Below are 49,712 nucleotides of genomic sequence, written 5' to 3' on the forward strand. Positions count from 1 at the left end.
GACGGCGGAATCGGCGGCCTCACCGCCGCCGCGCTGCTGGGACGGGCCGGTCACCGGGTCACCCTGCTCGAGGCCTCGGAGTACGTGGGCGGCAAGAGCCGTCGCCTCGATCTTGCGGGGCAGCGCGGGGACACCGGGCCGTAGCTGTTCACCTTCCCGGGGGCGGGGCAGGGGCTGACGATGCGCCGGCCCGCGAGGTCACCGGGCCGTCCTCGGACGTCGCGGGGCCGGCGGCGGAGCAGGCGGTCAGCGACAGGGCGAGGACGGCGCCCAGCAGGAGCCGCGGCCGGCGTGCCATCAGGTCTTCCGCAGGAGCATGCGGCGCACGGAGTGGTCGGAGTCCTTCGTCAGGACCAGCTGCGCACGGCCCCGGGTGGGCAGCACGTTCGTGAGCAGATTCGGCTCGTTGATGCGCTCCCAGATCCCGGACGCCGTCCTGCGTGCCTCCTCGTCCGTGAGGCTCGCGTACCGGTGGAAGTAGGACGCCGGATCGGCGAAGGCGCTGGTGCGCAGCGAGCGGAAGCGGTTGACGTACCACTGCTCGATGAAGGAGGTCTTCGCGTCCACGTAGATGGAGAAGTCGAAGAAGTCGCTCAGTGCCAGGCCGGTGATGCCGTCAGCACGGGGACGGGCCGGCGCGAGGACGTTCAGTCCCTCCACGATCAGCACGTCGGGCCGCCGGACGGTGATCTCGCCGCCGGGCACGATGTCGTAGGTCAGGTGCGAGTACCGCGGGGCGGTGACCTCGGCGGCACCGCTCTTCACCTCGCTGACGAAGCGCAGTAGGCTCCGGCGGTCGTAGGACTCCGGGAAGCCCTTGCGCTGCATGAGGCCCCGGCGCTCCAGCTCGGCGTTGGGGTACAGGAAGCCGTCGGTGGTGACCAGTTCCACGTGGGGGGTCTCGGGCCAGCGCCGCAGCAGCTCGCGCAGCACCCGGGCGGTGGTGGACTTGCCCACGGCCACCGAACCGGCAACGCCGATCACGAAGGGCGTGCGCCGGGTGGTCTCACCGAGGAAGGTGTTGGTGGCCGCGTGGAGTTCCCCGGCCGCCGCCACGTAGAGGTTGAGCAGGCGCGAGAGCGGAAGATAGACCTCCCGCACCTCGTCGAGGTTCAGGGCGTCCCCGAGCCCGCGCAGGCGCTGGACGTCCTCGACGTTGAGGGGGCTCTCGATCTCGTGGGAGAGGCGGGGCCACATCTGTCGGGCGAGGTCCACGAAGGGGGTGAACGATTCGGCTGCAGTGGCCTGCGGTGTGCCGGAGCTCCTGTCATTCACCCGACGATTCTGCCCGCTGCCGTGCGCATTAACAAACAGTGCCGCCGGTAAGCTTGGGCGCATGTGTGGAATTGTGGGATATGTAGGCCGGGACCACGGCCAGGGAACATCGGCGCTCGATTCCGTGGCGCCGGCCGTCGACCAGGCGGGGGCGGAGGCACGGCACGGCGCCCTCGACGTCGTAATGGAGGGCCTCCGGCGCCTCGAGTACCGCGGGTACGACTCCGCGGGCGTGGCGGGCATCACGCCGGCGGGCACCGGGTCCCGCCAGAAGGCCGGCAAGCTGACCAACCTGGTGGAGGAGCTGGCGGCGGACCCGCTGCCGCGCTCGCTCACGGGCATCGGTCACACGCGCTGGGCAACCCACGGCGGGCCGACGGACCAGAACGCGCACCCGCACCTCGCCGACGACGGCCGGCTGGCGCTCATCCACAACGGCATCATCGAGAACTACGCGGAGCTCAAGGCCGAGCTGACCGAGCAGGGCGTCACCTTCCTCTCGGACACGGACACCGAGGTCGCGGCGGGTCTCGTGGGTACCATCTACCGGGGCCTCGTCGAGGCCGGCACGGAGGGTGATCTCCTCACCCTCGCCCTGCAGCAGGCCTGCCGGCGTCTCGAGGGCGCATTCACCATCCTCGCCATCCACCAGGACCAGCCCGGCGTCGTCGTCGCGGGCCGTCGCAACTCGCCCCTCGTCGTGGGACTGGGCGACGGCGAGAACTTCCTCGGCTCCGACGTCTCCGGGTTCATCGACTTCACCCGCCGCGCCGTGGAGCTCGGCCAGGACCAGATCGTCACCATCACGCCCGACGACGTCGTCATCACCGATTTCTCCGGCGCACCCGCCGAGGGCACCGAGTTCCACGTCAGCTGGGACGCGGCCGCCGCCGAGAAGGGCGGCTTCGACTCCTTCATGGAGAAGGAGATCCACGACCAGCCCGACGCCGTGGGGCAGACCCTCCTCGGCCGCTCCGACGTGGACGGCAACCTGGTGCTCGACGAACTGCGCATCGACGAGTCGATCCTGCGCTCGGTGGACAAGATCGTGGTGCTGGCCTGCGGTACCTCCGCCTACGCCGGCCAGGTGGCGAAGTACGCGATCGAGCACTGGTGCCGCATCCCCACCGAGATCGAGCTCTCCCACGAGTTCCGCTACCGCGACCCGATCGTGAACGAGAAGACCCTCGTGGTGGCGATCTCGCAGTCCGGGGAGACCATGGACACCCTCATGGCCGTCCGCTACGCCCGAGAGCAGGGTGCCAAGGTGGTGGCCATCTGCAACACCAACGGCTCCACCATCCCGCGGGAGTCCGACGCCGTGCTCTACACGCACGCCGGTCCCGAGATCGCCGTGGCCTCGACCAAGGCGTTCCTCGCCCAGATCACCGCCGCGTACCTGCTGGGCCTCTACCTCGCCCAGCTGCGCGGCAACAAGTACCGCGACGAGATCGCCGACGTCCTCGAGGACCTCTCCGCGATCCCGGCGAAGATCCAGGCGATCCTCGACGACGCCGACAAGATCAAGCAGCTCGGTGCCGACATGGCGGACGCGAAGTCGGTGCTGTTCCTCGGGCGCCACGTGGGGTTCCCCGTGGCCATGGAGGGGGCGCTGAAGCTCAAGGAGCTCGCCTACATCCATGCCGAGGGCTTCGCCGCCGGCGAGCTGAAGCACGGGCCGATCGCCCTGATCGAGCAGGGCCAGCCCGTGGTGGTGGTCATGCCGTCCTCCACCGCGCCGAACTCGCTGCACGCGAAGGTGGTCTCCAACGTGCAGGAGATCCGGGCGCGCGGTGCCGTGACCATCGTGATCGCGGAGGAGGGCGACACCTCGGTGGAGGCCTACTCGGAGCACGTGTTCTACGTGCCGGCCTCACCCACGCTCCTGGCCCCGCTGCTCACCACGGTGCCGCTGCAGATCTTCGCGCTCGCCCTCGCCGGCGCCAAGGGCTACGACGTGGACCAGCCCCGCAACCTGGCGAAGTCGGTCACGGTTGAGTAGTCCCGTTCCGGCACCGCCGCGGGTCGCCGTGGCGGTGCCCGGGAACGGCGGATGATCGTCGGCATCGGGGTGGACGTGGTGGACATCGAGCGGTTCCGCGCGCAGCTCGAGCGGACGCCGGCCCTTCTGGAGCGCTTGTTCGTCCCGGCGGAGCGCGGGCTGCCCACGCGCTCGCTCGCCGCGCGGTTCGCCGCGAAGGAGGCCGTGGCCAAGGCCCTCGGGGCTCCCGCCGGGATGAACTGGCAGCACTGCAGCATCGCGGTGGACGAGTCCGGGGCGCCGTCCGTGGTGGTGGAGGCCACGGTCGCCGACGCCGCCCGGGCACGCGGCATACAGGCGTGGCACCTGTCCATCAGCCACGACGGCGGCCTGGCCACCGCGATGGTGGTGGCCGAGGGGAGCAGCGGCACCACCGGATAGCCGTCACCGGATCAGTCAACGGATTGGTCACCTGATTAGTAACCGTGCTGATGATTCGCCTGCTTACCGCTAAGCTCGGAAGCATGCTGTCTGCCTTCTCCGGTGCTGACGTCCGCGCTGCGGAGGCCACCCTCATCGACGCCGGTCAGGGCGACGCCCTGATGCAGCGCGCCGCCCACGGTCTCTTCGGCGTCGTGCTCGGCCTGCTGCGCGACGCCGGACGGGGTACGTACGGTGCCACCGCCGTCGTCCTCGCCGGCAGCGGCAACAACGGCGCCGACGCCCTCTACGCCGGGGAGCGGCTGCTGCGCCGGGGCATCGGTGCCACGGCGGTCCTCACCTCGGACCGCGTGCACGCCCCCTCCCTCGAGGCCTTCGTCGCAGCCGGCGGCACCACCGTGCGGCTGGATGACGACAACACCCGGGACCTCGCCGCCCACGCCGCGGCGGCCGACGTCCTGATCGACGGCATCCTCGGCACGGGTGCCGCCGGGGGGCTGCGCGGCGCGTCCGCCGCGTTCGTGGCGGCCTTCGACGACGCGGCCGGACCGCGGGGAACCCGTTCCACCCTCGTGGTGGCCTGCGACCTGCCGAGCGGGATCGGGGTGGACGACGGCCGGGTGGACGGTCCGGTCCTGAACGCCGACGCCACGGTCACCTTCGGGGCTGCGAAACCCGGACTGCTGATCGGCGCCGGGGCCGTGGCCGCGGGGGAGCTGGACGTGCTGGACATCGGCCTGGACCTCTCCGCCTTCACACCCGCCGCCTCGACCCTGCTCGACGACGACGCCGCGGCCGTGCTCCGCGTACCCCGCCCGGACGACCACAAGTACACCCGGGGGGTCCTCGGCGTCGCCGCGGGCTCCGCGCGGTACCCGGGAGCCGCCGCCCTGGCCGTGGGAGCTGCGCTGGCCACCGGCGTCGGCATGGTGCGCTATCTCGGCCCCGCAGCCGTGGCCGGCCTGATCCACCAGCGGAACCCCGAGGTGGTGGCGTCGGACGGCTCCGTGGACCAGGCACGGTCCCAGGCCTGGCTCGTGGGGCCCGGGGCGGTGGACGACGACGACCAGCGCCGCCGCACCGTCGACGCGCTGCGCTCGGGGCTGCCCGTGGTGGCGGACGCCGGGGCGCTGACCGAGCTGCCCGGGCGGATGGGTCCGCACGTGATCCTCACGCCCCACGCGGGGGAGCTCCGGCAGTTGCTCGCCGCACGCGGGGTGGAGGTCGAGCGGTCCGGGATCGAGGCCGAGCCGGCCCGGTTCGCCCTGCGGGCCGCCGAACTGACCGGGGCCACGGTCCTGCTGAAGGGGTTCACCACCGTGGTGGCGGCGCCGTCGGGCACGCTGTACGTGCAGATGGACGCGACCCCCTGGCTCGCCACCGCCGGTTCCGGGGACACGCTGTCCGGGATCGTGGGCGCGCTCGTGGCCACCCTCGCGGAGGACCCCGACGCACCCTCGCGCGCCGGCGTCGCACCCGAGGACCTGTGGGCCGCCGCGGCCGCCGCGGGGGCCCTGATCCACGGGAGGGCCGGGCGGCGGGCAGCACTCCGCGGCCCCGTGGTGGTCCCGGACCTGCCACGGGACATCGGTGCGGTGATCCGGGAGCTCCTGGAGAGGTGCCACCCGGCGATGTAGACCCCGAGTTCCACGACCGACACCAGCATGCGCTATGTATTGAGCAGGCGGACGGGGCACCAGGACCCCGGAGCCCGTGATCACCACGGCACCACCCACGAGGGCGGTGCCGGTGAAAGACACCAAGGAGAACCAATGGAACTATGGCCCGGCGACGCTTATCCCCTGGGAGCCACCTACGACGGCACGGGAACGAACTTCGCGCTCTACAGCGAGGTGGCGGACCTGGTGGTCCTGTGCCTGTTCGACGACGACGGCACCGAGACCTGCGTGGAGCTCAAGGAGGTGGACGGCTACGTGTGGCACGGGTACCTGCCGCACGTGACCCCCGGTCAGAAGTACGGCTACCGGGTCCACGGCCCGCACAACCCCGCCGAGGGGCACCGCTGCAACCCGAACAAGCTGCTCCTGGACCCCTACGCCAAGGCGATCTCGGGTGACCTGGACTGGGACCAGGCCCTGTTCGGCTACAACTTCGGCGACCCGGACTCGGTGAACGACGAGGACTCCGCCGCGCACATGATGCTCGGCGTGGTGGTGAACCCGTTCTTCAACTGGGACGGCGACCGCATGCCGCGGACCCCGTACCACCAGTCCGTCATCTACGAGGCGCACGTCAAGGGCCTCACGCAGCTGCACCCGGAGATCCCCGAGGAGCAGCGTGGCACCTACGCGGGCATCGCGCACCCCGCGGTGATCGCCCATCTGCAGAAGCTCGGCGTCACGGCGATCGAGCTCATGCCCGTGCACCAGTTCGTCAACGACAGCACCCTGCAGGAGAAGGGCCTGTCCAACTACTGGGGCTACAACACCATCGGCTTCTTCGCCCCGCACAACAAGTACAACTCCACGGGGGACCAGGGCGAGCAGGTCCAGGAGTTCAAGGCCATGGTGCGCGAGCTGCACCTCGCCGGCATCGAGGTCATCCTCGACGTGGTGTACAACCACACGGCCGAGGGCAACCACATGGGCCCCACCATCTCGATGCGCGGCATCGACAACGCGTCCTACTACCGCCTGGTGGAGGACGACAAGCAGTACTACATGGACACCACGGGCACGGGCAACTCCCTGAACGTCGGGAACCCGCACTCCCTGCAGCTGCTCATGGACTCGCTGCGCTACTGGGTCACCGAGATGCACGTGGACGGGTTCCGCTTCGACCTCGCCTCCGCCCTGGCCCGTGAGTTCTACGAGGTGGACCGCCTCTCGGCGTTCTTCGAACTCGTGCAGCAGGACCCGATCGTCTCCCAGGTCAAGCTCATCGCCGAGCCGTGGGACGTGGGACCCGGCGGCTACCAGGTGGGCAACTTCCCGCCGCAGTGGACGGAGTGGAACGGCAAGTACCGCGACACGGTCCGTGACTTCTGGCGCGGTGAGCCCTCCAGCATCGGCGAGTTCGCCTCGCGTCTCACCGGCTCCGCGGACCTCTACGAGCACTCGATGCGCCGCCCGGTGGCGTCCATCAACTTCGTCACCGCCCACGACGGCTTCAGCCTGCGCGACCTCGTGTCCTACAACGAGAAGCACAACGAGGCCAACGGCGAGGACAACAACGACGGCGAGTCGCACAACCGCTCCTGGAACGGTGGCGTCGAGGGGCCCACGGACGATCCCGAGGTGCTGGCCATCCGCGTGCGCCAGCAGCGCAACTTCATCGCCACCCTGCTGCTCTCGCAGGGTGTCCCGATGCTCCTGCACGGTGACGAGGTGGGCCGCACGCAGAACGGCAACAACAACACCTACTGCCAGGACTCCGAGATCAGCTGGGTCCACTGGGACAAGATGGACCAGCCGCTGCTCGAGTTCACGGCGGCCGTCAACCGGCTCCGCTCGGAGCACCCCACCTTCCGGCGTCGCCGGTTCTTCGACGGGCGGCCGGTCCGTCGCGGGGAGGGCGAGGCGCTGCCGGACATCGTGTGGCTGGACACCGCCGGTGAGCTCATGGCACCGGAGGACTGGGACAGCGGGTTCGGCCGGTCCATCGGGGTGTTCCTCAACGGGCAGGGCATCCAGGGGCGCGACGCCCGCGGTCAGCGCATCGTGGACGCCAACTTCCTCATGTACTTCAACGCGCACGACGAGGCGGTGGACTTCACCATCCCGTCCGACGAGTACGGCGCGTCCTGGGACGAGGTGATCGACACCGCCGGCGGGTACGCGGCCGGCGGGGCGACCCCCGCCGGTGCGGCGATCGCCGTCGAGGGGAAGTCCATGGTGGTGCTCCGGGCCCACACCGAGGTCGAGGACGTGGACCACTCGGTTGCCGCGTCCCTGGCGATCCTGGCCAACGAGGTCAGCGCGAAGACCGGTACCCCGTAGCGCCACCGGTACCACCCGGGTGCACCCGAGCCGTCCGGCCGGGTGCACCCTCCCACCATCCCAGCCCCACCGCCCGTCCAGGAGGACCACCGTGCTCACACCGACTTCGACCTACCGGCTGCAGATCCGGAGCGAGTTCGACCTGCATCGGGCCGCGGCCCTGGTGCCGTACCTGTCGAACCTCGGGGTGGACTGGGTGTACCTCTCACCGATCCTCACGGCCGAGCAGGGGTCCGGCCACGGCTACGACGTGACCGACCCCACCAGCGTGGACCCGGACCGCGGTGGCCCGGACGGCCTCGCCGCCCTCAGCGCGGCCGCCCGGGCGGCAGGGCTCGGCGTGCTCGTGGACATCGTGCCGAACCACATGGGCATCGAGACCCCCGCGGACAACGCCTGGTGGTGGCAGCTCCTGAAGGAGGGCCGCACCTCCCGCATGGCCGAGGCGTTCGACGTCGACTGGGAGGCGAACGGCGGCAGGCTGCGGATCCCCGTCCTCGGTGACGGCGACGACGAGCTCGACCAGCTGACTCTCGTGGACGGCGAGCTGCACTACTACGACAACCGGTACCCGATCGCGGAGGGCACCGCCCACCCCGGCGACTCCGGCGCCGAGGTCCACGCACGCCAGCACTACGAGCTGGTGAACTGGCGCCGTGCCGACGCCGAACTGAACTACCGCAGGTTCTTCGGCGTCAACACCCTCGCAGGCCTGCGCGTGGAGGTGCCGTGGGTGTTCGAGGAGAGCCACAGCGAGGTGAAGCGCTGGTTCGACGAGAAGCTCGTGGACGGTCTGCGGATCGACCACCCGGACGGACTCGCGGACCCGAAGGGCTACCTCGAGGACCTCCGTGCCCTCACCGGCGGGGCCTACGTGCTCGTGGAGAAGATCCTCGAACCCGGGGAGAAGCTCCCGGAGGACTGGGCCACCGAGGGCACCACCGGGTACGACGCCCTGGCGGACATCGACCGCCTGTTCGTCGACCCCACCGGCGAGCACGCCCTGACCGCAGCCGTCCCCGTGGACGGGTTCCACGAGATGATCCACGGCGCCAAGCGCGGCATCGCGGACGGCATCCTCCGCTCCGAGGTACTCCGGCTGGCACGCCTGGTCCCGGCTGCAGCCGGCCTGGAGCACGAAGCCGCGGCGGATGCCATCGCCGAGCTGCTGACCTGCTTCCCCGTGTACCGGAGCTACCTGCCCGGCGGCGCCGAGTACCTCGCCGAGGCCGTCCGCGACGCCTCCGTGCGACGCCCCGACCTCGTGGACACCATCACGGCGCTGCACCCGCTGCTGAACCCGTTCCTCGACGACGGTACGGGCGAATTCACGGAGCTGGCCCGCCGGTTCCAGCAGACCTCCGGCATGGTCATGGCCAAGGGCGTGGAGGACACCGCGTTCTACCGGTACTCCCGGCTCGTCTCCCTCAACGAGGTGGGCGCCGACCCGTCCATCTTCGCGATCGAGCCCCTGGAGCTGCACCGCCGCCTGCTGGAGCGCCAGGCCGACGCCCCGCTGGCCATGACCACCCTCAGCACCCACGACACCAAGCGCAGCGAGGACACCCGCACGCGCATCTCCGTGCTCTCGGAGGTCCCCCAGGAGTGGACCGAGGTGCTCGCGACACTCGAGCGCCTCGCCCCCGTCAAGGATCCCTCCTTCGCACCCCTGCTCTGGCAGTCGCTCATCGGCGCCTGGCCGCTGAGCCGCGAGCGCGCCCACGCGTACGCCGAGAAGGCCTCGCGCGAGGCCGATCTCAGCACCCACTGGACGGCGCCGGACGAGGAGTTCGAGACCCGGATGCACGCCGCCGTGGACGCCGCGTTCGACGACGACGCCGTGGTGTCCCTGCTCGAGGGCTTCGTGGAGCGCATCCGGGACGCCGGCTGGTCCAACTCGATCGGCCTGAAGCTGCTGCAGCTGACCATGCCGGGTGTACCGGACGTGTACCAGGGCACGGAGTTCTGGGACACCTCGCTGGTGGACCCGGACAACCGCCGCGAGGTGGACTACGACGCCCGGCAGAAGGCCCTGGCGGATCTGGCCTTCGGAGCGCTGCCGCAGGTCGACGCCGACGCCCACGCCAAGCTCCTGGTCACCACGCGGGCGCTGAAGCTCCGCCGTGACCGCCCCGAGCTCTTCACCGGGTACACCGCCGTCGCCTCCTCCGGGAGCGCCGGGAACCACGTCTTCGGCTTCGACCGCGGCGGGGCGATCACGCTCATCACGCGCCTGCCGCACGGCCTGGCGCAGCACGGCTGGGGCGACGCCACCGTGGAGCTCCCGGCCGGCACCTACACCTGCGCGCTCACCGGGGCGAGCATCACCGGCGGCACCGTGCTGATCTCCGACATCTTCTCCACCTACCCCGCAGCCCTACTGGTCCAGGAGGACGCAGCATGAGCACCACCTTCGACGTCTGGGCGCCCCGCGCCGAGTCCCTCACCCTCGTGGCCGACGGCACGCAGTACCCCATGACCCGGGGCGAGGGCGACTGGTGGAGTGCACCCGACGCGCCCGCCCCCACCGAGGACGTCGACTACGGCTACCTCGTGGACGGCTCCGACACCCCCGTACCCGATCCCCGCTCACGCCGGCAGCCCGAGGGGGTGCACGGACTCTCGCGCACCTTCGACCCCGGCGCCCACGAGTGGCAGGACGTGTCCTGGCGGTCCCCGGGCATGGACGGAGGGGTCATCTACGAGATGCACCTGGGTACCTTCACCCCCGAGGGCACGCTCGACGCCGCGATCGGCAGGCTCGACCACCTCGTGGACCTCGGCGTGCAGTACGTGGAGCTCCTGCCGGTCAACGCGTTCAACGGCACCCACAACTGGGGGTACGACGGCGTGCTCTGGTACGCGATCCAGGAGACCTACGGGGGTCCGGCCGCCTACCAGCGCTTCGTGGACGCCGCCCACCAGCACGGCCTCGGCGTCATCCAGGACGTGGTGTACAACCACCTGGGGCCCAGCGGCAACTACCTCGGCCAGTTCGGCCCCTACCTCATCGAGGGCAAGGCGAACACCTGGGGCGACTCCCTCAACCTGGACGGCCCGCAGTCGGACGAGGTGCGCAACTACGTGGTGGAGAACCTGCTCATGTGGTTCACCGATTACCACGTGGACGGTCTCCGCCTCGACGCCGTCCACGCCCTCCACGACGAGCGCGCGGTGCACATCCTCGAGGAGTTCGGCGCACGGACGGACGCCTGCGCCGCGGAGCTCGGCAAGCCCCTGTTCCTCATCGCGGAGTCCGACCTCAACGACCCGCGGCTGATCTCGGACCGGGCCGCGGGCGGGTACGGCCTCGCCGGTCAGTGGAGCGACGACTTCCACCACGCCGTCCACGTGAACCTCACGGGGGAGACCGAGGGCTACTACGCGGACTTCGACTCCGTGGGCGCCCTCGCGAAGGTCCTCGAGAAGGGCTTCTTCCACAACGGCACCTACTCCTCCTTCCGGGAGCGGCACCACGGCCGGGAGCTCGACGAGTCGCGGATCTCGCCCCTCCAGCTGGTGGTCTGCACCCAGAACCACGACCAGATCGGCAACCGCGCCGCCGGCGACCGCCTGAGCGACACCCTGGACCAGGCGCAGCTCGCGCAGGCCGCGGTGCTCAACATCCTCGGTCCGTTCACCCCCATGCTCTTCATGGGCGAGGAGTACGGTGCGTCCACCCCCTGGCCGTTCTTCACCTCCCACCCCGAGCCGGAGCTGGGCCGCGCGACCGCCGAGGGCCGGCTGAAGGAGTTCGAGCGCATGGGCTGGAAGCCCGAGGACGTCCCCAACCCGCAGGACCCGGGGACCTTCGCCTCGGCGAAGCTGGACTGGGCGGAGGCGGAGCAGGGCTCCCACGCGAAGCTGCTCGCCACCTACCGGGACCTGATCGCGCTGCGCAACACCCGCCCGGAGTTCCGTAGCGTCTCGTTCGACGGCGTCTCGGTGGACTTCGACGAGCAGGACCGGTGGCTGGTCCTGCACCGCGGGGGCACCGCCGTCGTCCTGAACCTCGGCGACGCCGTCGCCCGCGTACCGCTCCGGGGGGCGGATGCCACGGTGCTCCTCGCCACGGTGGAGGGTACCGACGTGCTCGAGGACGCCGTCCGGGTGCCTGCCCGCGGAGCCCTCGTGGTGGAGCTCGCCACCACGTAGGGCGCAGCGTAGTGCATGGGTTGTGCAAGAGTTTCGGCAACCACGGGGTCCGCGGGGCGGGAGCCGTCCATGATGGTGGTCGGCGGTACCGGTGAGGATCGGACCCTCCCCCCGGACATGACCGGGCCCGGCGGCACGGAACGGCAGGAAGAACCATGGAGCTCGACATCGGGACCCTCAGGGTGGTCTTCGGCGCCGTCTCCATCACCCTCTTCATCCTGTTCTACTCGGTGTCCTTCCGGCAGACCGGATCCGTGTTCAGCGCCTGGTGGTGCGCCGCCGTGGCCTTCTTCCTCATGGGATCCTCCGGATACCTGCTGGACGGGACGGTCCACCAGATATGGGCCAACCCGACGGCCAACACCCTCCTGGTGGCGGGGACCTCCTGCGTCTGGGCCGGGGCGCGGAGCCTGCGTCACGTCAGCCCCGCGTGGTCGCAGCTCGCCGTGGCGCCGGTCCTGACGCTGCTGGCCTCGGTGGTGGACGATCCGGCCACCAACACGTGGTCCGGCGGCCCGGTGTTCCTGGGCATGATGTGCCTGACCGTGGCGCTGGCGTCCTGGGAGCTGTGGCGGCTCCCGCGCAACTACAGCCGGGTGCAGACGCCGCTGGCGGTCGCGACGGGCTGCCTGGCGCTGCTCTACCTCGGGAGGTGCCTCGCCTTCGTCGGCGGGGGCAAGGACGGCCACGTCTTCACCACCTATTTCGGCTCCGAGATCACCGCGCTGCTCACCCTGCTGCTGCTCGTCGTCGTCGCCTTCAGCGCCGCCGCGCTCAGCGCCGAGCAGATCGCCTCGGACCTGCGCACCAGGGCGTCCCGTGACGTGCTGACCGGGCTGCTCAACCGGGGCGGGTTCCAGGACCTCGCAGAGGTGCGGATGGCGCAGCTCGGACGGACCAGCTGCCCCGGGACCCTGGTCCTGGCGGATCTGGACCACTTCAAGGCGGTCAACGACACCTACGGCCATGCCGCGGGCGACGCCGTCCTGAAGGCGTTCGCGACCGCCGCCCACGAGACGGTGCGGTCCACGGACCTCGTGGCTCGCTACGGCGGCGAGGAGTTCGTGATCCTCCTGCCCGGTGCCTCCCTCGCACGGACCGAGGAGATCACCCGCGCCATCAGTTCCGCGCTGCGGGGTCAGGCCTCCCTCGGCGAGCCGGCCATGCCCACGGTGAGCTACGGCATCGCGGCGGTCGACACGGGGGACTACGACCTCGACGCGGTCATCGCGGCGGCCGACCAGGCGCTGTACGCGGCGAAGTCCGGTGGACGCGACAGGACCGTGCGGGCCATCCGCCCTGCCGGGGCGGAGCCGGGATCGGCCGCCGAAGCCCCGCGGAGCATCCAGAACGTCGAGTGACCCGGACGGGGTTCCCCCGGTCCCCGGAACCGGCTCGCCTAGGATGAGGACATGACCTATCAGCCTGCTGACGATCGCTATGACACGATGCCGTACCGCCGGGTGGGGAGGAGCGGGCTGCAGCTGCCCGCGGTGTCCCTCGGCCTCTGGCACAACTTCGGGGACGACAAGCCCTTCGAGACCCAGCGTGCGATCCTGCGCCGCGCCTTCGACCTCGGCGTCACCCACTTCGATCTCGCCAACAACTACGGACCGCCCTACGGCAGCGCGGAGACCAACTTCGGCCGGCACCTGAAGGACGACTTCCTCCCGTTCCGCGACGAGCTGGTGATCTCCAGCAAGGCCGGCTACGACATGTGGCCCGGGCCCTACGGCGACCTCGGTTCGCGCAAGTACCTGCTGGCCAGCCTGGACCAGTCCCTGGAGCGCATGGGGCTGGACTACGTGGACATCTTCTACAGCCACCGCCCAGATCCGGACACTCCGCTGGAGGAGACCATGGGAGCCCTCGACACCGCCGTGCGCTCGGGCCGTGCACTGTATGCCGGGATCTCCTCCTACTCCCCGGAGAAGACCCTCGAGGCCGCCGCGATCCTCGAGGACCTCGGGACCCCGCTGCTCATCCACCAGCCCTCCTACTCCATGCTGAACCGCTGGACCGAGGACGGCTCACCGAACCTCTACGAGGCACTGGAGCAGGTGGGGGCCGGGTCGATCGCGTTCTCCCCGCTCGCGCAGGGCCTGCTCACGGACCGCTACCTGGACGGCGTCCCCGCCGACTCCCGCGCCGCCGCCTCCAAGTCGCTCTCCGAGGACCACCTGTCCGAGGACAATCTCCGCCGGGTCCGCGGGCTCAACCGGATCGCCGAGGGTCGCGGCCAGAGCCTCGCGCAGCTGGCCGTGGCATGGATCCTCCGCCCGCAGCCCAAGGGCACCCCGGTCCCCTCCGCGCTCATCGGCGCATCGAGCGTGCGCCAGCTGGAGGACAGCCTCGCGGCCGTGCGGAACCTCGAGTTCACCCCGGAGGAGCTGCGTGCCATCGACGAGTTCGCCGTCGAGTCCGACATCAACCTGTGGGCGAGCGCCCTCGAGGCCTGATGCTCGCCGTCCGGCCGGCGGTGCCCGGCGACTGGCCCGAACTGTGGGCGATCATGGAACCCGTGGTCCGGGCCGGGGAGACGTACTGCGGGGACCGGGAGAGGGACGAGGGGGCCGGGCGGCCCGGGTGGCTGCCCGGTCCCGCCGGCCCGGACCCCACGCTGCGGGTCCTCGTGGCCGTGGACGACGGCGGGGCGGGGGTGGGCCCGGCGCCGCTGCCCGCGAACCGCGGCGGTCCGGGCAGTCACGTGGCCAACGCCTCCTTCCTCGTCTCCGCCGACGCCGGTGGCGGGGGCGTGGGACGGGCCCTCGCCGAGTACGTGCTGCAGGAGGCGAGGCGCGCGGGCTATGAGGCCATGCAGTTCAACGCCGTGGTGGAGACCAACGTCCGCGCCGTGGGTCTCTGGCGCTCCCTCGGGTTCGACGTCGTGGGCACCGTGCCGGGTGCGTTCCTCCACCCCGACCTCGGGTACACCGGCCTCCACATCATGCACCGGCGGCTCTGACCCGGGCGCAGGGCGGCGATCCCCCCGGTCAGCGCCAGGACGCCCGCAGCCGGGGGAACGCCTCCTCGTAGCCGCGGAGCACCCGCCCCGCCGCGTGGAACGAATCGACCAGCGGGTGCCCGGCCAGGGCGAGGAGGGCGGCGTCGCGGTCGCGGTGCACCGCCGCCCGGACGGTGTGCTGCTCCACGGCCTTCACCGCTGCCATGAGCCCCAGCTGGTGCTGCGTCAGCCGCCCGGCGGGCAACGGCCGCGCCCCCGCGGCGTCCACCACGGACGGCACCTCCACCACGGCCTCCGGCGGCAGCTCGGGGAAGGTGCCGCCGTTGCGGACGTTCAGGACGAGCTCCGCGGGCGTGTCCGTGAGCAGGGCCCGCAGAACCCTCAGGGCCACGACCTCGTACCCGCCCCCCGCCAGGGACTCCTCGTCGCGTTCCTCGTCCGCCGCGCGTGCCTCGGCGAGGTACCCCGCCTCACGTTCGAGCCGCGCGCGCTCCCACACGCGGAAGGGGTCCGCCGCGGTGAGCAGGCGGGGATAGAGGGCCCGCTGCTGGTCGCGCAGCGTCTCGCCGCGGGTCCTGGCCGCGGGGGCGACGGCCCGCGCGGCCTCCCGGTGGAAGTAGTAGTAGAACAGGTACTCGTTCGGGAGGGCGCCGAGCATGCGGGGCAGCTCCGGGCCGAGCAGGCGGCCCTCCTCGAAGCCGCCGAGGCGCAGCGGATCGGCGAGCAGCGCCGGCAGGCGGTCCGTCCCGTCCTCGGTGAGCCCGCGCAGCCACCCCAGGTGGTTCAGGCCCACGTAGTCCACCCCGGCGAGCGAGTCCGTGGCACGGAGGCCCGCGGCACGCGAGGCGCGGGTCACGAGGCCGGACGCCGAGTCGCAGATGCCCACCACCCTGTTCCCCAGGACCGGGCCGAGGGCCTCCGTGACCATGCCCGCCGGATTGGTGAAGTTGATCAGGTACGCGCCCGGCGCATGCTCGCGCATCATCCTGGCCACGCGCAGCATGTCCGGGATGGAGCGCAGCGCGTAGGAGATCCCGCCGGCGCCCACGGTCTCCTGCCCCAGGAGACCGTGGGCGAGCGCCACACGCTCGTCGAGGACGCGCCCCTCCGCCCCGCCGCTGCGCACCGCGGCGAAGACGAGGTCCGCGCCCGGCAGGGCTTCCTCGAGCGTGGTGGCCACCCGCACGGCGGGTCCGGTCCCGGTGTCCGCGCCCCCATTCAGGGGCAGGGCGGCGAGGGCGCGCGCGACCGCCCGGGCGCGCTCCGGGACGGCGTCGAGGAGGCCGAGTTCGGACACCAGCCCCGAGAAAGTGCCCGATGCGAGCGCCCGGTACACCAGGGGCACCCGGAAACCACCGCCGCCCACGACCACCAGCCGTGCTCCGGTTCCGCTCGGCATGCCCGTCCCCTCGATCGTCCCCGTGTCCTGCGGAACACCGCCTGGGGGATATTGTGCCGTACATGCCCATCCCGCACCGCTTCGATCCGCTGGCAGCATCCCGGACCGCCGAGGACCCCGAGTTCGATCTCCTCCTCGCCGGTCAGGTCTTCTTCGACATCACCTTCACCGGTCTGGAGCAGCTGCCGTCCCCGGGCACCGAGGTGTGGTCGGACGGCATGGGGTCGGGGCCGGGCGGCATCGCGAACCAGGCCATCGCGGCGAGCAGGCTCGGCCTGCGCACCACGTTGTCCGCGGCCTTCGGCGACGACGCCTACGGGCAGTCGAACTGGGACGTGCTGCAGGACCAGGAGCAGGTGGACCTGTCCAGGTCCCGCGTCTTCGGGCAGTGGCACTCGCCGGTCACCGTGTCCCTCTCCGTGCACCGGGACCGCTCCATGGTCACCCACGGGCACCCCTCGCCGTTGCGCGCCTCGGAACTCATCGGCACGCCTCCCTCCTGCCGCGCCGCCGTCGTCAGCGTGGAGGAGGAACTGGAACCGTGGGCGCGGGCCGCCGCGGCCGGCGGGACCAGGCTCTTCGGCGACGTGGGCTGGGACCCGGCGGGGGAATGGGCGCCGGAGACCCTGGCCTCGCTGGAGCACTTCCACGCCTTCATGCCCAACGGGGTGGAGGCCATGGCGTACACGCGCACCGACGACCCGTGGGCCGCTCTCTACGCGCTCGCGGACCGCGTGCCGGTGGCCGTGGTGACGGTGGGTCAGCAGGGGGCCATGGCGATCGACTCGCTCACGGGGGAGGAGGAGTGGGTACCGGCGCTGCCGGTGTCCGCCTACGACCCCACCGGGGCCGGTGACTGCTTCGGGGCGGCGTTCGTGATGGCCGATCTCGCGGGGTTCCCGCTCGCCGACCGGCTGAGCTTCGCGAATCTCTGTGCCTCCCTATCCGTGCAGCACGTGGGAGGTTCGCTCGCGGCGCCGGGATGGGGTGACATCGCGGACTGGTGGCACCGGGTCGGCGCGGGGCGCGACGGCGTGCGGAAGCAGTGGCTGCGGCGCTACGCCTTCCTCGCGGACCTCGTCTCGGACGTCCCCACCGAGGCGGTGCGCAGGGCCACCGCGACCATCGCGCGGCAGTCCGACGCCGCGCCGTCGTCGACCCGACCCGAAGGGTTCGGTGCGCCGGCGTCAGGGCGCTGACCCCGCACGACGTCGGCTGGGTCCCTCAACCCCTCAGCATCGCCGCCTCACCGAGCCACCGGGCGTGGCGCGCCCACGGGTCCTCCACGCCGGCGGCGAGTGAGGCGACGTGCCGCAGGAGCTCCGGGGCGGCGTCGAACCACTCCGAGCGCCCGTGCCGCAGGTGCGCGAACTCGGAGTGCCGCCGGTGCTCCACGAGCCGGTCGCCGCGCTCGAAGGCGAGGACGTCGTCGTGCCAGATCCGGCGCAGGCGCTGCCGGGGGTTCATCGTGGTGCCGATCTTGATCCGGTCCCGGAACCGTACGTAGTAGACCACGTCCACCCGTGGCGGCGGCAGCCCGTCGTCGAGCACCTCGCCCACACGCCACTCGCACGCCGCGCACACCCACCCCGAGGCGTAGTGCACCCCGAGGCGTGAACCGCACGCCCGGCAGGCGCCGGGCAGCAGATCCGTGCGCCCCAGCTCACCCTCGGCCCACTCCACCACGGCTGCGGCGTGGGCGTCGCACAGCGGGAAGGGCGAGGCGCCGGTCTCCCGGCCGCACGCGTGCCCGGCGGGATCGGGCAGGATGCAGCGGGGTGGGGGGTGGGGCACGAGGTCGATTGTGTCCTCACGCCGGGGACGCCCGCAAGCGGGCTGCGGGTCGACCGGCGGGGCGGGGCTGGCAGAATGATGGGTGTGACCCATCCCGAGCGCGTGGCAGAGATCGATCTCGAGGCCCTGCGGCACAACGTCCGCCACCTCCGCCGGGTCGCGCACCCAGCCCGGGTCATGGCGGTGGTCAAGGCCGATGCCCACGGCCACGGGGCCGTCCCCGTGGCCCGTGCGGCGCTGGAGGCGGGCGCGGCGTGGTTGGGCGTGGCGCACATCGCCGAGGGAGTGGCACTGCGCAGGGCGGGGATCGAGGCGCCCGTCCTCGCCTGGCTCCACACCCCGGCCTCCGACTTCACCGCGGGGGTGGAGCACGGGCTCGATCTCGGGATCTCCGACTGGGAGCTCGAGCACGTGGTGGCCGCCGCACGCGAACTGGAGCGCCCCGCCATCGTGCACCTGAAGATCGACACCGGCCTCGGCCGCAACGGGTGCCCGCCGGAGCAGTGGCAGGCGCTGCTCGACCGGGCCGTGGCCCACCAGGAGGAGGGCCTGATCCGGGTGGTGGGGGTCTTCTCCCATCTCGCCGCGGCGGACGAGCCCTCACGGCCCGAGACGGATCTGCAGATCCGGGCGTTCCGCGACGCCGTGGCCGCGGCGGAGAACGCGGGGATCGACGTCGAGGTCCGTCACCTCGCCAACACCCCGGCCACATTCTCCCGCCCCGACTGCCACTTCGACCTCGTCCGTGTGGGGCTCGGCCTGTACGGGCTCTCGCCGTTCTCCGACCAGGACTCCGCCGATCTGGGGCTCCGGCCCGTGATGACCTTCAGCACCGTGGTGTCCAACTGCAAGGAGGTCCCGGCCGGTCAGGGGGTGTCCTACGGCCATGCGTACCGCACGCAGCAGCCCACCACGCTGGGGCTCATCCCCGTGGGCTACGGCGACGGCGTACCGCGCATCGCCACCGGGGCGCCGGTGCTCGTGGGTGGGCGGACCTACCCGGTGGTGGGACGCATCGCGATGGACCAGTTCGTCGTCGACTTCGGGGCCACGGGTCTGGTGGGCACGCCGCGGAGCCCGCTCGGGGCACGCGCCGTGCTGTTCGGTGGTGCCGACGCCCCCGCCGTGGAGGACTGGGCGGCAGCGGCCCAGACCATCAACTACGAGGTGATCACCCGGATCGGAGACCGGGTGGAGCGCGTCCACCTCAATGTGGACCCAGAGAACGATGACCTCGCCTGAGCGGACGGCGCCCGAGTGGACCGAGGCGTTCGACGTCGGTTCGGCGGAGCAGCTGCAGAGCCTCGCCGAGCGCCTCGCACGGTACCTGGTGCCCGGCGACCTGCTGGTGCTCACCGGTGAGCTGGGGGCAGGGAAGACCACGTTCACACAGGGTCTGGGGCGCGGACTAGGGGTCCGGGAGCGCATCATCTCGCCCACCTTCGTGCTGGTCCGCCAGCACCCCTCCCTGGCGGACGGGCCGGGACTGATTCACGTGGACGCCTACCGCCTGGAGAGTGCGGCCGCCGTGGACGACCTCGACCTCGAAGCCACCCTGGACGCCAACGTCACGGTGATCGAGTGGGGTGCGGGGAGGGTGGAGCACCTGAGCGGAAGTCACCTGCGGGTGACCATCGAGCGGCCCCTCGGCACCCGGACGGCGGCGGGCGCCCCCGCCCTCCCGGTCGCCGCGTCCGCCCCGGTCACCGAGTTCGACGACGACGGCGCGGACGAGCTGCGCACCGTCACGCTCACGGCCTCCGGGCCCCGGTGGCACGGACGGCATCCCGCCCTGTCCCTCGACTAGGCTTGGCGGGTGCTCCTCCTCGCCCTCGACACCTCCGCCGCGGCCACCGTGGCCCTCCTCCGGGACGGCGCCGCCGTCGGCCGGTTCGGCAGCTCCGACACCCGCTCGCACGCCGCGGGGCTGGCCCCCGCCGTGCAGCGCGTCCTCGCCGACGCCGGTGCGACCGGGAAGGACCTCGACGGGATCGTGGCCGGTGTGGGGCCGGGCCCCTTCACGGGACTCCGTGCGGGCCTGGTAACCGCCCGCACCCTGGCCTTCGTCTGGGACGTCCCCCTCCACGGGGTCATGAGCCTCGACGCCCTCGCATACGACGCCGCTTACGGAGGCACCGTCCCGGCCGGAACGGACTTCCTCGTGGGTACGGACGCCCGGCGCGGCGAGGTCTACTGGGCCCTGTACCGTGCTCCCGCGGACCCGGGCGTGCTGCCCCGGCTCCTGGACGGCCCCCGGGTGGACCGGGCGCCGTCCCTGCCCAGGGGCGTGCCGCTGGTAGGACGAGCTGCGGGCCTGTACCCGGAGGACCTCCACGGTCCGGCGGATCTCGCCTCCGCGGACCCCGATGCGGCGTCCCTGGGGCGGGTGGCGCACCTGCGCCTCCTCGCGGGCGAGCCCCTGCTCGGCACGGAGCCGCTGTACCTGCGGGAGTCGGACGCGCAGGTCCCCGGGCCGAGGAAGCGGGCCACCGCATGAGCTTCACCCTGAGGGACCTGGCCTACGAGGACATCGGGACCGTCGGGGAGCTGGAGCAGGAGCTCTTCCCCACCGACGCCTGGCCGCTCGAGATGTTCTACACCGAGTTCTTCCAGCCCGACACCCGGCGCTACCTGCTCGCCGAGGTGGACCACCGCGTGGTGGGGTACGCGGGGGTGATGGTCCTGGGCGCCACCGCCGACATCCAGACCATCGGCGTGCTGCCCTCCTTCGAGGGCCGGGGGATCGGGCGCGCGATGCTCACCGAACTGCTCCACGAGGCCCGTGCCCGCGGAGCGGACAACGTGATGCTCGAGGTCCGGGCGGACAACCCGCGGGCCCAGCAGCTCTACACGCGCTTCGGCTTCGAGCAGATCCACACCCGCCGCAGGTACTACCGTGACGGCGTGGACGCCTGGGTGATGCGGCTCCTGCTCCCCGCCGAGGAAGGACCCCGGGCATGAACACCACGGAACCGCTGGTCCTCGGGATCGAGTCCTCCTGCGACGAGACCGGGGTGGGCGTGGTGCGGGGCACCGAACTCCTCACCAACACGGTGTCCTCCTCCATGGCCGAGCACGTGCGCTTCGGCGGGGTGATCCCGGAGATCGCCTCGCGCGCCCACCTCGAGGCCTTCGTGCCTACCCTCCGCGGTGCGCTCGAGGACGCCGGGGTGACCCTCGAGGAGATCGACGCCATCGCCGTCACCGCCGGCCCCGGTCTCTCCGGGGCCCTCATGGTCGGGGTGTCGGCGGCCAAGGCGCTCGCCGTCGCGACCGGAAAACCGCTGTACGCGATCAACCACCTCGTGGCGCACGTGGGCGTGGGTGTGGTGGGGGGGACGTTCCCCGACGGACTCCCGGAGAACCTCGGCGCACTGCTGGTCTCCGGCGGCCACACGGAGATCCTGCGGGTGGGGAGCCTCGCCGACGACGTCGAGCTGCTGGGCTCCACGATCGACGACGCCGCGGGGGAGGCGTACGACAAGACGGCGCGCATCCTCGGGCTCGGGTACCCCGGCGGCCCGGCGATCGACCGCGTGGCCCGGGAGGGGGATCCGCGGGCCATCCGCTTCCCGCGCGGGCTCTCCCAGCCCAAGTACCTGGGGTCCGCCGAGCAGCCCGGCCCGCACCGGTACGACTGGTCCTTCAGCGGCGTCAAGACCGCGGTGGCGCGCAGCGTGGAACAGTACGAGGCCGCGGGGCTCCAGGTTCCCGTGGCCGACATCGCCGCGTCCTTCCAGGAGGCGGTGGTGGACGTCATCTCGGCCAAGGCCGTCCTGGCGTGCACCGAGTACGGCATCACCCACCTCCTGCTCGGCGGGGGAGTGGCGGCCAACCGGCGGCTGCGCGAACTCACGGGGGAGCGGTGCGCCGCGGCCGGGATCACCCTCACCGTGCCGGCGGCGTCGCTGTGCACGGACAACGGCGCCATGGTGGCCGCCCTCGGTGCGCAGCTGGTGATGGACGGCGCCGCCCCGAGCGGGTTGGGCTTCGGCACCGATCCGGGGCTCCCGGTCACCACCGTCGTCCTCCCCGAAGTCTGAACCGCACACCGTACTCGCGGGGTGCGGGTGTGATACGGATGGCCCATGACACCACCGCACGAGAAGTACCTGTCCCAGCCGGACGAGCTGCCACTCGTGGACCTGCTGCGGCGCAGCTCCATCTACCTGGCCGGGGTGGAGAAGGAGCTGGCGGAGGAAGCGGGCCTGAACACCACCGCGGCCCGGGCGCTCGTCCTGATCGTGGAGGCGCACAAGGGAGTGGAGGCCTACAGTCCTACGGCCCTCGCCGACGTCCTCGACCTCACCACGGCCAGTATGACGGCGGTGACCGACAAGCTGGAGTCCGCAGGTCTCGTGGAGCGGAGGCCCAATGTCGCCGACCGGCGGAAGATCTGCCTCCACCCCACACCGCACGGTACGGCCGAGCACCAGCGCATCCGGGATCGGCTGGCGGCCGTGGTGGACGCGGCGGCATCCACCCTGAGCCGTGCGGACCGGGCAGGGTTCCGGAAGGGACTGCTCGCTCTCGCCGCCCTGTAGGGCGGGCCGAACCTGACAGTTTCCTGATTACTAGAAAAACTAGCTTTACAGCATCTGAGTCAACAGTTAGGTTGGTGTCAGGTCGAGAAAACGGCCCAGCCCCCTGACCTGAAGGTCACCCTCATGACGCTCACACAGATGTCCCCCTCGGCCCTCGACACCCACACCGTCCCGGTAGGAGTTGAGTTCGGCGAGGATGCCGCGCTGGACTCCTGGCCCGGACTGGCCACCACCACCGATCTCGTCCCGCCCGTCAGCGCGCCCGAACTGCCGCCCGTGCCGCGTGTGCTCGACGACGCCACGACCCGACAGCTGCGGCGCTGGAGCAACCAGCTGTACAAGCTGCTGGACACCGATTTCCCGCCCTTCGGGGTCCGCGAGGACTGCGACCGTGTGGCGGCGGAACTGGAGCTGCGCGAGGAGCAGGCCCGCAACGGCTCGGTGAGCGCCACCCGTCGGGACGCCTTCCGTGACAACCCGCTCAACCACCGCTTCGAGCTGTTCCAGAACGGGATGCTCGCGGGATACGTCTCCTACTCCATGCGGGCGGGGGTACTGCGTCTGCACCGCACCGTGGTCGCCGCCACCTTCGAAGGGGCGGGGATGGAGGGCATCCTCATCCGGAAGGTGCTCCTCGCTGCACACAAGCGCAGGCTCTCGGCGCTTCCCTACTGCTCGGAGGTGCAGATGTTCCTCGAGCAGAACCCGGAGTACAGGAGCCTGATCGTCGGCTGATCGGCCGACCCCTTCCCCGAGGGGGAGATCCTCGTCGTGCCGCCGGCCTCGGGCGCAATCGCCCGAGGCCGGCGTCGTCGCGCCGTGGTACTACCGGCGCCGAACCCTACTTGATGTGCGGCCCTCCGGTGAGCGGGTCGATCGGCCTGGTGCCGGTGCGAACGTCCTCGTGGAGGATCCCGCTGTCGGCCGGGACACCCGTGCCGGGTACGCCGTCCACGGCCGGGACGTCGTCCACCGGGGCCCTCTCCGCGTCCAGCGGCTCCACCGGTGCTGCGCCGACCGCGGGGTCGGCCACCGGTACGGCGGGCCGCACGTCGTCGGGACGCGCTGCAGCCGGGGTCTCCACCACGGGGACCACCGGGGTCGCCGCGTCGGGGTGCTGTGGTGCGGGCTGCTCGGCGTCCCGGTCCCTGCTCGCGGCAGCCACGGCCACTCCGGCGACGGCCGCGGCTGCCGCCACACCCACCCCGGCCGCCAGCTTGCCCGACACCCCGGCCTTGCTGCTGTCGCCGCGGGACTGCTCGGCGTCGTCGGTACCGGGGGTCCCGCCCTGCCCGGCCACGGTGCCGCGCCAGGCGCCCGTGGCGTAGCTCTCGGACTCGATGAACTCCTTGAACCGCTGGAGATCCGCCCTGGCCTGGTTCTCCACGACGTTCAGCTTGTCACCCACCTTCTCCACGATGCCCTCAGGCTCGTACTCGAGGAGCAGGTTCGCCCGGGTGGTACCGCCGAGGTCCTCGAAGGAGACGGTCCCGGCGTTGGTCGCACCCTCGGTCGCGGCCCAGGAGACCCTGCGGTCGGGGACCTGCTCGAGGATCCCCGCCCCCCCCTGGCGGCGTATCCCGCCGATCTCGGCGACCCACTCCAGGCGGTCGTCCCCGAGCTGCGTGATCCGGTGGATGCCGCCCATGAAGTGGGGGAACTCCTCGAACTGCGTCCACTGGTTGTAGACGGTGGTCACCGGAAGGTTCACCACCACTGTCTCTTCGACCTTCGTGCTCATCATGTCTCCCTCTGTCGGCTGCGGTGCCGATGACGATCACATCATCAGTAGGCTTAGTTTAGGGCCGGGCGCCGCGGGGTGCCAGGAACACGACGGACGGTGCGTCGGCGGACCGGGCGGCTCAGGAGGGCATGTCGCCCAGGCTCACGTACTTTCGCCGCCAGTCGCGGCCCTCCTCGCCCCCGTAGCGGGTCCAGTACTCACGACCCGCGGTGATCACGTCCCCGGACACCGTCCAGATCGAGACCACGCGGAAGACGCCCACGTCCTCCTGCGGCACCTGCACCTCGGACACCACCACCTCGCCGGCGTCGTAGACGTTGAGCACGTCGATGCTCCACCCGTTCGGCTGCCCCGAGTTCACCGCCACCACGTCGTCCCTGCCGCGGATGACCTCCCGGGTCACGGGCCAGAACAGCTCCACGTCCTCGGCCAGGGTGCGCCCCACCATGCCCCAGTCCCTGCTCCACACCGACCGCCAGTACTGCCGCACCACCTCTGTTGCTTCCATGTGCCGATGCTACTCGGGACGTGTGTCCTGCCCGGTACGGCGCAGCTGCACTCCCACGGTGTTCTCGAAGCCCTCGATCGTGCGCGCCACCGCCTGATCCGGGGCAGTGTCCCAGATCGCCTGGTTGAAGATCTCCACCTCGATGTCGCCCGTGTACCCGGCCGCCTGCACCGCCGAGGTGATCGCGGCGAAGTCGATCACGCCGTCGCCGGGGTAGTGGCGCGAGAGCAGCCCGTCCTCGGTGAGGGGAGTGGCCCAGTCGCACACCTGGTAGCTGGCTATCCGGTGCTCGGCACCCGCACGGGCGATCTGCTCGGTGAGCTGCGGGTCCCACCACACGTGGAACGTGTCCACCCCCACCCCCACGGTGGCGGCCGGGAACGGTGCGGCGAGATCCAGGGCCTGCTGCAGGGTGGAGATGACGGCGCGGTCCGCGGCGTACATGGGGTGCAGCGGCTCCAGCGCGAGCTGCACCCCGGCGGCCTCCGCCTCGGGGGCGAGCTCCGCGAGGGCGTCCTCGACCAGGGCGCGGGCCCCCCTGATGTCCCGGGACCCCTCCGGCAGACCGCCGGCCACCATCACGAGCACCGCCGCCGATCCGTCCGCACCGGCGGCGGCGAGCCGGGCGGTCTCCTCGATGGCACGGCGGGTGTCGGCCCGGGCCGCACGGCGGGCCCCGCCCCCCGGCGCGGGGACGAGCCCGCGCCGGCGGGGGGTGGAGAGCCGGAGCCCCGAGTCGGTGAGGGGCTGCGCCGCTGCCGGGAGCGACACCGCCTGAACGGAGTCACGCCACAGGCCGATGCTCGTGATCCCGGCGTCGGCGCTCACCCGCAGGGCCTCGGGGAGCGTCGCGTACTTGATGGTGGCCTGGTTGAGGGACAGGCGTGCGTGCGGCGCGGTCATACTGTGATCCCGCCCGTGCGCAGCAGCCCGTGCCAGCGGTCGCGGGCGAGCTCGGGGTGCTCGAGTGCACCGCACCCGTTGGCGAGGCGCACGATCTCCGAGAGGTGGGGCAGGCTCCGGGCGGCATGCAGTCCCCCCACCATCCCGAAACCGGGCTGGTGCCCGTTGAGCCAGCTGAGGAAGGCCACCCCGGTCTTGTAGTAGAACGTGGGCGCGGCGAAGATCTGGCGGGACAGCGCCTCGGGGGGGCCGAGGATGCGGGCGTAGCCGTCCGGGTCGCCGGCATCCAGGGCCTGGACCGCGGCCGAGGCGTGCGGCCCCACCGCGGCGAAGGCGCCGAGCAGGGCGTCGGAGTGCCCCGAGGCACCCCCGCCGATGAGCGAGACGTAGTTGAAGTCGTCCCCGGTGAACATCCGCGCCGGGGCCTCGAGCTCGGCGCGGACGGCGCGCTCCGAGTCCGCGTTCAGCAGGCTCATCTTCACGCCCGAGACCTTCCCCGGGGAGGCCGCGATGATCCGCAGGAGCGTGGCGGACGCCGTCGGCGTCTCGGCGGAGCCGAAGTACGTCCCGAGCTCGGGATCGAAGGCGCTGCCCAGCCAGTGGAGGATCACGGGAGCCCCCGCCGCGGCCAGGACCTCGGAGTACACGCGCTCGTAGTCCGCGGCCGTGGTGGCGGCGCGGGCCAGGTGCCGGCTCGCCATGAGCACCACGGAGGCGCCGGCGTCCTCGGTCAGGTGCAGCTGCTCCTTGTAGGCGTCGATCACGGCGTCGAGGGAGATCACGGGATCCTCGACGTGGTCCGTGTTCACCCCCACCACCAATCCGCCCCCCACGGACCGGGCCTCCGCCGCGCTGCGGGTGATGAGCTCGCGGGTCGCGGCGGCGTCGAGCCCCATGTTCCGCTGCGCCGTGTCCATGGCGTCCGCCACGCCCAGACCCCACGACCACAGATGATGGCGGAAGGCCAGGGTGGCGTCCCAGTCCAGGTCTGCCGGTGCCCCGGGGACGTTGTCGGCCGTGCTCCGCGGCACCACGTGCGCCGCCGCGTACACCGTGCGGCTCGTCAGGGGGGACGCCGGTCTCGAGAACGACGGCGCGCTGTCCAGCTCGACGGCGGAGAGCGTCCCGTCCGCGTCCACGAGCGTGATCATACGGAGGTGACCATCTCGAGGGGTGCGGACGTGGTGCTCACATCGGCGAGGTCGAGGCGCCGCCCCGACCGGGAGCTCTCGAGGCCCTGCTCCGCGAGGTACATGCCGCGGGCGCCCGCGAGGAAGTCGTAGGGGTGGGGGGCGTCCTCCAGCACGTGGCGCAGGAACTGCTCCCACTGGGTCTTGAACCCGTTCTCGAACACCTCGTTGGTGGGGATGTCCAGCCAGTCGGCGTCATAGTCGTGGGAATCCTCGATGTCGGGGTTCCACACGGGCTTGGGTGTGGCGTTACGGGGCTGGATCTTGCAGCCGAACAGCCCCACGACGGCGGAGCCGTGCGTGCCGTCCACCTGGAACTGCACCAGCTCGTCCCGGTTCACGCGCACCGTCCAGCTCGAGTTCACCTGCGCGATGATGCCGCCCTCGAGTTCGAACACCGCGTAGGCGGCGTCGTCGGCGGTGCCCCGGTAGGTGGCACCCTGCTCGTCCACGCGCTCGTCGATGTGCGTCACCGCCCGGGCGTAGACCGATTCCACCTTGCCGAACAGGTTCTCCAGCACGTAGCTCCAGTGCGGGAACATGTCCACCACGATCCCGCCGCCGTCCTCGGCGCGGTAGTTCCAGCTGGGGCGCTGAGCCTGCTGCCAGTCGCCCTCGAAGACCCAGTAGCCGAACTCGCCGCGGACCGAGAGGATGCGGCCGAAGAAACCGGAGTCGATCAGGCGCTTGAGCTTCTGCATGCCCGGCAGGTACAGCTTGTCGTGCACCACGCCGTTCTTGATGCCCGCCTCCTCCGCGAGCCGGGCCAGCTCCAGGGCGTCGGCGGCGGTCTCCGCGGTCGGCTTCTCGGTGTAGACGGCCTTGCCGGCGGCGATCGCCTTCCGGATGGCGGCTGCCCGTGCCTTGGTCACCAGGAAGTCCGCATAGATCTCCCAGCGGGGATCCGCGAGGACGCCGTCCAGGTCCGTGGAGTAGTGCTCGATGTCGTGCTTGGCCGCCAGCTCGGCGAGCTTGGCCTCGTTGCGGCCCACGAGGATCGGTTCCACCTGGACGCGGGTGCCGTCGGAGAGGAGCACCCCTCCCTGGTCCCGGATCGCGAGGATGGAGCGCATCAGGTGCTGCCGGTACCCCATCCGCCCGGAGACGCCGTTCATGATGATGCCGATTGTCCTCGTTGACATTGGTTCTCCTCGTCGACTGCTCTCCTGTTGGAAAGCGTTTACCGAAAGTGTAGGGGAAGACGGTGCGGAGGGGAAGACAGCGGTGAGGGAAGGAGTGCGGTGCAACGAGGCCGAGCCCAGGGGGAGGCGGATGCCACGGGGGATGGCCGTGCGCGCCGCTCAGGCGTCGGGGCGGAGATCCCGGCGGCGGCAGCGCGCGGCGTCCACCCAGGCCTCCCGCGCCCGTGAGTACTCGATCCACTGGGCGAGGACCAGCGTCCCGGTCCACGCCATGGCGAAGCCCTTCCTGGTGGAGGTGGAACCGTCCGGGTAGTCCAGGTCCACCCAGAGAGCCGGGGATCTCGTGGGCTCCGTGATGCCCTCGCTCGGAGCGGCCCGCTGCAGCGGTGGGACGAACCGGTCCGCGCCCGGCGGGATCCCCTGCCATCCCGGGGTCTGTGTCATGTGCCGAGGGTACGGTCCGGCTCCGACAACCGGAGGTCCTGCAGGGCCGTGCTCCGGCAGCCGTGCCGGGGGTGGGGCTCTCTGGTTAGGATTGGGCCACGACGTCGCCGGCCACCCGTCCGTGCCCTTCCCGGCCGGCCGGTGGGCCGTGCCGGCGTCGTGCTCCCGATCGACGAGATGTGAGGTGGCCAGAGTCATGACCGACGACGATCTGCAGAAGATCCGCGTAGCCGCGGCGGACAAGGAGGATGTCGAGTTCGAGCTGGACCGGGCCGAGCTGGTGCTGCAGGAGGCCGTGGCAGAGGCTCTCCACCACGGCGAGGACCCCGCGGTGGTGGCGGAGATCTCCGAGCTGCCGCTCGAGGACGTCCGGAAGCTCGCCGGCGAGGAATCGGACATGAACCCGGTTCTTCCCTTCTGACCCCGGCCCGCCGGCCGGGAAGCGAGCGGGAGCACCCCGCCCGGGATCAGCCGCGGTGGGGTGTGCTGTCGCGGAACACGAGTTCGGTACGGAGGGGTGGGGATCCGGGGTCGGCCCCCGTCGCCGCCCCGGTGGCGAGCAGGAGTGCCCGGCGGCCCACCTCCTCGAGCGGGATCCGCACCGTGGTCAGTGCCGGGGTGATGTCGCGTACGGTCGGGATGTCGTCGTACCCGGCCACCCCGACGTCCCCGCCGGGATCCCGTCCCGCCTCACGCAGTGCGGAGACCACGCCCACGGCCATGACGTCGTTGACCGCGAACACCAGGTCCACCGGCATGCCCGTCGCCAGGAGTTCCCGCGTACCGCGGTGACCGCCGTCGCGCGTGAAGTCCGCGTGGACGATGCGCTCCGGGGGCAGGTCGACGCCCTGCTCGGCGAGGCCGTCGCGGAAGCCGTCGAGTCGTTCCTGTGCCGTGCGGAGGTCCTGCGGACCGGCGATCACGGCGAACCTCCGGTACCCGCGCCCCACCAGCCCGCGGGCGAGGTCGCGGGCGCCACCGCGGTTGTCCAGCAGCACGGTGGCGAACGGTGCGGCGTCCTGGCTGATGAACGCCACCTTGCCACCGGTGGCCTCGAAGGAGGACAGCTCGGCCCGCAACCGCTCCTCGAAGGGGGATCCTGCCGTCCGTGAGCCGGCGAGGATGATCACGCGCGGGCGTTGACCGCGCAGGGCCCGTACGGTCTCCAGCTCGCGTCCGCCGTCCCTGCCGGTCACCGCGATGGTGACCACCAGCCCCTCCGCGCTCGCGGCGTCGATCACCCCGGCGGCGATGCTCGAGAAGTAGGGGTCCGCGATGTCGGCCACCAGCAGCGCCACCGTGGTGGTGCTGCCCTTCGCCACGGCCTGCGCGAAGAGATTCGTGGTGTACCCGAGCCGTTCGGCGGCCTCGAGGACCCGCAGGCGGTAGGACTCGTTCACCTTCCGGGCGCTCCCGTTGAGCGATCTCGACGCCGTCGCCAGCGACACCCCCGCCTCCCGTGCCACGTCGTGCAGGGTGGTGGGGCTCTTGCTGGCCGGTGCCGACATGTGCGCTCCTGGGGACCGGGGGAGGCGGGCCCCCGCCCCCGCCCGCCACTGGGGGGAAAGGGCCATTGTCGCCCGCGGCAACGGGGCCCCCGGGGCGCGCTCACCCCCCGGGGCGCCCGCGCCCCCCCCCCCGGCGCGGCGCGCGGCCCGTCCTGTTCAGAGCCCCAGGGACTCCAGTACCGGGAGTTCCGCGCGGGCACGCGAGCGTGCCTCCGACGCCGTGGGGGCGGTCACCGCGAGTTCGGCGATCCGCTGGGCGTCCGCCAGCGTCACGCTGCCGAGCACGGCCCCGACGCCCGCGAGTGCGCGCGGAGTCATGGAGAGGGTCGAGACCCCGAGTCCCACGAGGACGACGGCGAGCGCGGGGTCGGCGGCGGCCTCGCCGCACACACCCACGGACTTCACCCCGGCATGTGCCCGGGAACCCTCGACGGTCAACCGGACCATGCGCAGGACCGCCGGCTGCCAGGAGTTGTTGAGGGCGGCCAGCGGGCCGAGCTGACGATCGGCGGCCATGGTGTACTGCGTGAGGTCGTTCGTGCCGAGGCTCGCGAAGGAGACCTCGCCGAGGATCTCCTCGGACATCAGTGCGGCGGACGGCACCTCCACCATCACCCCGGGGGTCCGGAGCCCGGCGGCGGCGCACAGGCCGGCGAACGCGGCGGCCTCCTCCGGCGTCGAGATCATCGGGGCCATCACCCACACATCGGCGGTGGCCCGGGCCCCGGCGGCCGCGATGGCCCTCAGCTGCCGCCCGAGGGCACCGGGGGGGGGGAGATCCGTGCGGGAGCCGCGCACCCCGAGGGCGGGGTTCGGCTCGGAGGCGTCGGTGAGGAAGGGCAGGGGCTTGTCGGCGCCGGCGTCGAGGGTGCGCACCACCACCTTCTTGCCGGGGAACGCGTCGAAGACGCCCCTGTACGCCTCGATCTGCTCCTCGGGGGTGGGCTCGGTGTCCCGTTCGAGGAAGCAGAACTCGGTGCGCAGCAGGCCCACCCCCTGGGCGCCGGCCTCGGCGGCCTTCGCGGCATCCTTCGCGCCGCCCACGTTGGCGAGCAGGGGTACCTCGTGACCGTCGAGGGTCGCGCCGGTGCCGTCGAAGACGCTGAGCACCGCCGCGGCTGCCCGGTAGGCCGCGGCGGCCTCCCCCTCCGCCGCGCCAGGGTTCAGGGAGACCGTGCCGGCCATGCCGTCCACGAACACCGCGGCGTCGTGGTCGATGCCCTCCACGCCGGTGGCCGCCACCACGGCGGGAAGCCCGAGGGACCTGGCGATGATGGCGGTGTGGGACTGTGGGCCGCCACCGGAGGTGACGAGGGCCAGCACCGTGGTGGGGTCGAGCGTGGCGGTGTCCGCGGGGGCGAGGTCCTCGGCCACGAGCACGAAGGGGGTGTCCGACGTGGGGATCCCCGGCGCCGGGAGGCCCCGGAGCTCGGCGACGATCCGGGAGCGGACGTCGAGGACGTCGGCGGTGCGCTCGGCCATGTAGCCGCCGAGGGTGTGCAGCATCTCGGCCACGGAGGCACCGGCTTCCCAGACGGCGCGTGCCGGGGAAGTGCCCTTGGTGATGAGCTTGGTGGCAGATTTCAGCAGCATGGGGTCCGCCGCCATGAGGGAGGTGGCCTGCAGGACGGCCTGGGCGTCACCCTTGGCGAGGGAGGCCCTGCGCTTGAGGTCCTCCTGCACGGCCCTGGACGCCGACTTCAGTGCGGCGACCGCCTGGTCCGTACCCTCGGGGTCCTCGAGGCGCTCCCCGGCGGGGGGCTCACCCACCGGCTTCGGCATGTGGCGGACCGGACCGATCACGCGACCTGCACTGACCCCGACCCCTGCGAAATTCTCCATCGAACGTCCTCCATCCCTTGCCCTGGTGACCTCGGTCACCACCCTAGTGCCGCGTGGTGGCTCGCGCACGGCCCGTGCGCGTCGCAGCGCTGCTCCACGCCAAGTTCGTCGTGTGATCCACTTCATATAACACCGCTATAGGTGCTACGGTAGCAGTCATGAAAAAAGTGGGCGAACCAGCGCCTAAGCAGCGGCTGCTCCGGGCCGCTGCGGCGTTGCTCGCCGAGTCGGGCGGCGAGGCCGTCTCCACCCGGCAGATCACGCAGGCCGCACGGGTCACCGCTCCCACCCTGTACCACCACTTCGGTGACAAGGAGGGTCTGTTCGACGCCGTCGTCGCCGAGGGGTTCGCCGAGTACCTGGACGTGGAACGGGCCCTGCCGGCATCGGGTCACCCCATCGAGGATCTCCGGCTGCACTGGGACAACCACGTGCGGTTCGGCCTCGGGAACCCGCACCTCTACCTGGTGATGTTCGGCAACATCCGGCCCGAACGCAGGTCCTCCATGGTGAGCAGCGCGGAGGCCTTCCTCGAGGAGGTACTGGCACGGGCCGCCGTGGCGGCCCGACTCGTGGTGACACCGCGGGAAGCGGCGCGCAGCATGCTCGCGGCGAACATCGGTGTCACCCTCATGCTGATCGCGGAACCGGCGGAGAAGCGGAACCTCGAACTGTCCGCCATGACGCGGGAGGCCGTGATCTCGGCGGTGGCCACGGACTCGGAGGCGGACCCGACCACCGACACGGAGGGTACGCCCTCGGTGGTGGTGGCGGCGATCGCCCTCAATGCCGCACTGCAGTCCTCCCACCCCGACCAGCTCTCGAGCTCCGAACTGAAGCTCTTCCTCGAATGGCTACAACGCATCTCCAGCAGGTCCGGAAGCTGACGCTTCCGAACGAATCCGATCCCCCGCGGTGCTGCGGGGTCAACCGTAAGGACGGAAAGTGGCAATACAAGCAGAAGCGAGATCGGGCACCAGTGCCCGGGTCCGCGTCCAGAAGTTCGGGACGTTCCTGTCCGGCATGATCATGCCGAACATCGGGGCGTTCATCGCCTGGGGTATCATCACGGCCCTGTTCATCGAGGACGGCTACGCCCCCGTAGGGGTGCTCGGTGGCTTCGGTGAGAACGCGGACGGGGACCCGAACACGGGCCTCGTGGGCCCGATGATCACGTATCTCCTGCCCCTCCTGATCGCCTACACCGGCGGCCGGATGGTCTACGACGTCCGCGGTGGTGTGGTGGGCGCCGCGGCGACCATGGGTGTGATCGTGGGTACGGACATTCCCATGTTCATCGGCGCCATGATCATGGGCCCGCTGACGGCCTACCTGATGAAGAAGATCGACTCCATCTGGGACGGCAAGATCCGCCCCGGGTTCGAGATGCTCGTCAACAACTTCTCCGCGGGGATCTTCGCGGCTCTCATGGCCCTCTTCGGGCTCTTCGCGGTAGGTCCCGTGGTCACGCTGTTCACGGATGCGGCCGGCCGCGGCGTGGACCTCCTGGTCAACACCGGCCTCCTGCCGCTGACCAGCATCCTGATCGAACCGGCCAAGATCCTGTTCCTCAACAACGCCATCAACTACGGCGTCCTCACCCCGCTGGCCACGCAGGAGTCCACCGAGACCGGGAAGTCCCTCCTTTTCCTCATGGAGGCCAACCCCGGCCCCGGCCTCGGCCTGCTGCTGGCCTTCGCGATCTTCGGCCGCGGCATGGCGAAGGCCTCGGCGCCGGGTGCGATCATCGTGCAGTTCATCGGTGGCATCCACGAGATCTACTTCCCGTACGTGCTCATGAAGCCGCTGATGATCCTGTCCGTGATCGGTGGCGGCATGGTGGGTATCCTCACCCTCGTGATCACCGGCGCAGGTCTGCGCTCGCCCGCGGCACCCGGCAGCATCATCGCCGTGTACGCCGCGACGGCGTCGGACAGTTTCGTCGGCGTCACGCTCTCGGTGCTGCTCGCCGCTGCCACGTCCTTCCTCATCGGCTCGGTCATCCTGAAGACCACCAAGTCCACGGAGGACGACATGGCCGGTGCCGCCGCGAAGATGGAGGGTCTCAAGGGCAAGAAGAGCTCCGTGACCGGGAACTTCTCCTCCGGCACCGCGGCGACGGACGGCCCCATCCGTACCATCGTGTTCGCCTGCGACGCCGGCATGGGCTCCTCCGCCATGGGCGCCTCGGTGCTCCGCAACAAGATCAAGGCCGCCGGGTTCCCGGACGTCAAGGTCACCAACTCCGCCATCGCGAACCTGAAGGACGACTACGACATCGTGGTCACCCACCAGGATCTCGCCGCGCGCGCCGAGCCCCTGACGCAGAGCGCCACGCACGTCGCGGTGGACAACTTCATGGGCAGCCCCCGCTACGACGAGATCGTGGAACTGGTGCGCGCCAGTGCATCGGCGGACGGCGGGCTCGACCCGAAGAATCCCATGCCCGCCGCGGTGGCCGCGGACGCCGACGACGAGGCCGCCGCCTCGGGCGACGTCCTCGCCGAGCAGAGCGTGATCCTCCAGGGCCGTGCCACCACCCAGGAGGACGCGATCAACGAGGCGGGCCGCCTGCTGGTGGACCGCGGTGCCGTGGACACCAGCTACGTGGCCGCCATGCACGAGCGCGAGAGGTCAGTCCCCACCTACATGGGCAACTTCCTCGCGATCCCGCACGGCACCAACGCCGCGAAGGACCTCATCAAGCGCTCCGCCGTCTCGATCGTGCGCTACCCCGAGGGCATCGACTGGAACGGCAAGCAGGTCAAGTTCGTGGTGGGTGTCGCCGGCATCAACAACGAGCACCTCACCATCCTCTCCGCCATCGCCCGGGTCTTCTCGGACAAGGAGCAGGTGGCCAAGCTGGACGAGGCCACCACGGTGGACGAGGTCCTGGCACTCTTCGGGAAGGTCAACGCCTAGTGAAGGCAGTACATTTCGGCGCGGGGAACATCGGCCGCGGCTTTGTGGGGCTCCTGCTCCACGAAGCCGGGTACGAGGTGGTCTTCGCCGACGTCGCGGACGCCCTGATCGATCAGCTCGCCTCCACCCCGAGCTACGACGTCCACGAGGTCGGTGAGAACCCCGCGGTGAAGACCGTGGACACCTATCGGGCGCTGAACTCCCGCTCGCAGGAGGACGACGTCGTCGCGGAGATCGCCACGGCGGACATGGTCACCACCGCGGTGGGACCGAACGTCCTGAAGTTCCTGGCCCCGGTGATCGCCCGGGCGATCGCGCGGCGGGACCAGGCGCTGGCCCCGCTGCAGGTGATGGCGTGCGAGAACGCGATCAACGCCACCGACACCCTGCGCCGTGAGGTGGAGCAGGCCCACGAGGGTCCGTCCGCGGACCTGGAGTCCAGGGCGGTGTTCGCGAACACCGCGGTGGACCGGATCGTCCCGAACCAGGCGCCCGGACAGGGGCTCGACGTCACCGTGGAGACCTTCTTCGAGTGGGTCATCGACCGCACGCCGTTCGGGGGCAACGCCCCCGAGATCCCTGGTGCCACGTACGTCGACGACCTCGGACCGTACATCGAGCGCAAGCTGTTCACGGTGAACACGGGCCACGCCGCCGCAGCATACTTCGGGTCCGCCGCGGGGCTGGAGAAGATCTCGGACGCCATGGCGGACGAGGGGATCGCGGGCAGGGTGGAGGCGGTGCTCGGGGAGACCAAGCAGCTGCTCATCACCAAGCACGGGTTCGAACCGGCTGAGCAGGAGGCATACGTCCGGAAGATCCTCACCCGGTTCACGAACGAGCACCTGCCCGACACCGTGGTGCGCGTGGGCCGGGCTCCGCTGCGGAAGCTGAGCCGGCGGGAGCGTTTCGTCGGCCCGGCCGCCGAGCTCGCCGAGGCGGGCGTGCAGCCCGTGGCGCTGCTGGGGGCCATGCGGGCGGCGCTGTCCTTCTCGGCACAGGACGATCCCGAGGTGACCGCGCTCGCGGAGATCCTGTCCACGCAGGAGCCGGACGAGGCCACGACGTCGATCACCGGTCTCACCGCCGATCATCCGCTGTTCTCAGCGGTGCACGACCTGGTGGCGGCGCGTGCATCGGAGGTCCGGGCGGGCTGACGCGGATGGTACCTGCAGGGAGGGGGAGCGGCTACGGCCGCTCCCTTTTCCGTGTCACTCCCTTGACGACGGCGCCGGCGGTGCACAGAGTGATCAGGTAAACGTTTTCCAGATGAAGGATTCAACGATGAGTTCGGTCAAGAGAACAGTGGTCCCCGCGTGCATCGCCCTGGCCACCAGCTCCATCCTCCCCCTCGGAACCCTCGCCGTCCCCGCCGCGGCGCAGGGCCCCGGCGGGGCGCACGGCCCGGCGTCGTCGATCGGGGGAGTGCAGCTCGAGTACCTCGATCGCGGACTCGTGGGGGCCCTGACCCCGGAGGGGGTGCACCTCAGCTGGCGGCTGACGGCCACCGAGGTCACGGGGGCCACTGCAGCCGGTTTCACCGGGGCGGACTTCACGGTCTACCGCGACGGCGAACCGATCGCCACCGTCACGGACAGCACCAACTATCTCGACGCGGACGTGGTCGACCCCTCGGCCGCGGCGGCCGCGCGCTACAGCGTGGGCGCCGTCGTCGGCGGCGTGGAGGTCGAGGTGAGTGGCGAGGTGACCCCCTGGGCACAGGACTACCTGGACCTGCCGCTGCAGAAGCCCGCCGACGGCGTGACCCCGGCGGGCGAGGCCTACACCTACACGGCGAACGACATGAGCGTGGGGGACGTGACCGGGGACGGCCGGTACGAGCTCGTCGTCAAGTGGGATCCCTCCAACTCGAAGGACGTCTCCCAGATCGGGTACACGGGCAACACCTACATCGACACCTACACCCTCGAGGGGCGGCTGCTGAGCCGGATCGACCTCGGGGTCAACATCCGCTCGGGCGCCCACTACACCCAGTTCATGGTCTCCGACTTCGACGGCGACGGTCGCTCCGAGCTGATGCTGAAGACCGCGCCGGGAACGAGGACCACCACCTACGGGCCGGACGGGGAGGTCACGGCCGAGAACTACGTGACCCTGCCGAAGGCGGACGCCAGGGCGGGCGTACGGCACGACGACGACTACCGGTTGAGCACCGAGGGCTACTACGAGCACGTGGTGGACATGTTCGCCGGGTGGCAGGACCACCCGGAGGTGGTGGCAGGGAACTGGCCGGCCACCCTCGAGGAGGCCTTCGGGATCGAGCAGCGGTACCAGTACCCGCTGTCCGACGCCGATGCCCGCGCCATGACGGACTACTTCATGGACGAGTACGCACCGTCTCGTAGTGCACGGAACAACCTGCGGGCCTTCGAGGGCTTCGTCGTGGACGGGCCGGAGTACCTCAGCGTGTTCGACGGCGCCAGCGGCGCCGAGCTGCAGACCATCCCGTACGAGCCCGGACGCGGCGACGACGGCCTGCTGTGGGGCGACTACGCGATGTCCCGGATCGAGCCGGGCAACCGCGTGGACCGCTTCCTCGCGGGTGTGGCCTACCTGGACGGCGAGCACCCCTCGGCGATCTTCGCCCGCGGCTACTACACCCGCTCCAACATCGTGGCCTACCGGTGGGACGGGAAGAAGCTCACCCGGCAGTGGCACGTGGACTCCGGGCACGTGCCCATGACCAACCCTTTCAACGACGGCCCGCACGGGGGAGCGGGTACCAGCGAGGAGTTCGGCACCCTCGCCGGCCAGGGCTTCCACTCGTTGAGCGCGGCCGACGTCGACGGCGATGGCAAGCACGAGATCGTCTACGGCAGTGCCACGATCGATTCCGACGGCTCCCTGCTCTACAGCTCGTTCGACGTCCTCCCCGAGGGCAGCGCAGCGCCGGGGACGGTGGCCAAGCTCGGCCACGGGGACGCCATGCACGTGGCGGACATCGACCCGGACCGCCCGGGCCTGGAGATCTTCACCGTCCACGAGGGCGGTGCGTACGCACCGTACGGCTGGGCCATGCGGGACGCCGCCACCGGAGAGGTGCTCTTCGGCGGGTACACGGGCAAGGACACCGGTCGCGGCATGATCGGGGACATCGACCCCGCCACACGCGGGCTGGAGAACTGGGCGGTGGGCCTGCGCTCCGCCTCCGGTGAGCTCCTGCCCGGCAACGGACCCGGCACCAACATGAGCATCCGGTGGGCGGCGGACGGCACCACGCAGCTCGTCAACGGGACGGCGGACCAGGACGTCACCATCGACGACGTACGGCGTGGACGTCTCCTGACAGCCACGGGCACCCGGACCAACAACGGCACCAAGGGCAATCCGTCCCTCGTGGCGGACATCCTCGGCGACTGGCGCGAGGAGCTGCTGGTGCGCACGGCGGACAGCTCGGCGATCCGGATCTTCACGAGCACCGAGGTCACGGACCGCAAGCTGTACACGCTGATGCACGATCCCCAGTACCGCGCGGAGATCGCCCGGCAGAACACGGTGTACAATCAGCCCGCGTATACGGGCTTCTACCTCGCCTCGGACACGGACTTCACCGAGGTCCCCGTCCCGGACGTCTTCCTGCCCGGTGCGCTGCCCGCCCTGCAGGCGCGGTTGGACCAGCTGATCGCGGACGGCCGGGTGACCGGTCCCGTCGCACGGCAGCTCCAGGCGTCACTGGACCAGGCGCAGCGGGCCGTCGCCCGGGACCAGTCGCGCATGGCCGTCCAGGCGATGGAGAAGTTCCTCGACCGGCTGAACCAGCAGAAGACCAAGGCCGTGTCTCCCGGGGTGCGGGACGTCCTCACCCACCACGGCACGGTGATCCTCTCGATGCTGCGGTAGGAGCCCGCAGCCGGTCCCGGGCCGGGGGTGCGGATGCCGGCACCCCCGGCCCGTGGCGTGCCTGCCGCGTGCTGCGTCCTACTGCCCGAGGACCTCCCGGAGGAACCGGAGGTGCTCCACGTCCTGGAAGGCACCACCCTGCTCGTGCCCGTTGTAGGGGTACACCTTCATCTGCTTGGGCCCCGCGTAGTGGTTGTGGGCCGCGAAGACGCAGGACGGCGGGCAGACGTCGTCCTGCAACCCCACCGAGAACAGCGCCGGGACGGTGCTCCGGGCGGCGAAGTTGACGCCGTCGAAGTAGCTCAGCGTGCGGAACACGGCGTCGACATCGTTCCTGCGGGTCGCCAGGTACCGCACGATCTCCGCGTACGGGGCGGAGTCCGTGATCTCGGTGGCGTGCCGCATGTGGGCGAGGAACGGGACGTCCACGATCGCCCCGGCCGGGGCTGCGCTCCCGGAGCGCTGCACGAGCCCCGCAGCGGCGAGGGTGATCCCGCCACCCTGGCTGCCTCCGGAGAGCACCACGCGGGCGGGATCGACGGCGGGATGGGACCGCGCGGCGGCGACGGCATGCACGGCGTCCACGAAGAGCCGGCGGTAGTAGTACGTCCGGGGGTCCTGGACACCGAGGGTCATGAAGCCGCCGGCGTGGGGGCCCGCCAGCGGGCCGTCCGCGGTGTCACCCGTGCGATGACCGGCGCCCTGCCCGCGGAGGTCCATCACGAAGTGCGCATAGCCCGCGCTGGGCAGTGCCGTCCACTCCCCGAGCAGGCCGCGGCCCCCGCCGTAGCCGATGAAGGTGACCACGGTGGGCAGCGGACCGGGAAGATGACGCGGCGTGAGCATCCAGCCCTTGACGGGGTGCCCGCCGTATCCTGCGAAGGTGACGTCCTCGGTCACGAGCTGGGTGTACCCGGCGTCGATCTCCTCGAAGGACGGCGCCCTGAGGTGCGGGTGCTGCTCGTCGAGGGTGCGGTCCCAAAACGCATCGAAGTCGTCGGGTTCGTCCCGCTCGGGCAGGTAGCGCCGGAGATCGGGCAGGGGCAGGTCGAAGAAGGGCATGGGGTGCATCCTGCCACGACCCGGGACGATCCGGGCGGCGGTACCGTGATGCCGGTCACCTTTTCGGTTGACGATTGATACGATTCAACCTACGCTGGCGGACAACGCTTTCCCACTGGCGTTCCACGATGGCTGACGAAGAAGTTTCCCAGGAGGACAACGATGTTCCGCACACTCTCACACCGCACGCTGACCGGCGTCGCGGCCCTGGCCGTCTCAGGGCTGGCCCTCACCGGGTGCGGGGGCGGAGGCGGGGAACCCGCAGCTCTCGAGACCGACGAGGCGATCACGCTCAACTACACCTTCTGGGGCAACGACGACCGCGCCGGACGTTATACCGAGGCGATCGCCGCCTTCGAGGACGAGTACCCCAACATCACGATCAACGAGACCTTCTCCGACTACCCCTCCTACTGGGAGAAGCGGCAGACCGAGGCCGCCGGCGGAGGACTGCCGGACGTCATGCAGTTCGACTTCACCTACCTCCGTGAGTACGCCGACAACGGACTGCTCCTGAACCTCGAGGACTACTTCGGCAGCGGCATCACCACGGACGACATCGACGAGAGCCTCCTGGTCACGGGGCAGCTCGACGACGGCACCTACGCCATCCCCACCGGATACAGCGCCTGGTCCGTGTTCCAGAACCCGGGCCTGCTGGCCGAGGTCGGCGTCGAACCCTACGAGGGCGGGACGAGCTGGGACGACTACGACGCCTACATGGCATCCGTCACCGAGGCCGGTGGAGGATCCGTGTGGGGCGGCACCGACTACACCCAGCGCATCCAGGACCTCGAGCTGGAGCTGCGCCAGGACGGCCGTGAACTCTTCACGGAGGAGGGTGAGTTGAACTTCACCCAGGAGGAGCTCGTCGAGCACTGGCAGAAGGGCCAGGACAACCGCGACGACGTGACCATCCCGCAGAGCAGGCTCGAGGAGATCAACCCGGTCTCCGGGTTCGGTAGCAGCCTGACCACCAGCGAGATGAGCTGGAGCAACTTCCTCGGCGGGTACCTGGGAGACTCCGGGGCCGAGGAGATCACGATCGTGGCCCCGCCCACGAGCGCCCCGGACGTCAAGGACCTGTACCGCAAGGTGGGCCTGATGCAGGCCGCGTCCGCGACGACGGAGCACCCCGCGGAGGCCGCGGCGTTCGTCGACTTCCTCATCAACAGCCCCGAGGTGGGCGAGATCTTCGGTGCCACCCTGGGCATCCCGGCGTCGTCCACCCAGCTCGAGGGGGCCAACCTCGAAGGCCCGGACAAGGCCGTGCAGGACTACCTGGATTCCATCTCGGATCGTCTCGGCGAAGCACCGGCGGCCCCGGTGTCCGGCTACGGGAGCATCGAGCAGACCTTCTGGACGCTCGGGAAGTCGATCGGCCTCGGCGCGATCACGCCCGAGGACGCGGCGAAGCAGTTCTTCGACGAAGCCGCCGTCACGCTCGGCAACTAGGCAGACAGGGACCTCGATCATGGCCACGGATTCGGCGCACGCGCCAACATCAGGCAGCACCGCCGCATCCGGCACCCGTCCGGCGGACACCCGCCGGACGGGTGCGCCCGGGACACGCAGGGCCCGCAACCGCGACAACGTCGCCGCCTACATCTTCCTGTCCCCCTGGCTCCTGGGATTCATCGGACTGACCCTCGGCCCGATGCTGATCTCCCTGTACCTGGCGTTCACGGACTACAACCTGTTCCGTGCCCCCGTCTGGACCGGGATGGACAACCTGACCCGGATGGCCGGTGACGACAGGTTCTGGGGATCGGTGCGCATCACGCTCGTCTACGTGCTCGTGGGGACACCCATCAAGCTGGCCGCCGCGCTCGCCGTCGCCATGCTGCTGAACTACAGGGCACGCGGTACGGGGTTCTTCCGTTCGGCCTTCTACGCACCCAGCCTGATCGGTGCCAGCGTCAGCATCGCCCTCGTCTGGCGTGCCATGTTCTCCACGGACGGCCCCGTGGACGGGACGCTCAGCTTCTTCGGGATCAACCTCGGCGGATGGCTCGGGAACCCCTCCCTGATCATGCCCATGATGATCCTCCTGGCGGTCTGGCAGTTCGGCGCCCCCATGGTGATCTTCCTGGCCGGCCTGAAGGGTGTGCCGGCCGAACTGTACGAGGCTGCCTCCGTGGACGGGGCCCGTGCCTGGCGCAAGTTCGTCAGCGTCACCGTGCCCATGCTCTCACCGGTGATCTTCTTCAACCTGCTGCTCGAGATGATCAACGCCTTCCAGATCTTCGCCTCCGCGTACATCATCGGGTCGGGCACGGGCGGTCCCGGCGGTGCCACGAACTTCTACACCGTCTACCTCTATGCGCGGGCCTTCCAGGACCGGCAGATGGGCTACGCCTCGGCCATGGCCTGGGTTTTGCTGCTCGCGGTCGGCGTCCTCGCCTTCGTCCTGTTCCGTACGTCCAAGAGCTGGGTCCACTACGCAGGAGACTCCAAGTGACCACCATCGAATCGAACCCTGCGGTCCCCGTCCCCGCCGATCCCGAGTACGGGACGCAACCCGCACCCCGGCGCCGCCCGATGCGCCGGCACGTCCCCACCGTCGTGTGGCTCGTGGGCATCCTGGCGCTCTCGGCGCTGGTCCTCTACCCGCTCCTGTGGATGGTCTCGGCCTCCTTCAAGCCGAGCTCGGAGTTCGGCAGCAACCAGGGCTTCTTCCCGGAGAACCCCACGGTGGAGAACTTCGTCAAGGTGCTGCAGGGGATCGCAGGCATCCCCACCTGGCGGTTCTTCGCGAACTCGGTGGTGCTGGGCATCGGAGCCGTCATCGGCACGGTGATCTCCTCCTCCATGGCGGCCTACGCGTTCGCGCGGATCCGCTTCAGGGGAGGCCCCGTCCTCTTCGCCGCGATGATCGGCACGCTCCTGCTGCCGTTCCACGTGCTGATCATCCCGCAGTACATCATCTTCCGTAACCTCGGCATGATCGACACCTACTGGCCGCTGCTCGCGGGCAAGTTCCTCGCCACCGAGGCGTTCTTCGTGTTCCTCATGGTGCAGTTCATCCGGAACCTCCCGCGGGAGCTCGACGAGGCCGCGCGGATCGACGGCTGCGGCCACGCGCGGATCTTCTTCTCCATCACCCTGCCCCTGATCAAGCCGGCCCTCATCACCTCCTCGATCTTCGCCTTCATCTGGAGCTGGAACGACTTCCTCGGGCCGCTGCTCTACCTGAACACCCCGGAGAAGTACCCGCTGCCGCTGGCCCTGAACATCTTCAACGACCAGACGAGTACCACGGACTACGGTGCCACCGTCGCCATCGCCGTCCTCGCGCTGGTACCCGTGATGCTCTTCTTCATCATCTTCCAGCGCTTCCTCATCACCGGCGTGGCCACCCAGGGCCTCAAGGGATGAGCCGCAGCCGGCGCGAGGAGGCCAGGGCGCGCAGCGCCGCCGCCCACGACGGCAGTGCCCTCCGCTGGCCCGGCGCCACGGCGAAGTTCGCCCTGTTCGGCGAAGTGCTGTGGGTGGGTGTGCTCTGCTGCCTCACCGGCCTCGCCCTCATCACCCTGCCGGCTGCCTGCGCCGCAGGATCGGCACATCTGCGTCGCTTCCTGCGGGCCGAGACGTCGCCTCCGCGGGCGTTCTTCACGGACTTCGGCTCGGCGCTGCGCACGGGCTGGCTCGTGGGGCTTATCTCCGTGCTCGGTGTCGCCGTCCTGGTGGTCAACATCGTCATCGCGAACGCGCAACTGCTCCCCGGGTGGCAGGTGGTCCTCGGCGGGGGGATCCTGGTCCTGGTGGCACTGCTCGTGGGTCTCACCGGGACGACGGCCCGCTGGCAGGACGCGCGGTCCTGGCGGGCAGCCGGGCGCTCCTGGCTCGAGGATGCGCGGACCGACCCGCCCGGTGTCCTCTGGCTCCTCGTCGCGGTGCTGCTCACGGTGGTGGCGGCGTGGCAGCTACCGCCCCTGGTGGTCCCCGGCATCGGGTGCCTCGTCTTCGCCGCCCTGACCACGGCCGTCCGCGCACGGCCCCAGCGCGCCCGACGCCCCTCGCGTACCCGCAACCCCACTTCTTCCCCCGCCCCCGATCCCAGGAGTACTCCCGTGCACTACGGCGCCGACTACAACCCCGAGCAGTGGCCGGAGGACGTCTGGCCCGAGGACGTGGCCAGGATGCAGGAGGCCGGGGTGACGATGGTCAGCCTCGGGATCTTCTCCTGGGCCCGGATCCAGCCCTCCGAGCACGAGTTCGACCTCGAGTGGCTGGACCGGGTCATCGACCTGCTCCACGACGGCGGGATCGCCGTCGACCTCGCGACGGCCACGGCGTCACCACCGCCCTGGGCCACCGTGGCCTACCCCGGGCTCCTCGCGGCGGACGAGCACGGCACGCCCTACTGGCACGGCAGCCGCCAGCACTACGCGCCGTCCTCGCCCGACTACCGGCGCCTGGCCGCGAACCTCGTGACGAAGCTCGCCGAGCGCTACGCGGGACACCCCGCCGTGGTGCTGTGGCACGTGAACAACGAGTACGGCTGCCACCTGAACATCGACTACTCGGACTCCGCCCGGGACGCCTTCCGCTCCTGGCTGGAGCAGCGCCACGGCTCGGTGGACGCCGTCAACGAGGCCTGGGGCACCATGTTCTGGTCCCAGCGCTACAGCTCCTTCGCGGAGATCTTCCCGCCCCGGCACGCCCCCTACAGCCACAACCCGGGTCAGCTGCTGGACTACCGGCGCTTCACCTCGGACATGTTCCTCGAGTGCTACCGGATGGAGCGCGACATCATCCGCGCCGCCGGCGCCGCGCAGCCGATCACCACCAACTTCATGGGCGCGTTCAAGCCGGTGGACTACGCCGGGTGGGCGGCCGAACTGGACGTGATCAGTGATGACCTCTACCCGGACCCCAACGATCCGGAAGGCTTCCGCGAGGGCGCCTTCCACGGTGATCTCATGCGGTCCCTGAAGCCGGGAACCCCCTGGCTGCTGATGGAGCAGGCGGCCAACGCGGTGAACTGGCGGCCGTCCAACGCACCGAAGGCACCCGGGCAGATGGCCGCCCAGAGCATGCAGGCCGTGGCCCGCGGGGCCGACGGCATCTTCTTCTTCCAGTGGCGCCAGTCCCGTGCAGGGTCGGAGAAGTTCCACTCGGCGATGCTGCCGCACGCCGGGACGGACACGCGGACCTGGCGAGAGGTGTCGGCGCTCGGCGCGGAACTGGGACAGCTCCCCGAGCTCGGCGCGGATCCGGGCACCACGCGCGTGGCCATCCTGCTGGACTGGGAGAACTGGTGGGCCATCGAGAGCCCCGACCACCCCGTCTCGCTCGACTACCTCTCGCTGGTACGGGGCTGGTACGACGCCGCGCACCGCCTGCACGTACAGGTGGACATCCTGCCGCCCACCGCGGACCTCTCGCGGTACAGCGCGGTGGTGGCACCACACCTCTACCTGCTCACCGAGGATGCGGCCCGGAACCTGACACGGTTCGTGGAGCAGGGCGGGCACCTGCTGGTCACGGCGTTCAGCGACGTGGTGGACGGCAACGACAGGTTCCGGGCGGGCGGGTTCGGGACCCAGCTCCGTGACCTCCTGGGAATTCGCGTCCACGACTTCGGGGCACTGGTGTCCCCGGGCACGGACGGGCCGGGGCAGCAGCGGGCGGAGGTGGGTGGCACCGGATTCGCGTTCCCCGGGTCCCTCCTCGCGGAGGAGGCCGAGGTGCTGGAGGCCGAGGTGCTGGACGCGGAGGTGCTGGCGGTGTTCCGCGGGAACCGGCAGGACGGCCGGCCCGCCGTCACCTCGCGGGTCCACGGGGCAGGCACGGCGTACTACGTGGCCACGGTCCCCGATGCCGACGGCGCCCGGCAGCTCCTCGAGCACGTGTTCGACGCCGCGGGCGTGGCGCCGGTGCTGCCCGATCTGCCCCCGATGGTCGAGGCCGTCCGGCGTGGAAGCCTGGTCACGGTCATCAATCACGGGGCGGAGCGCGCGGAGATCGAGGTGCAGGGGCGGGACGCGTCCACCGGCGAGGCCGTCCGGGGAGTGGCCCTCGAACCGTTCGGCTACGCCCTGGTGCTGACGGAGGCCCCGCCGTCCTGACGCAACCGGTCTAGGGTCGCGAGGTCCCCGTCCGGAGCTGCCGCACGACGTCCAGGACGACGGCGCGGAGGTCGCCGCCGTGCTCCTCGGCGATGCGCCGCTGCCGCTGGTACCCTGCGCCGCGCTCCATGATCGCCTCGACGTCGGCGAGTTCGGCGCTGCACCCGAGCCTGGCCGCGACGGGCTCCAACCGGTTCAGGACCTCCGCGAGGTGCTCGGTGACGAGCTGCTCGTTACCGGCGGCGTCGAGGATGATGATGGCATCCAGGCCGTAGCGTGCGGCCCTCCACTTGTTCTCCTGGACGTGCCAGGGAGGCATGGTGGCGATCCTCCCGCCGGCCTCCAGCGTGTCCGAGAACTCCTGGACGAGGCACTGGGTCAGTGCGGCCACCGCGCCCACGTCCTGCAGGGTGGACAGGCCGTCGCACACCCGCATCTCCACGGTGCCGAGGTTGTGGACCGGGCGCACGTCCCAGCGGATCTCCCCGATGGAGTCGATCACCCCGGTGGTGAACATGTCCTGGACGTAGGACTCGTAGCCGGCCCAGTCGTCGAAGTGGAACGGCAGCCCGGCGGTGGGCAGCTGCTGGAACATCAGGGCGCGCTGCGAGGCGTAGCCGGTGTCCTCCCCGCACCAGAAGGGGGAGGAGGCGGAGAGCGCCTGGAAGTGCGGGAAGTAGTTCGTGAGGCCGTCCACGATCGGGAGCGCCTTGTCCCGCGAGTCCACCCCCACGTGCACGTGGACCCCGTAGATGACCATCTGCTGCCCCCACCACTGCGTGCGGTCGATCAGCTTCGCGTAGCGCTCCTTGTCGGTGACCTGCTGGGACCGCGGGGCGCTGAAGGGGTGGGAGCCGGCGCAGAAGAGTTCCACGCCCAGGCGGTCGGTGACCTCGCGGACCGCTGCCATGGAACGGGTGAGGTCCTCCTTCGCCTCGCCGACCGTGGTGCAGACGCCGGTGACCAGCTCCACGGTGTTGAGGAGGAGCTCCTGCTTGATGTGCGGGTGCTCGTCGTCGTCCTGCAGTGCCGGATGGTTGGCGCGGATCTCCCGCAGCACCTCGGTGGCCACGGGGACCAGCTCGCCGCTGGAGCGGTCCACGAGCGCCAGCTCCCACTCCACGCCGAGGGTGGATTGGGCGGACTGCGCGAACTCGATGGTCAAGGCATGGCTCCTCGGACTGGGGGATCGGTGTCTCGTACCTCGGCACCTGCCGTCGCGGAGAGAACTGGTCCCCAGTGTAGTGAGCGGACGTGCCATGCGTGTCCGCTCCCGGGGTGAGAACGCGGCCGTAGTGCGGGGGATCCTTACAGGTTCGCAGGACGGGCCGATAGTTTCCTCGAAGAACGAACCGGGCCGAGAAGGATGATCTGCGTGGGTGATCGCCGGGAACGAATCCGGACGGGGCGGCAGACCGAGGGGCGCCGTGCCTGGTTGCTGTGTGTCCTGCTGTTCGTCCCTCCCGTCGGGTACGCGCTCGGTCTGCTGTTCCGGACATCGGACGGGTTCAGCCTCGTGACCGACTTCGCCGTGGGATTCGTCGCGATGTCCGTCCCCGTGATCGTGGCGTGGTCGATGGTGGGTCGCGGGTGGGGGAGGCGCCCCGTCGTCGTGCTGGCCGCCTGCGCCCTCTCGTGCTGGATGATGGGAACCCTCTACTTCGGTGTGCGTGCCGCAGCCGGCGAGAGTGTGCCGCTTCCCTCGCCGGCGGACCTCGGGTATGTCGGGTTCTACCTGCTGCTGATCACCGCGATCGTGGGGGTGATCCGTGACAGGGTCCGGGAGATGACCTGGCCGGTGATCCTGGACAGCGTGGTCGGTTCCCTCGGCACCGCTGCCGTACTCTCCCTCGTGATCGGCCCGGTGCTGGGAACCTCCCTGGATGCCCTGTCCACGGCGGGTCAGGTCCTCGCGGTCGGGTACCCACTGCTGAACCTCCTGGCGGTGGCCGCCGTCATCGGCATCGTGGTCACCACCGGGAGCGTGATCGGTGAGGGGTGGGCGTTCCTCGTCCTGGGGCTCATCACATTCACCGGCGGTCACGTCGCCTTCGTGCTCATGCGGGTGAGCGGGCAGTACACCGTCGGCACACTCCTGGACGCGGTGTGAGCTGCGGCCCTGGCTCTCGTCAGCGCCTGGGTGGTACTGCAGAACCGAGGGCGCGGACATCGGACGGGGCAGCGGATCGCGCTGCCGTCGCAGACGGTGCCGGCACTGGCCACGGTCGCCGGGCTGGCCGTCCTCGTCCTGGCGTCCCAGCGGGAGGTCGTGCTGCTCGCCGTGGTGTTCGCCGCTCTCACACTGGCGCTGGCTGCGCTGCCGCTGGTCTTCCGGCACCGGCTCCGGTTGTCGCACGCCAACCACCAGGCACGGACCGACGAGCTGACCGGGCTCCTGAACCGGCGTGCGCTCTACACGGACATGCCCGCACGGCTGCACGCGAACGGCCGGCGGCGCAGTGCCGTGCTGCTCCTGGACCTCGACAAGTTCAAGGAGATCAACGACGGCCTCGGCCACGACGTCGGCGACCGCCTCCTCGTCCAGGTGGCCGGACGCCTCGCCGGCGGGCTCCAGGAGGAGGATCTGCTCGCCCGGATGGGCGGGGACGAGTTCGTGGTCCACCTCGCCGACTGCGGACCGGATCAGGCCGAGGCGACGGCGGTCGAGCTGCGGTCGGCGCTGGCCGGGCCCTTCGACCTCGGCGGGGTCACCGTCCACGTGAACGCGAGCGTGGGGATCGCCTGGGCCCCGGAGCAGGGGGACGACCTGAACCTGCTCCTGCGCAGGGCGGACATGGCGATGTACGCGGCGAAGTCGAACCACTGCGGACACGCCGTGTACTCGGACGGCAACGCCGAGATCGCCTCCCACGAGCTGCTCGACGTCCAGGAGCTCAACGAGGCACTGAACGAGAACCAGCTGATCCTGCACTTCCAGCCCAAGGTGGATCTGGCCACGGCGCAGGTGCGGGGCGTGGAGGCACTGGTGCGGTGGAACCACCCCCGCCTGGGCATGCTGCAGCCGGACACCTTCCTGAAGCGCTTCGAGGAGACGGGTCTCATGCCGGCACTGACCACCGCTGTGCTGGTGCAGGCCCTCGACCAGGCCGCGATGTGGGCGGCGGACGGGCGCCCGTTGTCCGTGGCGGTGAACCTCTCGGCCGGCTCGGTGATGGATTCGCAGTTGCCGGACGAGATCGAGGAGATGATCGCGAGCCGGGGACTCCCGCCCTCGGCGCTGGTCCTCGAGATCACCGAGGACGTCCTGATCGCGGACCGCGAACGGGCCAGGACCACGCTCACGGCCCTCCGGGACATGGGTGTGCGGATCGCCGTGGACGATTTCGGCAAGGGCTACAGTTCGCTGTCATACCTCCGCGAACTGCCCATCGACGAGCTCAAACTCGACAGGTCCTTCATCTTCACCATGATGGACGACGCCCGTGCCACGGCGCTCGTGGTCTCCACGATCGACCTGGCGCACAGCCTCGGTCTGGAGATGACCGCCGAGGGCGTCGAGGACACACGGGCCTACCGCGCGCTCACCGACTTCGGCTGCGACGTCGCGCAGGGCTACTTCATGTCCCGCCCGGTTCCCGCAGCGGAGCTCGACACCTGGCTCAGGAACCGAGGTGCGGAAACGAGCCCACGGGATCCCCTCGAGGCAGCCCTCCTCCTCGCCGCCGTGGACCCCGTGGACGCCACTGCGTCTCCCGACGACGACGCCGCCCGGGACGTGGCGGTGTAGTCTCTCCCGCCCGCGCGCTGGCCGGGGGGGGGGGGGGGGGCACAATGTGGTGGGTCCCCCCTGAACAAAGCACTGACCCTCTGCCTCTCCCTGGCCGCGCGCCCCAGACTCCCAGCCCCGCGCTCCACAAAAACCCCTCCCCACAACCCGGCACCAGCCACGCCCCACCAGGCCTCTCCCCCCCCACTCCCCCCGCCCTCCCGCCCCGGGGTGGGCGCACCTGGCTACCGGGGGTTGGCGGCCCCCCGCCC

At 70.8% G+C, this 49,712-nt stretch carries 43 protein-coding genes; 29 read left to right on the forward strand and 14 right to left on the reverse strand.

Translation table 11 applies throughout. The features are described 5' to 3' along the window. Positions 1 to 9 precede the first annotated feature (9 nt). Complete coding sequence (locus AC792_RS16635) at positions 10 to 144, forward strand: FAD-dependent oxidoreductase (RefSeq protein ID WP_082177808.1); 135 nt, start codon at positions 10 to 12, stop codon at positions 142 to 144. A gap of 4 nt (positions 145 to 148) precedes the next feature. Here AC792_RS16635 and AC792_RS17385 read toward each other — a convergent pair whose 3' ends face one another. Together AC792_RS17385 and coaA are read right to left on the reverse strand one after the other, a co-directional pair. After that, positions 149 to 298: a hypothetical protein gene (locus AC792_RS17385; RefSeq protein ID WP_160317657.1), complete on the reverse strand. Its 150-nt coding sequence runs from the start codon at positions 296 to 298 to the stop codon at positions 149 to 151. Further along, positions 298 to 1,275, reverse strand: a complete 978-nt coding sequence (gene coaA / locus AC792_RS15110) for a type I pantothenate kinase (RefSeq protein ID WP_268753394.1) — start codon at positions 1,273 to 1,275, stop codon at positions 298 to 300. Before coaA ends, AC792_RS17385 begins: the two co-directional genes overlap by 1 nt. 61 nt (positions 1,276 to 1,336) lie before the next feature. Here coaA and glmS point away from each other — a divergent pair, with 61 nt between their 5' ends. The 9 genes from glmS (at position 1,337) to AC792_RS15155 (ending at position 14,776) form a co-directional block, all read left to right on the forward strand. Continuing rightward, entirely contained in the window at positions 1,337 to 3,277 is a 1,941-nt protein-coding gene (glmS, locus tag AC792_RS15115; RefSeq protein WP_049831320.1) for a glutamine--fructose-6-phosphate transaminase (isomerizing), read from the forward strand. A 51-nt stretch (positions 3,278 to 3,328) separates the two neighbouring features. Continuing rightward, complete coding sequence (locus AC792_RS15120; RefSeq protein ID WP_049831321.1) at positions 3,329 to 3,697, forward strand: holo-ACP synthase; 369 nt, start codon at positions 3,329 to 3,331, stop codon at positions 3,695 to 3,697. Positions 3,698 to 3,780: 83 nt separating this feature from the next. Beyond that, positions 3,781 to 5,334 carry a bifunctional ADP-dependent NAD(P)H-hydrate dehydratase/NAD(P)H-hydrate epimerase gene (locus tag AC792_RS15125; RefSeq protein WP_049831322.1) on the forward strand — a complete coding sequence of 518 codons (1,554 nt, stop codon included), beginning with the start codon at positions 3,781 to 3,783 and terminating at the stop codon, positions 5,332 to 5,334. Between the two features lie 135 nt (positions 5,335 to 5,469). Then, positions 5,470 to 7,656 (forward strand): glycogen debranching protein GlgX, encoded by a 2,187-nt coding sequence (glgX, locus tag AC792_RS15130; RefSeq protein WP_049831323.1) that lies wholly within the window; start codon positions 5,470 to 5,472, stop codon positions 7,654 to 7,656. A gap of 91 nt (positions 7,657 to 7,747) precedes the next feature. Then, on the forward strand, positions 7,748 to 10,060 hold the full coding sequence (gene treY / locus AC792_RS15135; RefSeq protein WP_049831324.1) for a malto-oligosyltrehalose synthase: 2,313 nt from the start codon (positions 7,748 to 7,750) through the stop codon (positions 10,058 to 10,060). Next, entirely contained in the window at positions 10,057 to 11,811 is a 1,755-nt protein-coding gene (gene treZ / locus AC792_RS15140; protein ID WP_049831325.1) for a malto-oligosyltrehalose trehalohydrolase, read from the forward strand. The genes treY and treZ overlap by 4 nt, the downstream gene beginning before the upstream one ends. Positions 11,812 to 11,966: 155 nt before the next feature. Beyond that, a complete protein-coding gene (locus AC792_RS15145; protein WP_049831326.1) occupies positions 11,967 to 13,172 on the forward strand; it encodes a GGDEF domain-containing protein in 1,206 nt (401 codons plus the stop codon). 51 nt (positions 13,173 to 13,223) lie between these two features. Continuing rightward, positions 13,224 to 14,270 carry an L-glyceraldehyde 3-phosphate reductase gene (gene mgrA / locus AC792_RS15150; protein WP_049831327.1) on the forward strand — a complete coding sequence of 349 codons (1,047 nt, stop codon included), beginning with the start codon at positions 13,224 to 13,226 and terminating at the stop codon, positions 14,268 to 14,270. Beyond that, on the forward strand, positions 14,246 to 14,776 hold the full coding sequence (locus AC792_RS15155) for a GNAT family N-acetyltransferase (RefSeq protein ID WP_235436835.1): 531 nt from the start codon (positions 14,246 to 14,248) through the stop codon (positions 14,774 to 14,776). The genes mgrA and AC792_RS15155 overlap by 25 nt, the downstream gene beginning before the upstream one ends. Before the next feature lie 28 nt (positions 14,777 to 14,804). Here the strand turns inward: AC792_RS15155 and AC792_RS15160 are convergent, their stop codons facing one another. After that, a complete protein-coding gene (locus AC792_RS15160; protein WP_049831329.1) occupies positions 14,805 to 16,175 on the reverse strand; it encodes a family 4 glycosyl hydrolase in 1,371 nt (456 codons plus the stop codon). A gap of 62 nt (positions 16,176 to 16,237) precedes the next feature. Between AC792_RS15160 and AC792_RS15165 the strand changes: the two genes are divergently transcribed. After that, the gene (locus AC792_RS15165) at positions 16,238 to 17,374 is read left to right on the forward strand and encodes a PfkB family carbohydrate kinase (protein WP_049831356.1); all 1,137 of its coding nucleotides are present in this window, start codon (positions 16,238 to 16,240) and stop codon (positions 17,372 to 17,374) included. Between the two features lie 25 nt (positions 17,375 to 17,399). Here the strand turns inward: AC792_RS15165 and AC792_RS15170 are convergent, their stop codons facing one another. After that, positions 17,400 to 17,969, reverse strand: a complete 570-nt coding sequence (locus tag AC792_RS15170; RefSeq protein WP_235436836.1) for a GIY-YIG nuclease family protein — start codon at positions 17,967 to 17,969, stop codon at positions 17,400 to 17,402. 78 nt (positions 17,970 to 18,047) lie between these two features. On the opposite strand from AC792_RS15170, the gene alr reads away from it, so the two are divergent. From alr to AC792_RS16640, 7 genes are all read left to right on the forward strand, one after another. Then, a complete protein-coding gene (gene alr, locus AC792_RS15175; protein ID WP_442853628.1) occupies positions 18,048 to 19,211 on the forward strand; it encodes an alanine racemase in 1,164 nt (387 codons plus the stop codon). Further along, positions 19,198 to 19,776, forward strand: coding sequence for a tRNA (adenosine(37)-N6)-threonylcarbamoyltransferase complex ATPase subunit type 1 TsaE (gene tsaE, locus AC792_RS15180; RefSeq protein WP_049831331.1), 579 nt, complete (start codon positions 19,198 to 19,200; stop codon positions 19,774 to 19,776). The genes alr and tsaE overlap by 14 nt, the downstream gene beginning before the upstream one ends. 9 nt (positions 19,777 to 19,785) lie before the next feature. Next, positions 19,786 to 20,466: a tRNA (adenosine(37)-N6)-threonylcarbamoyltransferase complex dimerization subunit type 1 TsaB gene (tsaB, locus tag AC792_RS15185; RefSeq protein WP_049831332.1), complete on the forward strand. Its 681-nt coding sequence runs from the start codon at positions 19,786 to 19,788 to the stop codon at positions 20,464 to 20,466. After that, entirely contained in the window at positions 20,463 to 20,930 is a 468-nt protein-coding gene (gene rimI, locus AC792_RS15190; protein WP_049831333.1) for a ribosomal protein S18-alanine N-acetyltransferase, read from the forward strand. Before tsaB ends, rimI begins: the two co-directional genes overlap by 4 nt. After that, positions 20,927 to 22,012, forward strand: a complete 1,086-nt coding sequence (gene tsaD / locus AC792_RS15195) for a tRNA (adenosine(37)-N6)-threonylcarbamoyltransferase complex transferase subunit TsaD (RefSeq protein ID WP_049831334.1) — start codon at positions 20,927 to 20,929, stop codon at positions 22,010 to 22,012. Before rimI ends, tsaD begins: the two co-directional genes overlap by 4 nt. Positions 22,013 to 22,057: 45 nt before the next feature. Continuing rightward, a complete protein-coding gene (locus AC792_RS15200; RefSeq protein ID WP_049831335.1) occupies positions 22,058 to 22,513 on the forward strand; it encodes a MarR family winged helix-turn-helix transcriptional regulator in 456 nt (151 codons plus the stop codon). A 123-nt stretch (positions 22,514 to 22,636) separates the two neighbouring features. After that, complete coding sequence (locus AC792_RS16640; RefSeq protein WP_082177805.1) at positions 22,637 to 23,248, forward strand: GNAT family N-acetyltransferase; 612 nt, start codon at positions 22,637 to 22,639, stop codon at positions 23,246 to 23,248. A gap of 106 nt (positions 23,249 to 23,354) precedes the next feature. On the opposite strand, the gene AC792_RS16645 is transcribed toward AC792_RS16640, so the two are convergent. From AC792_RS16645 to AC792_RS15235, 6 genes are all read right to left on the reverse strand, one after another. Further along, positions 23,355 to 24,257 carry an SRPBCC family protein gene (locus tag AC792_RS16645; RefSeq protein WP_442853627.1) on the reverse strand — a complete coding sequence of 301 codons (903 nt, stop codon included), beginning with the start codon at positions 24,255 to 24,257 and terminating at the stop codon, positions 23,355 to 23,357. A 118-nt stretch (positions 24,258 to 24,375) separates the two neighbouring features. Continuing rightward, positions 24,376 to 24,765: a nuclear transport factor 2 family protein gene (locus AC792_RS15215; protein ID WP_049831336.1), complete on the reverse strand. Its 390-nt coding sequence runs from the start codon at positions 24,763 to 24,765 to the stop codon at positions 24,376 to 24,378. Between the two features lie 9 nt (positions 24,766 to 24,774). Beyond that, entirely contained in the window at positions 24,775 to 25,668 is an 894-nt protein-coding gene (locus AC792_RS15220) for a sugar phosphate isomerase/epimerase family protein (protein ID WP_049831337.1), read from the reverse strand. Next, positions 25,665 to 26,819 (reverse strand): dihydrodipicolinate synthase family protein, encoded by a 1,155-nt coding sequence (locus AC792_RS15225; protein WP_049831338.1) that lies wholly within the window; start codon positions 26,817 to 26,819, stop codon positions 25,665 to 25,667. Before AC792_RS15225 ends, AC792_RS15220 begins: the two co-directional genes overlap by 4 nt. Continuing rightward, entirely contained in the window at positions 26,816 to 28,000 is a 1,185-nt protein-coding gene (locus AC792_RS15230; protein ID WP_049831339.1) for a Gfo/Idh/MocA family protein, read from the reverse strand. Before AC792_RS15230 ends, AC792_RS15225 begins: the two co-directional genes overlap by 4 nt. Before the next feature lie 159 nt (positions 28,001 to 28,159). Then, a complete protein-coding gene (locus AC792_RS15235; RefSeq protein ID WP_049831340.1) occupies positions 28,160 to 28,444 on the reverse strand; it encodes a hypothetical protein in 285 nt (94 codons plus the stop codon). A 196-nt stretch (positions 28,445 to 28,640) separates the two neighbouring features. Between AC792_RS15235 and AC792_RS15240 the strand changes: the two genes are divergently transcribed. Continuing rightward, on the forward strand, positions 28,641 to 28,865 hold the full coding sequence (locus AC792_RS15240; protein WP_049831341.1) for a hypothetical protein: 225 nt from the start codon (positions 28,641 to 28,643) through the stop codon (positions 28,863 to 28,865). Between the two features lie 46 nt (positions 28,866 to 28,911). Here the strand turns inward: AC792_RS15240 and AC792_RS15245 are convergent, their stop codons facing one another. Both AC792_RS15245 and ptsP read right to left on the reverse strand, forming a co-directional pair. Then, complete coding sequence (locus tag AC792_RS15245; protein ID WP_049831342.1) at positions 28,912 to 29,952, reverse strand: LacI family DNA-binding transcriptional regulator; 1,041 nt, start codon at positions 29,950 to 29,952, stop codon at positions 28,912 to 28,914. Between the two features lie 156 nt (positions 29,953 to 30,108). Beyond that, positions 30,109 to 31,794 carry a phosphoenolpyruvate--protein phosphotransferase gene (gene ptsP / locus AC792_RS15250; RefSeq protein ID WP_049831343.1) on the reverse strand — a complete coding sequence of 562 codons (1,686 nt, stop codon included), beginning with the start codon at positions 31,792 to 31,794 and terminating at the stop codon, positions 30,109 to 30,111. A gap of 158 nt (positions 31,795 to 31,952) precedes the next feature. On the opposite strand from ptsP, the gene AC792_RS15255 reads away from it, so the two are divergent. The 4 genes from AC792_RS15255 (at position 31,953) to AC792_RS15270 (ending at position 38,577) form a co-directional block, all read left to right on the forward strand. Then, the gene (locus AC792_RS15255; protein ID WP_049831344.1) at positions 31,953 to 32,681 is read left to right on the forward strand and encodes a TetR/AcrR family transcriptional regulator; all 729 of its coding nucleotides are present in this window, start codon (positions 31,953 to 31,955) and stop codon (positions 32,679 to 32,681) included. A gap of 58 nt (positions 32,682 to 32,739) precedes the next feature. After that, positions 32,740 to 34,716, forward strand: a complete 1,977-nt coding sequence (locus AC792_RS15260; protein WP_049831345.1) for a PTS mannitol transporter subunit IICBA — start codon at positions 32,740 to 32,742, stop codon at positions 34,714 to 34,716. After that, positions 34,716 to 35,873: a mannitol-1-phosphate 5-dehydrogenase gene (locus tag AC792_RS15265; RefSeq protein WP_049831346.1), complete on the forward strand. Its 1,158-nt coding sequence runs from the start codon at positions 34,716 to 34,718 to the stop codon at positions 35,871 to 35,873. Before AC792_RS15260 ends, AC792_RS15265 begins: the two co-directional genes overlap by 1 nt. 127 nt (positions 35,874 to 36,000) lie before the next feature. Next, positions 36,001 to 38,577 (forward strand): rhamnogalacturonan lyase, encoded by a 2,577-nt coding sequence (locus AC792_RS15270; protein WP_049831347.1) that lies wholly within the window; start codon positions 36,001 to 36,003, stop codon positions 38,575 to 38,577. A 78-nt stretch (positions 38,578 to 38,655) separates the two neighbouring features. On the opposite strand, the gene AC792_RS15275 is transcribed toward AC792_RS15270, so the two are convergent. Beyond that, entirely contained in the window at positions 38,656 to 39,639 is a 984-nt protein-coding gene (locus AC792_RS15275; RefSeq protein ID WP_049831348.1) for an acetylxylan esterase, read from the reverse strand. Positions 39,640 to 39,801: 162 nt separating this feature from the next. Here AC792_RS15275 and AC792_RS15280 point away from each other — a divergent pair, with 162 nt between their 5' ends. From AC792_RS15280 to AC792_RS15295, 4 genes are read left to right on the forward strand one after another with little or no spacing between them, the layout of a single operon-like run. Then, complete coding sequence (locus tag AC792_RS15280) at positions 39,802 to 41,094, forward strand: ABC transporter substrate-binding protein (RefSeq protein ID WP_049831349.1); 1,293 nt, start codon at positions 39,802 to 39,804, stop codon at positions 41,092 to 41,094. A gap of 19 nt (positions 41,095 to 41,113) precedes the next feature. Further along, positions 41,114 to 42,100, forward strand: a complete 987-nt coding sequence (locus AC792_RS15285; protein ID WP_049831350.1) for a carbohydrate ABC transporter permease — start codon at positions 41,114 to 41,116, stop codon at positions 42,098 to 42,100. Continuing rightward, entirely contained in the window at positions 42,097 to 43,017 is a 921-nt protein-coding gene (locus AC792_RS15290; protein WP_049831351.1) for a carbohydrate ABC transporter permease, read from the forward strand. The genes AC792_RS15285 and AC792_RS15290 overlap by 4 nt, the downstream gene beginning before the upstream one ends. After that, a complete protein-coding gene (locus tag AC792_RS15295; protein ID WP_152916279.1) occupies positions 43,014 to 45,713 on the forward strand; it encodes a beta-galactosidase in 2,700 nt (899 codons plus the stop codon). Before AC792_RS15290 ends, AC792_RS15295 begins: the two co-directional genes overlap by 4 nt. 10 nt (positions 45,714 to 45,723) lie before the next feature. Here the strand turns inward: AC792_RS15295 and AC792_RS15300 are convergent, their stop codons facing one another. After that, complete coding sequence (locus AC792_RS15300; RefSeq protein ID WP_049831352.1) at positions 45,724 to 46,878, reverse strand: glutamate--cysteine ligase; 1,155 nt, start codon at positions 46,876 to 46,878, stop codon at positions 45,724 to 45,726. Between the two features lie 210 nt (positions 46,879 to 47,088). On the opposite strand from AC792_RS15300, the gene AC792_RS15305 reads away from it, so the two are divergent. Further along, positions 47,089 to 47,823 carry a hypothetical protein gene (locus AC792_RS15305; protein ID WP_049831353.1) on the forward strand — a complete coding sequence of 245 codons (735 nt, stop codon included), beginning with the start codon at positions 47,089 to 47,091 and terminating at the stop codon, positions 47,821 to 47,823. 30 nt (positions 47,824 to 47,853) lie between these two features. Continuing rightward, positions 47,854 to 49,461, forward strand: coding sequence for a putative bifunctional diguanylate cyclase/phosphodiesterase (locus AC792_RS15310; protein WP_082177807.1), 1,608 nt, complete (start codon positions 47,854 to 47,856; stop codon positions 49,459 to 49,461). Positions 49,462 to 49,712: the final 251 nt, after the last annotated feature.

This window comes from Arthrobacter sp. RIT-PI-e (assembly GCF_001187915.1).
Taxonomy (GTDB): domain Bacteria; phylum Actinomycetota; class Actinomycetes; order Actinomycetales; family Micrococcaceae; genus Arthrobacter_D.

Excerpts from the sequence above, each read along its gene's own strand:
- AC792_RS15220 (WP_049831337.1), bottom strand. The coding sequence starts at position 25,668 with ATGACCGCGCCGCACGCACGCCTGTCCCTCAACCAGGCCACCATCAAG.
- alr (WP_442853628.1), top strand. The coding sequence starts at position 18,048 with ATGGGTGTGACCCATCCCGAGCGCGTGGCAGAGATCGATCTCGAGGCC.
- AC792_RS16640 (WP_082177805.1), top strand. The coding sequence starts at position 22,637 with ATGACGCTCACACAGATGTCCCCCTCGGCCCTCGACACCCACACCGTC.
- AC792_RS15245 (WP_049831342.1), bottom strand. The coding sequence starts at position 29,952 with ATGTCGGCACCGGCCAGCAAGAGCCCCACCACCCTGCACGACGTGGCA.
- AC792_RS15165 (WP_049831356.1), top strand. The coding sequence starts at position 16,238 with ATGCCCATCCCGCACCGCTTCGATCCGCTGGCAGCATCCCGGACCGCC.
- AC792_RS15120 (WP_049831321.1), top strand. The coding sequence starts at position 3,329 with ATGATCGTCGGCATCGGGGTGGACGTGGTGGACATCGAGCGGTTCCGC.
- AC792_RS15255 (WP_049831344.1), top strand. The coding sequence starts at position 31,953 with ATGAAAAAAGTGGGCGAACCAGCGCCTAAGCAGCGGCTGCTCCGGGCC.
- AC792_RS15275 (WP_049831348.1), bottom strand. The coding sequence starts at position 39,639 with ATGCCCTTCTTCGACCTGCCCCTGCCCGATCTCCGGCGCTACCTGCCC.
- ptsP (WP_049831343.1), bottom strand. The coding sequence starts at position 31,794 with ATGGAGAATTTCGCAGGGGTCGGGGTCAGTGCAGGTCGCGTGATCGGT.
- AC792_RS15230 (WP_049831339.1), bottom strand. The coding sequence starts at position 28,000 with ATGTCAACGAGGACAATCGGCATCATCATGAACGGCGTCTCCGGGCGG.
- AC792_RS16645 (WP_442853627.1), bottom strand. The coding sequence starts at position 24,257 with ATGATGAGCACGAAGGTCGAAGAGACAGTGGTGGTGAACCTTCCGGTG.
- AC792_RS15280 (WP_049831349.1), top strand. The coding sequence starts at position 39,802 with ATGTTCCGCACACTCTCACACCGCACGCTGACCGGCGTCGCGGCCCTG.
- AC792_RS15285 (WP_049831350.1), top strand. The coding sequence starts at position 41,114 with ATGGCCACGGATTCGGCGCACGCGCCAACATCAGGCAGCACCGCCGCA.
- glmS (WP_049831320.1), top strand. The coding sequence starts at position 1,337 with ATGTGTGGAATTGTGGGATATGTAGGCCGGGACCACGGCCAGGGAACA.
- tsaE (WP_049831331.1), top strand. The coding sequence starts at position 19,198 with ATGACCTCGCCTGAGCGGACGGCGCCCGAGTGGACCGAGGCGTTCGAC.
- tsaD (WP_049831334.1), top strand. The coding sequence starts at position 20,927 with ATGAACACCACGGAACCGCTGGTCCTCGGGATCGAGTCCTCCTGCGAC.
- treZ (WP_049831325.1), top strand. The coding sequence starts at position 10,057 with ATGAGCACCACCTTCGACGTCTGGGCGCCCCGCGCCGAGTCCCTCACC.
- AC792_RS15145 (WP_049831326.1), top strand. The coding sequence starts at position 11,967 with ATGGAGCTCGACATCGGGACCCTCAGGGTGGTCTTCGGCGCCGTCTCC.
- mgrA (WP_049831327.1), top strand. The coding sequence starts at position 13,224 with ATGACCTATCAGCCTGCTGACGATCGCTATGACACGATGCCGTACCGC.
- AC792_RS15160 (WP_049831329.1), bottom strand. The coding sequence starts at position 16,175 with ATGCCGAGCGGAACCGGAGCACGGCTGGTGGTCGTGGGCGGCGGTGGT.
- AC792_RS15295 (WP_152916279.1), top strand. The coding sequence starts at position 43,014 with ATGAGCCGCAGCCGGCGCGAGGAGGCCAGGGCGCGCAGCGCCGCCGCC.
- AC792_RS15270 (WP_049831347.1), top strand. The coding sequence starts at position 36,001 with ATGAGTTCGGTCAAGAGAACAGTGGTCCCCGCGTGCATCGCCCTGGCC.
- AC792_RS15225 (WP_049831338.1), bottom strand. The coding sequence starts at position 26,819 with ATGATCACGCTCGTGGACGCGGACGGGACGCTCTCCGCCGTCGAGCTG.
- AC792_RS15235 (WP_049831340.1), bottom strand. The coding sequence starts at position 28,444 with ATGACACAGACCCCGGGATGGCAGGGGATCCCGCCGGGCGCGGACCGG.
- AC792_RS17385 (WP_160317657.1), bottom strand. The coding sequence starts at position 298 with ATGGCACGCCGGCCGCGGCTCCTGCTGGGCGCCGTCCTCGCCCTGTCG.
- glgX (WP_049831323.1), top strand. The coding sequence starts at position 5,470 with ATGGAACTATGGCCCGGCGACGCTTATCCCCTGGGAGCCACCTACGAC.
- AC792_RS15240 (WP_049831341.1), top strand. The coding sequence starts at position 28,641 with ATGACCGACGACGATCTGCAGAAGATCCGCGTAGCCGCGGCGGACAAG.
- AC792_RS15125 (WP_049831322.1), top strand. The coding sequence starts at position 3,781 with ATGCTGTCTGCCTTCTCCGGTGCTGACGTCCGCGCTGCGGAGGCCACC.
- AC792_RS15200 (WP_049831335.1), top strand. The coding sequence starts at position 22,058 with ATGACACCACCGCACGAGAAGTACCTGTCCCAGCCGGACGAGCTGCCA.
- AC792_RS15215 (WP_049831336.1), bottom strand. The coding sequence starts at position 24,765 with ATGGAAGCAACAGAGGTGGTGCGGCAGTACTGGCGGTCGGTGTGGAGC.
- rimI (WP_049831333.1), top strand. The coding sequence starts at position 20,463 with ATGAGCTTCACCCTGAGGGACCTGGCCTACGAGGACATCGGGACCGTC.